This is a genomic window from Agathobacter sp. (genome assembly GCF_977054825.1).
The window spans coordinates 1-53,105 of sequence record NZ_CDRTEH010000018.1 but is presented as its reverse complement, the minus strand read 5'-3'; the positions used below and the strand labels follow the sequence as shown (position 1 = coordinate 53,105).

The following is a 53,105-nucleotide window of genomic DNA, read 5'->3' as shown; positions in this document are numbered from 1 at the left end:
TTCTAGGTGGAAGATTTGTGATGGCAATAAGTGTCTTTCCAACAAGCTCTTCTGGCTCATAATAAGCGTGGATTCCGCTTAAAATAGTGCGGTCTGTGCCTGTTCCGTCATCTAAAGTAAACTGTAAAAGTTTTTTGCTCTTTGGTACTGCTACACATTCCTTAACCTTAACTGCTCTAAAATCTGATTTTGAGAATGTATCAAAATCAACTGTTTCCTCAAACAGTGGTTCAATCTTTACATTTGAGAAATCAATCTTTTCTTCAACAGTCGCAATCTGGTCGCAATTCTCTGTCGAATTACTCTTAGATGCCTTATTTTCCTGCTTATCTGAGCTTAATGACTTCATTGTCGGGAACAGCAATACATCCCTGATTGCCTGGCTATCTGTCAGAAGCATTACCAGACGGTCGATTCCGTATCCGATTCCACCTGTTGGCGGCATACCGATTTCAAGCGCATTGAGGAAGTCCTCATCTGTGTGCTCTGCCTCGTCATCGCCTGCTGCTGCGTTGGCATCCTGTGCTGCGAAACGCTCACGCTGGTCGATTGGGTCGTTGAGCTCTGAGTATGCGTTACACATCTCCCATGTATTACAGAACAGCTCAAAACGCTCTACCTTTGTAGGGTCGCTTGGCTTCTTCTTGGTGAGAGGTGATATCTCGATTGGGTGATCCATGATAAAGGTTGGCTGGATAAGCTCCTTCTCACAGTACTCCTCGAAGAAGAGGTTTACGATGTCACCCTTCTTGTGACGCTCCTCGTACTCTATATGATGCTCGTCTGCAAGCTTCTTTGCCGCTGCATCATCAGGTACCTGGTCGAAGTCTACGCCTGCGTATTTCTTGATTGCATCTATCATTGTCATTCGTGCGAATGGCTTTCCAAGGTCGATTTCCACGCCGTTGTATGAGATCTTTGTTGAGCCGCATACCTTCTCAGCGAGGTAACGGAACATTGACTCTGTCAGCTCCATCATGCCCTCGTAGTCTGTGTATGCCTGATAAATCTCCATAAGTGTGAACTCAGGGTTGTGACGTGTATCTACGCCCTCGTTACGGAAAACTCGTCCGATCTCGTATACTCGCTCAAGTCCTCCGACAATGAGTCTCTTTAAGTAAAGCTCAAGGGAAATACGAAGCTTTACATCCTCATTCAAGGCATTGTAGTGTGTCTCGAATGGTCTTGCTGCGGCACCACCTGCGTTTGAGACAAGCATAGGTGTCTCAACCTCCATGAAGTCACGGCCTGCAAGGAAGTTACGGATCTCCTTGAGTATCTGTGAACGCTTGATAAATACCTCTTTGCTCTCCTGATTCATGATGAGGTCTACGTATCTCTGACGGTATCTGGTGTCTGTGTCTGTCAGTCCATGGAACTTCTCCGGGAGTATCTGGAGTGATTTTGAAAGCAGGGTTATCTCCTCTGCATGGATTGAGATTTCGCCTGTCTTTGTTCTGAAGGCGAAGCCCTTTACACCGTAGATATCACCGATATCTGATTTCTTGAAGTCTGCGTATGAGTCTTCTCCGATATTGTCCCTTGCCACATATACCTGGATATTGCCCTTTAAATCCTGAATATTGCAGAAAGAAGCCTTACCCATGACACGCTTGAACATCATACGTCCTGCGATGCTTACCTCGATTGGCTTTGCATCCATGATTTCTCTTCTCTCATTGTAATCGTTGTTGATCACCTCTCGCTTTGCAGCGTCATCCAAGCCCTCTACATCAGGAGCCTTTCTGTCACCGAGAATCTCAGCCTCATGCGCATTGTAAAGCTCCTTTACATCGCTGCTGTGATGAGTGACATCGTACTTTGTAATCTGGAAGGGATCCTTTCCTGCTTCCTGTAAATTCTGTAATTTTTCACGGCGGACCTTAAGGAGCTGGTTTACGTCCTGCTGCTGTCCACCCTTGTTATTATTCTGATTTGCCATTTTTTACCTCTTTTAGTTCTCTTCTGCTCTCTGGATCTCGAGTACCTTGTATGTGAGCTCTCCTACCTGAGTCTCAACAGTTACAGTATCTCCGACTTTCTTTCCAAGAAGAGCCTTTCCTACAGGTGACTCGTTTGAAATCTTGCCCTTTAAGCTGTTTGCCTCTGTTGAACCAACGATTTTGTACTCAAGCTCCTCGTCGAACTCACAGTCAAGGATGCGGATCTTACATCCAATAGAAATCTTGTCAAGGTCAACCTCCTCCTCAACAACAACCTCTGCATTCTTAAGGATTTTCTCGATTTCCTCGATACGAGTCTCGATATCGCGCTGCTCATCCTTAGCTGCATCATACTCAGCATTCTCAGATAAATCACCCTGCTCACGAGCCTCCTTGATCTTCTGGGAAACCTCTTTACGCTTAACAACCTTTAAATGCTCAAGCTCATCCTCGAGCTTCTTAAGACCTGCATATGTCAGAATATTTTTCTTGTTCTCCATGATTCTTACCCTTCCATCTTTCTTTTCTTTTATTTTATTATGTTGATTTGCTAAAATGAAACTTCCCACTTCAAAGACTTAACTTACCGGAAAGTATACAGTATATTCCGAAGAAAAATATGAACTGCCACGGGTTTCCATAGCACCTGGCAACGGAAACCCCGCAGCAAAGAAAATCCCTCTATCCGCGATTCACACCCGTGGCTAACTTCATATTTTTCTGAGGAATAAACTGTATGCTCGGCCGGTAACCACAATACCCTAAATGTGGGAAGTTTGTTTTATTAAATCGTAAAGCCTATTTTAACGCGTGTATTATAATTGAAAATCCCCACTCTGTCAAGGATTTGACCGATTTCAATTTCGAAGCTGTTCCTTATACAAAAGCTCCTCAAGCTGTTCTAAGCTCTCCACCGTATTCACCGCAGCGCGCAGCCTTGATGAATGCGGATATCCTGCCGTATACCACGCTGTGTGCTTTCTCATCTCGTGTATCCCTGTGTACTCGCCCTTGAACTCTATCATCATGCGTGCATGGCGCAGTATCATCCGGCGCACTTCCTCAAAGGATGGCTTTTCCTGATGCTCGCCGGTCTCAAAGTAATGCAGTATCTGTGAGAAAATCCACGGATTGCCCTGCGCTCCCCTGGCTATCATAAAGCCGTCGCAGCCTGTCTGCTCCTGCATTTTTATAACATCCTCTGCACAAAGCAGGTCTCCGTTTCCTATGACCGGTATTGAGACAGCCTCTTTTACCTGCCTTATGATGTCCCAGTCAGCTTTACCGGAGTAGTACTGCTCTCTGGTCCTGCCATGCACTGCGACTGCGCTTGCGCCGCTTTCTTCAGCCACATGTGCCAGCTCTACTGCGTTGACATGCTCATCATCGAAGCCCTTACGAATTTTTACCGTGACCGGCTTATCTATCGCTTTTACTATGCTCTCTATAATCTGACCTGCAAGGATCGGATTTTTCATGAGCGCTGATCCCTCACCGTTGTTTACGATTTTGGGCACCGGGCAGCCCATGTTGATATCCAGTATATCAAACGGTCTTTCCTCTATCTGCTTTGCTATCTGAGCCATTATCTGAGGGTCTGAGCCAAACATCTGGAGTGAAACAGGCTTTTCTCTTTCATCTATTGAAAGAAGCGACTCTGTATTTTTGTTTTTGTACAAAATCGCCTTGGCGCTGACCATTTCCATACATAAAAGGCCGGCTCCCTGCTCCTTGCACAATAAGCGAAATGGCAGGTCTGTTACGCCTGCCATAGGTCCCAGTATCAGGTTGTTTGGGAGTGTCACGCTTCCTATCTGAAGCTTTCGTATCTGATGAATATCCATACTGTTACTTTACTCCCTTGCGGTTCTGCTTGCAATACACGAGGTTTATGCCCTTTAATGTCAGGTCAGGATCGTATACATCCACGTTCTCTGTCTCATTGGCTATTATTCTGCCGAGTCCGCCGGTCACTACAACCTTTGCATCGTACATGCCGGTTTCTTCCTTTACCTTGTTGATGATATACTCTGTCTGTCCTATCTGGCCATACACAAGTCCCGCCTGCATGCTGGTGATGGTATCCTTTCCGAGGATATTATCAGGCTTTTTAATCTCTATCTCAGGAAGCTTTGCCGCATCCTCCCAGAGTGCCTTGGCTGAAATACGTATGCCGGGCGCCGTGATTCCGCCCATAAATGTACCGTTTTCATCGACCATATCGTAGGTGGTTGCTGTGCCGAAATCTATGACTAAAACTGGTCCTCCATATAATTCATATGCAGCTACGGCGTCTACTATACGGTCTGCGCCAATTTGCTGCGGATTTGGTGTGGCGATACGGATGCCTGTTTTGATGCCCGCCTCCACGATTATCGGTCTGATATTAAAGTATTTTATGAGGCCATTCTGCAGTGAATGCATGATATTCGGTACAACGGAGCAGATGATTGCATCATGTATGTCGTCCATGCCTACCTGGTTTCTTTCAAGCAGATTGCTCAAAAGCATGCCGTATTCATCCGATGTACGTGGCATTTTGGTTGTTATTCTAAAGCTCGCTTTTATCCTGTCCCCATCAAACACACCGCATGTGATGTTTGTATTTCCTACGTCCAGTGCTAAAATCATCTGTTATTCCTCCTCGAGTCCTTCTCCCAAAAATACTATGCGATAATACGTCTCTATCGACTCGAGCAGCTCTCTTCGCTCGTTGCGGTACTGCTTTATCTTTAGCACGCTTCCTATCTCGTCATAGAAAAAATCGTTTTCCTTGCAGGATGTTCTGAAATCGAGGTTTCCGTCCTCATCAAACACCAGCTCCAGTATGCCTCCCACATCCTCTGTATACAGGACGCACATAATTTTGAGCTCATCCCTTATAGTCTGTGGAAGTCCGTTAAAATTCTCGTTCAGATAATATTTTTTCTGATATGCGTTTGACACGCAAAGTACTACCTCTTTAGACATATCCGTATATTCCTCTCACTGATACTTCTCCGCTTGAAACCAGCTTGCGTGACTCCCATGTGTCCACGATCAGCTCGCCCTTAGGCGTGATGCCCATCGCCTTTCCGTCAAACGGCTCCTTCGGATCCAGTACCCTTACTGATTTATTCCTGTTGACCAACAGCTTGTCATACTCCCTGACGAGGGCTGAAAGATCCTGCGTCTTTAAAAATGTATCATAATACTGCTCAAAGTATGACATGGTCTCTGCGATTATCTGCGCACGGTGGAATCTTTTGCCACCTGCTTCTATCATGAGTGAGCTCGCCATCCGGCTGATTTCCTCCGGAAAGCTCTCATTGTGCACATTGATACCGATGCCTACAACAATATGGTTGATGTAGTCAAACTGCGCATTCATCTCTGTGAGTATGCCGCACACCTTTTTGCCGTTTACCACAATGTCGTTTGGCCACTTTATCATGGCTTTCTCGCCGGTAACGCTTGTTATGGCCTTTGCGACAGCAAGCGCTGCCACAAGTGTGAGCATGGATGCATTGTTTGGATTGATATCAGGCTTTATCATAAGTGTCATGAAAATACCTGTGCCGGACGGCGATACCCAGCTGCGGCCGCGACGCCCCTTGCCTGACTCCTGCTTGTCCGCTACGACCAGTGTGCCGCTTGGATAGCCTTTTTCGGCAAGCTCCTGAGCCTTGGTGTTGGTGGAGTCTATTGTATCAAAATACAGTACCTCCTTTGCCACCCAGTCTGTGTGCAGGAGGCTTTTTATCTCTGCCTCCGTCATCAGATCAGGCGCTGCCATGAGCCTGTAGCCCTTATTCTGTTGTGCCTCTATCTCATATCCGGCTTCCTTTAGCTGGTTTATGGCCTTCCACACGGCTGTGCGCGATACTCCGAACCGGTTGCATAGCTCCTGCCCTGAAATATAGCCGTCAGCGCTGCGTAGAAGCCTAAGTATTTCTTCCTTCATACTTTATTCCTTAGCTTTGCTCTAGTCTGCAAGTGTTGCACGCATGATTGCCTTTATTGAGTGCATACGGTTCTCTGCCTCATCAAATACCACTGAGCGCTCTGACTCAAATACCTCGTCTGTCACCTCAAGCTCGCTCAGTCCAAACTTCTCATAGACCTGCTTTCCGATTGTGGTCTTTAAATCATGGAAGGCTGGCAGACAGTGCATAAAGATTGCGCTATCCTTTGCATTTTCGAATGCCTTTGCATTTACCTGATATGGCTTTAAGTCGTTGATTCGCTCTGCCCATACCTCTTCCGGCTCGCCCATTGATACCCACACATCTGTGTAGATGACATCTGCGTCCTTTGTGCCCTCTGCCACATCCTCTGTGAGTGTGATTGATGCGCCGGTTGTTTCTGCAACGTCCTTACAGTATTTTACAAGCTCATCATTTGGGAAATACTTCTTGTTTGTGCATGCCACGAAGTCCATTCCGAGCTTTGCACATGTGACCATGAGTGAATTGCCCATGTTGTATCTTGCATCGCCCATGTATACAAATTTCACGCCCTTGAGTCTGCCGAGGTGCTCACGGATTGTAAGCATATCTGCTATCATCTGTGTAGGGTGGAACTCATTTGTCAGACCGTTCCATACCGGTACGCCTGCGTATTTTGCAAGCTCCTCCACGATTTCCTGTCCGTATCCGCGGTACTCGATTCCGTCAAACATTCTGCCGAGCACGCGCGCTGTATCGGCGATGCTCTCCTTTTTGCCTATCTGTGAACCGCTCGGGTCAAGGTATGTAACATGCATTCCAAGGTCATGTGCCGCTACCTCAAAAGAGCAGCGAGTTCTGGTACTGGTCTTTTCAAAAATCAGCGCTATGTTTTTGCCTGTGAGGTCATCATGTCTGATGCCTTTTTTCTTCTTTTCCTTCAGCTCCTGTGAGAGGTCAATCAGATAAGTAATCTCTTCCGGAGTGTAATCCATAAGTTTTAAAAAGTTTCGTCCCTTTAACTGCATTGCTCTTGCCTCCTGGGTTTTATTTGCATCATTTATAGATGCAGGTTGCTATAATTTATATATTTATATTGCTATAATGATGACATTTTACTCTATTTTGGGGTATGTTGCAAGAGGTTTGAAGCATTGAAGCTTAGACTGCAAGCCCGACGGAAGAAATAATTAAAGAGGCTGCAAACCAACAAGCTTTGTTGATTTGCAGCCTCTTTGTTATTTCTTTGTATTGGCTGTTATTATCTGAACTTCATATTTCCGATTGATATTCCTGAGCCGTGATCATTGAAGGATGTGCATCCTCCTGTGTTGTCCACTCCGGACATTGCCTCCTGTGCTGCACTGTAGCATGATGAGGAAATGCGTCCGTTTAGCTTTCTTGCAAGCTTTCCTGATGATGCCGGTCCAAACTGACCCTTCTGGTAAATAACACCTGAGATACTGTTTGGATATGAGCCGCTCTTTACTCTGTTGATGACAGCCGCTCCAACTGCGAGCTGACATTCATAGCTCTCTCCGCCTGCCTCACACTCGATGATTGCTGCAAGCAGTGTCAGGTCATCTGCTCCTGCACTTACTGCCTCGCCCTGTGTGGTCTCGGTTTTCTTTGATTCCTTTGCTGCTTTGGCTGCCTCTTTTGCCGCTTTTTCTTCTGCGGCCTTTCTCTCAGCCTCTTTCTGTGCAGCTATCTGAGCCTGTTCCTCTTCAATTGTGATACCCACTCTTGTGTTTAAGGAACGTGTCGCATAATCTGCTGCGATATATCCTGTCTGTGAATCACAGACTACTGCGATCCAGCCGTCTATCGCCTGCGCTGCGCGGTCCACCTGATAGGTCTTGCCCTGGTCAGCTACCGCTAAGGCCCTGCTGTTTGTATCTGCTGCTTCTCTCACACGAAGTCCGTCCGTATTTACTGTGGCGATTTCTCCGCATGTGTCATAAGCATAGCTTAGTGCGTCAGTTCCGGTCACACAGTAAGAGACATTGACATATCCGTCTACATTTCCTGACTTGATGTGAGCCCAGGTGCCATCGTTTTCTACGATGTCTGCCACACTTCCTTTATATAATTTTCCAACAATATCTGACTGTTCATCGGCCTGTGCTCTTACGTTGAGAGATTCTTCAACATTTGGCATAAGCTTTGTCTGCCATTCCTGCTGCTCCTGTGTGAGCTGTGGCTGCGCCTCCTGCTGTGCATCCTGTGCTGCTGCCACCATCTCAACATTTTCTTTTTCTACTGTAACAGCATTCTCTGCTGTGAGGCTCTTCTCATAATCAAAAAGAGTCGCTGCTACGCCAGCATAACTATTATAACCAGTATGCTCTAAACCAGTGTTTGCTAGCACCTTATCCTCTGCTTTGACCTCAGAGCGTCCGCTGTTAGTAACCGCGGTAACCGTCAGCATGGCGCACAGTCCACAGACCGTAATGCTATCGATTACTTTTTTGTTTAGCTTCATATAATCCTCCATATGGTGTAGTATATGTTGTTTTTGTTACGTTTATTACACCTATGTTGCATTTGTTACAACTTTGTTACAGTCGGTATAATATCACAGTAATACCATTTTGTCAAATTTCATGGAAAAATCTCCTGCAGCACCGATGAAATCACCCCATTCTGATGCGCTTTATGCTCTATCTCAAGCTTGTCATTCTCGCTTCTCGACAGCTCGTCTATGTAGTCACTCACCTGTTTTTCTATTTTATATATCTCGTTGCTCAAAAGTCTTATCCTGTGTGAGAGTGCGAACAAGGTCACTATGACCGTCAGCATAAAAAGTGCAAGCATTATCACAAATATGCCTCCTGCCATGATGTCCATATTGTCCATTAATAATTCCATATTGATTCTTCCTCCCTGTCATTCTTTTTCTTGTACATCGTTCAAAATTTAACTTACCCTAAACCTCAGATTGATGTACTATTGATTATTATAACCAATTCACTTGAACTTAACAGTTCCTATCGGTCGCAAGTTTCGACATTTATCCGGTATTGCAGGGCAAACTTTCGCCGGTAACTTGGTATTGACTTTTATTGTGTTGAGTATAATATAAATATGAGACAAAACAGGAATGCAAGAAAGGATACATATATATGAAGAAAATAGTTATGACAGGTGGCGGTACTGCAGGTCATGTCACTCCAAATATCGCTCTTATGCCGGCACTTAAGGAGGCCGGATACGATATCGAATACATCGGCTCATTCAATGGAATGGAGAAGGGTCTTATCGAGGCCCAGAAGATTCCTTATCACGGCATTTCATCCGGAAAGCTGCGCCGATACTTTGACTGGAAGAACTTTACAGATCCGTTCCGTGTGTTAAAGGGCTACGGTCAGGCTGTAAGCCTCATGAAAAAACTCAAGCCTGATGTAGTATTTTCTAAGGGTGGCTTTGTTTCCGTACCTGTTGTGCTTGCCGCAAAGCACTGCCATGTGCCGGCTATCATCCACGAGTCGGATATCACTCCGGGACTTGCCAACAAAATCGCTATAAAGGGCGCCAAAAAGGTCTGCTGCAATTTCCCTGAGACCATGAAATATCTGCCTGCTGACAAGGCCGTGCTCACCGGCTCACCTATCAGACGCGAGCTTTTTAGCGGCGTTGCCGAAAATGCCATAAAGCTTTGTAATTTTCCTGACCACAATAAGCCTGTCATCCTCATAATCGGAGGAAGCCTTGGCTCTAAAAAGGTCAACGAAGCTGTCCGTGAGATTCTCCCTGAGCTCCTTAAGGATTTCTACGTGATTCACCTCTGTGGAAAGGGCAATCTGGACAACAAGCTTGCCGGAATCACAGGCTATGCACAGTTTGAGTACGCCAATGCTGAGCTCACCGACATGTTCGCTCTGGCTGACATGGCTATCTCAAGAGCCGGAGCCAACTCTATCTGCGAGCTGCTTGCTCTGCACAAGCCAAACATCCTGATTCCTCTGTCTGCTGCTGCCAGCCGCGGAGACCAGGTATTAAATGCAAAGTCCTTCAAAAAGCAGGGCTTTTCATATGTCATCGAGGAGGAGGAGCTCACAAAGGATTCTCTCCTTAACGCAGTAAAAGAGGTTTACGGCAACAGGGATAAATATAAGGATGCCATGGCAAAGAGCGGTCAGATGGATTCCATCGCTACTATAATTGATTTGATTAACTCTCAGGTGAAGAAATCGTCATAGAGTCAATTTTTAGTGTCATTGCATATTATAAAATATTATAAAAAATAAAAGCCCGGATATGAACTACATTTGCATATCCGGGCTTTTTGTTTTTTAATAATGTGTAATTATTAGCAGCTATTACATGCTCATCTCGTCGCAGATTTTCTTCATCTCGTCATCAGTGAACTCCTTGTGGTTCCACTCTATGACATTCTTGTTGTCATCTGACTCATATCTTGGAATCAGGTGCATATGGAAATGGAATACTGTCTGACCGGCCACCTCACCGTTGTTCTGTACCAGGTTGTAGCCTTCACAGCCAAGCACCTCTTTCTCATGTGTCATAATCTTCTTCGCGAGCTTTGCTGCCTTGGCAAGTGTCTCATCCTCAATCTCGAAAATATTTGCATAATGCTGCTTCGGAAGGATAAGTGCATGTCCCTTTGTAGCAGGACTTGCATCGAGTATTACCTTGAAATCATCATCCTCGTAGATTGAATTGGTCGGGATATCCCCATTTGCCAGTTTACAGAAAATACAGTTATCGTCTTTCATCCTTGTCACCTCATATTATATAATTATTATGCAACTATTCAGAACCACTTTTGCGATTGTGCGTGGGATAATCCCGAATACTTACATTGTTGTAATTCAAAAGTTATTGTAATCCAAAAGTCAGTTAAAAAGGAAATATCTGATCGAGCATGCGCAGTGTCTTGAAATTGCCCTTTGCCGTCATCTCTCCGGTCATAAATGCCCGCTGGAAGGTCATGTGACCGTCTATTATAGACTCCATGATACTCTTTGAAATTTTGGCATATACATCCACTATATCCTCTTCGCCATAGTGTATATCCAGCTTATCCTCATCCACCTTTATATATAATGGATTTTTAATACCCTCTATATTAAATGAATAGCCGGCCTTAAATTCACGAAGTGGAATAAAATGAGCTTCAAGCTCCTTGATATATGGCATGTCATCTGTGGATGCCTGCTGACCGAGCATGTCCTTGAACATGGTTGCAAGCTCCTCGATATCCTCCTTCTGCTGCTTGACATATGTATCATCAGACACGTACTTCGACAGCTGCTCACTCTCCTGTGGGGTGAGATTGAGCTGCTGTGTCCTGAGCACGCTTTGCTTCACTGCCTGATTACTTGTAGGCAGACTCTTAATTTTCTGGGATATCGTACGATACAGATTCTCCGCACGTTTTTCTATTATGAGATTGTACTCCTTATTGAGCTGAAACGCAGTAATATCCTCTACATATCCGCATAGTCCTGAGCACGGCAGACCACCAAGTATCTCCCATGCATTGCAAAGTGTGGTCTCCGCCTCGCGCTCTCCATATGTGGTAGACATGACAATAGGCTGCATATATGTATTGCTTATCTTTTCTTTGTCGCCGTAAAGCCAGCATGCATCAAGGAACTGCTGCATGTATCCGCCTATGCCAAGCCACTCAACCGTCGTTGCTAGAATGATTCCATCTACATCCTTAAAGGTCTGTGGCAATGTAGCTATTTCATTCTTGTGCTCATAGATATTGTATCTCTCCACCTTTACGCGGAGCTCCTTTAGCACATTTTCTATCCTGCTTATCACATACAGTGTCGGATCGTCCAGTAAGCCTCTTCCACCATAATAAATATTTATCTTCATGTAGCTTCTCCTACCATTAATTTCTAGTTGATATTATATTTATTATATCTCTTTTTGCGATATAAAACAATTGAAATAACAAATCCGCCTACGAGCCCGCCTCCATGAGCCCAATTGTCCACTCCCTGCGTTGAAACTCCATAATATATCATCAGAATAACCATAAATACAGCCTGCTGCCTGCTGATTCCCTCATAAAAGCCTCTGTTTGCTATAACTATCCACACAAGCGCTCCCACCAGACCAAATATCGCCCCGGAAGCACCTGCCGATACCGCATAGTCATTATTATAAAGCATAACGATGTATGACAATACACTTCCACACATGCCTGCTGCCAGATATGTAACTAAAAGCTTCACATGCCCCACGGCTTTCTCCACTATCTGACCGACAGCACCTAAAACCACCATATTGTTAAGTATATGCATCAATCCAAAATGCATAAACATCGAAGTGAACAGCCTCCAGTACTGGCCATCCTTTATATACTCAGGGTACATGGCTCCGTGGGCTGCCATATACTGAGCATCAAGTGTGCTGCCTGATATACTCATCAGCACAAAAACTATTATATTTACCACTATTATGCCAATTGTCATATATGGTTTTGTATCAATGCATTTTATATTCTGCAAATTTGTGGGGTCTCCTTAATTTTTAAATACTTTTTCTTCTTATTATAAATTTTAAGGAGCTTATTTGCAACAATTATACAAACCGGTACTTAACATCGGCAAATCTGATGATATCATTTGACTTGAGCTGCTTCTTCTGCTTGTACGCAAGCACCTCATTATTCACAAAGGTTCCGTTTGTGGAGTTTAAATCCTCCAGATAAAATTCCTGGTTTTCCCTGTTTATAACTGCATGAAAATGACTTATTGTATCCTTGCCTATTACCGCATCGGCCTCGTCGCCCTGACCAATACGCGTACAATCTTTGTCTATTATTATATTACTGCGGTTTTCCATGCCCTCATACAAAAGCATACCCTGAGGGTGCTCCCTGTAATCGCTCAGACATACTGTGGGGTGTATCTGACGCGGTACAGGCTCGGGTGCAGCCTCTGAGCTTGGGTGTATAAGCATGGTGTCATCCATTTTTTTACTATTTTCTTTTCGTTTTTCTTTTTTAAACCATTTTCTGCCTGTGTCCGTTTTTTTAGGCTTTTCTGTTACTGCTGCCTGCTTCTTTCGCTCCGGCAGCCTGATATCCAGCTGCTCCAACAGATACACACGAAGCTTATCGTACAGTGTAGGCTTTACCTGCTCCTTCGGCTCCTCTACCCTGACCTGTGGCTGTGAAATCGGCGCAACCACCTCCTCCACCGGCTTTTCAGCTACCTTTTTCTGACGCTCCTCGATTATGGCATTTCGAATATCAGCGATACTGTAATTGCCATTTATGGTTTTCTCGTATATGCCATATGCTATATGTATCGCTTCAGCATCACTGTGATCAAGCTTTGTGAGCATATACTCCATCAAATGCTGGAAGGTATTGCAAATTGTCTTCATCTGTGCCGGGTATGCTGTAAAATATATTTCCTCATCCTGATTTACCCCTTTTATGTGTATTAGCTGAGGATCAAGCACCAGAGATTCTGCGCTAACAAGATGATTCTCCAAAAGCTCCATCTTGTTACAGATACTCACCACAAGCTTTTCAAGAAACTCAAGCTTTATATCATTGTACTGGCAGCGCATTTCCAAAGACTGAACTCCTGATATATCATACCAGTACTGCCCTTCATTATTCACATAACACTTCTCCATCGGCAGAAAGCCCGGAATATTGTTTTTCAGCAATATCTTTTCATCTAGCGGCCTCACCTCGTCACAACGCAGCTTCATAAAGCTGCCTGTCATCTTTCTCTCATATACTATTTCATTAGAATTCATTTACTACCTCTTTCAAAACCTGATAATTATAGAAATCATCCACCAGCCACATATCAGTAGCATACTCATAAGAGCTGTCTTCCTTCATTTCGTTATACAGCACAAGTCCCATCTTCATCGCTATTGCAAGCATAACAATAAATATAGGTATAATAATTGCCCCCTCTACTGTATAACTGCCATTTAGTCCATAAGATAAATCTATATTTAATTTATTTTCAGTCACATAAATACCTCCGTCAGTCCATATCCCAGCAGCAGAAATGGTGTAAATGCAATCTGCATCTTTCTCCCCACTCTGCCTGATGCAATTAAAATAACGGAAATTATTCCTGCTATTGTAAGCCCCATCACCATAGTGCTGCACACTATGTCAACAGTCACGAACAATCCCATCAAAGTCACAACAGCAGCATCTCCATATCCTATCTGCTCCCTTGTAAGAAACGCTGCTGCCATAAGCACTATTCCGGGAATCAGGGCAACAGCCACTGACATAATTGACTGCTGTGCATAAATAGAGCTTATAATACCCACAATCCCCATTACTATCAATACAACGACCGGTATCTTTTTTGTTGAAAAGTCGATTATACTGATTATTCCAAGTAAAATGATAAGCTGTATCATGTTCCTTCTCCTTTACATTTACTGCACAGGTTTTTGCCATTCACCTCTGATTTGTGCACCTTGTGTACTGTCCGCTTAAGCTTACTGCATCCAAGCTTTCCGTGATAGCTAGTGCCATAATCTGTTATAAATACCGTCGAGGTTTTTGTTTTTTTATCCGCGGCACAATAACACGCGTGGTATTTCCTACCATCTTTGTTTCTGCTTGCCCCCACCTGTGACCATTTGATGCTCTTTATGCTCAGATCCAGGTAGTTGCACTGCTCGGACAGGTGATAAACACTTCCATAGTCCGTGTAAAACACATAGGGATCCGTCTTTTCACCGGGATTTTTGCCTGTCCATTTTCTGCTGTTGCTATGATCCTCTATCCATATTCCATCCACAGTAAAAAAGCTCACCGGAAGCTTTACCTTGTACTTTGCCTTAAGCGCGACATCATCACCATCCATACTTGAGCCAAGCAGTGACACTCCATACCTTCCGCCGCTCACGTATGTATCAATGTGCTTTGAGTCAGATATTTTACTCCTAAAAAGTACCTCTGCAGTCGCCACTGAGACAACGGACGAATCGTTTGCACTGCTTGCTAACGCACTCATCCGGGCTGAATAGTACAGCGCCGCTTTTACCTGCGACTCCACCTGAACCACCCTGAAGAAAAAAAGTATAAATACAAAAAATCCTGCTACAAGCGGAAATATTACCGCAGCCTCAAGTGTATAAGACGCCTTCAGGCAGGTGCATGAGGGCATCTTTTGAGAACTATCATCGCCTGGGAGTTTGGCCTTTCTATAAAGTTTTTTTATGTGGAACTTTACTTTATTAACAAAAGACACCTTCATACACCTGCCTTTCTTATTTTGTCAGCGTCCGTAATAGGAATACTTTGCCTGATTTTTTATGGTATACTCGTTATCTGCCCCATCCAACAGATTCACAAAGCATAAAAATAAGCCATGATATTTGTAGCTTACATCTGCACTAAGCTCACAGATTGCATTGTCCATTCTAAAGCCTTCATGACCACCGGTCATGCGTACTGTAGCCTCCTGCACATCCATCGAACGATAAGCTATATTTTTCATGCTCTTTGTAAAAAGCAACATTCCAAGATATGATTTGTAGCCTATTCCTTCACTTGAGCTTTTTGCCTTCACCTGCCCTGTGAGCATGCTTGTCATGCCATACAGACTGGAGGTCCATGATGTATCACTTTTTATCAGGGGAATCTTATCTCCATCCAAAAGTGCCCTTAAATCCAGCACACTCTCACAGAATGCCCATGCCGCCAGAATTCCCTTTTCCACCCCTTCAATCACCTCCGGTGTCAGAGTAATTCCACCGATAATTGTGGCAAGAGCCATCGCCTGTGCCTGCTTTGATGCGCTTCCTGCCAGATATGTCATATTGACAGCCGCACGCAGAGCCAGTATTTCTGCTATAACAATCTTCAGATTATCCTTATCACTCGCCCTGCCTCCTATGATATACTCCACCTCATAGTTTAGGGCATGGTTTGGATTTGTATCAGTATAACAGCTCATATATGTCAGAATATACTGCTGCATAAGCACCTTTGCATACCAGTCATCACTGCTTTCCGACCAGCCTCCCGTTCCTTTATGCAGACTGCGCCCGGACACTCTGGCTGATGTGTCAATACTGTTTCCTGACACAGTGCTCTCATCAACCACCTGTGATAATATGCCGGATGCCTTTACCTTTTGCACCTTTACCAGCGGATTTTCAACTGTATTATCGCCGCCGGCGCCTTCTGCTTTGCTTTCTGATGTCTGCTTTCCTTTTGAAGCCGATGAAGGCGCACTGTAAGCTCTGGGCGGTGACGATTTTGCTATGCTTTTGCCTCCGCCTTCATGAGCTGCATTGTCCTTTAAGGCTTCCAGCGCACTATCTATTTTACTGTCATCATACTCACCTGCAGACTTGTTTTCATTCAATGAGCTGTACTGACTGTAAAGATTTCTGACTGTCTCATAACCAATATTTTTCTTCATATATGATACAACTGCATTTGTATACACATCGCCTCCATCATCTGTCATGAGTACATATTTCATGGCTTCGGGCTCCTCCATTGACAGCCTTAACATGCTGGTGCCGTTTACAATAGTGCCTCCGGCAAAAGTGCCCGAATCGCCTATCTTAAAATTATCGGTCGTCAGCTTCTTCATATACGACTTGACATTTTCGATATCCACATTGCCCATTGCGTCACTTCCGGCATCGTATGCAAGCAAATGGTATTCATCCCACAATGGCCTGCAATACTGTGCAAAAACTGATTCTGCTACAGCCTCTGAATTCATGTCTGCTATATTGATAAGTGTCAGATTCCTGCCGGCTTCAAGTACAGTAAACAGAAACTGTGACACCAGCATGAGAAGCATCGTGGCAAATATCGTTATACTGCCTCTCACACTTTACCAGCCTCTCTTGTGATTGTTTGAAAGATATTGTTTACAAGTGTCGTAAGCTGCTTCTTAAAAATCAGCACCAGACCGATTAAAACGACAATTATCAGTATCATTTCCACTACTCCGGCGCCATCCTCATCCAATAAAAAATTCTTAAATCCTAACATAATTTTTCCTTTCTACATCTTAAAATCAATGATTGCGGGTGCTATTACTATTGCTATAACTATAGCCATCATAATCATCATCGGCATAAGCATTTTTGTACCGGCCTCCTCGCCAAGCTTCAAAGCCAAAAGTCTCCTCTCATCAAATGCATCCTCCGATTCCTTCTCGAGCATCTCACATACACCCTTACTTCCTTTGTGAATACTCTGTAAAATAATGCGTACAAGCTTCTGGTAGCATGGCAGCTTTACTCTTTCCGCAAAGCCTGCGTATGCTTTTCTGCCTGTCATGCCATCTGAGATTTCTCTCTCCGTCACAAGCATTTCCTCGTAAGCGGGCATAATATTTTTATTATTATTTTTCCGCTCATCAAGATAACGGGCGGTAATCCTATTCCATGCCTGCTCCACAGTCATTCCGGAACCCATCAAAACAGCCATTTTACTGACTATCTCCGGATATTCGAGCTGCAGCTGTATATTCCTCTCCTTCTGCGCTGTCTTCTTTTTTTCCTTTTTCTCAAGCACCAGAAGAACTATAACAACAACTTCAAGCATGGCTATTTTACCTGCCGTATTGCTTTTTTCCTGCGTCCAGCTAAGCTTCACTCCATCTACCTCATCCGGTAGCGTGAGCTTTTTTGTACCGGCCTTTGACATCTCACTGTCAATATGTCTGTTTATATCCTTTATGAGACGCTCTCCTGCATCCAGTTCATCCGGAAATACCACAAACGAGAAATCGTACAGCTGTCTGTGCTCGCCACAGGAAAGCTCAACGCTTGCACTAACCAGCTTTCCCTGCTCATCATCAGCTGCCTCAAATGCATCCTGGTTCACATCTCCGTCAATATCAACCACATCATAGTCACTCAGTGTCCACTCTGCCTCCACGGCTCCTTTGGCATATGCTTCCTTCATATTTATATGCCCTCTGACCTGCTCTACACTCTGGCCTTCTTCGCAAAAGCTCTCATCTATCTCTTTTTTTGCCTGTGTAAACAGCTCGTTCGCCTGTTTATCTGAAGGCTGCTCCTCCCTAAGCTTCAGCTGATAGCTGTAATCCTCATCGAGTCCATCCGCATTCAGCACCAGGTCATATATCGCATCGCCGTCACCTGTATCGTTGCGTGTAAGTGTATTGTCAGTTATGGCATTTGACGACATATCCATGATAAAAGCAAAAACCAAAACTATAACAAATAATGCTGCTATTCTAAGCCTCTTTCCCTCCATCATATGCCTATTCCTACCTGTAAAAATTTCTTTGCCAGCTTAATTGCCCCTGCATAGGCTAAAAGACAGGTACTCATAAAGATTACCCCGACCAGGTTTCCATATAGTGCAGACATATAGTCTCTTGAAGACAGCTTTAAAAAAGCCAAAAGAAAAATCGGAATATAGTTCATAGTCTTTTGCTCAAGCCTTTTGGCAGAAACCGCGACCTCTATCTGTCTGTTGGTATCATACTTTGTCCACATCCTGTAAGTGGTGGACTCTATGATATCCACAAACCTGCCCCCGCTTCTCTTAGCAAATGAGAAAATATCAGAAAAATTGACTATATCCTCCAGACCACTTCTATGAGCAAATTCGGACAGCACCGCCTCAAAGGTCTGATTCATCTTTATCTGTCTGTTCATCTCCTGTATCTCAGACAGCATAAGCGAGTCATTTCCATACATGAGCTGCATCTCTTTTTCTGCCTCCAGCCATGCATTCTCCACGGAATATCCTGCCAGCATATTCGAGCTCAACACCTTAAGTACATTCATAAACTCTTCATTTAGTTTTTCCTTTTGCCTTCTGACGCCCTCCTGTCTGCACAGCTTCGCACAATACACAAACACCACCGGAAAAGCAATAACCACAATGGGACTGTCATAAAACAAATATGCGATAATCACTGTGGCAGCCATACTTTTTATGAAAACAATCCCCCAGTCCTTTGCGGACATGGAATATCTGCTGTAATCCATATAATCAAAACCCTTCGTAACTGTTCAGTAACATACAAGCCTATACTGACAGCTACAGCCTTTCTTACTTTAAGTGCCACATAGCAGTCTATACACTAAGCCCTGCTGCCATAAGCTTGTCGGTGTGGCAAAGTGTCCCTGCTTTCTTTAAAAAGCCCTGTATCCTGCCACTGTCCAAAACACCTGTTTCCTCAAAACAATACAGCGTATGCAGCACAATTTCACCATCCATAAATCCATCCACCTCTGATATCTCGAGCACTCTCCTGCTCTTATCCCTCAGCCTGCCAAGCTGGACAATGATATCTATTCCCGATGCTATCTGCTGGCGTATCGCATTGAGCGGGAAATCCTGCCCCTGAAGCACCATAGTCTCAATTCTTGAAATGATATCCTGTGGTGAATTGGCATGTCCGGTGGACAGCGAGCCGTCATGCCCTGTATTCATAGCCTGAAGCATATCCAGTGCCTCTGCGCCTCTGCACTCGCCCACTATTATCCTGTCCGGTCTCATGCGAAGAGCCGTCCTGATAAGATCTCTTATTGTAATTGGAGTAACCCCATCGGTGTTTGCATTTCTGGTCTCAAGCCTTACTATATTTTTAGCCCCCAGAAGCTGCAGCTCCGCCGAGTCTTCAATTGTAATAATTCTCTCATCATCCGGAATATACTGGGACAAGGCATTCAGGAATGTCGTTTTACCGGAGCCTGTACCACCGGAAATAAATATATTGTATTTGGCCTGCGTCAGTACCTGCAGAAGCCTTGCCACCTCCGGCGAGAGAGCTTCTATCTCAACAAGCCGCTCCATGCTCATAGGATGCTCCGGAAACTTTCTGATTGATACAGCCGAGCCTCCTATAGATATGGGGTTTAGCACTATATTTACCCTGGAACCGTCACTAAGCCTGGTATCAACTATCGGTGATGCCTGATTTACAACCCTGTTATGGCGTCCTACAATCTGCTGTATCACATCCTCCAGCTTCTCCTCCGATGAGAAATGACCCTTGAACCTTTGGATTCTTCCGGCTTTTTCATAGAATATATCGTTTGGACCGTTTACCATAATTTCGGTCACATCCCTGTCATCCACCAGCTCCTGCAGCACATCAAGCTTACGCAGAGAGTTGAATATGGTGCGCTCAAGCTCTGCCCTGTCCTTTATGGTCATTGGTCTGTCGCGTGCCTCTCTTGAAACCACACTTCCGATTAGATCGCATATTTCCTCATCGCTCAGTTCTCTGGACAAATCCATTTCAGAAAGTATAATATCTCTTATTCTCTGTCCAAAATCATCCAGCACACGAAATACCCCGAGTCATGTTTCTTATGACATCTCCAAACTCATTCCACTTCCACAGCTCTACAAGCTTCTCACATGTAGATACCGGCATCGTAATGACCGGAGGCTCAATCAGCTTAATCCTCTCAACTACATTACTTAAGTCTCTTTCCATCAGCTCCTCTGTAAACTCGTACTCTCTCCACTGGCTGATTCCGCCCTTTTTCTGCACCAGATAGATATCACTGCATCTGTCAAGGATATCAAAAAAGCCCTTAAATCTTGTGCCCATATTGAGAACTATGCAGTCATAGTGCATTTCCTTGCCGAGCATCTGAAGCAGATTGTTGCAGATTACCATATTTATCTCGCACAGACACTCTGTATTCTCAATCGGATATACATAGTCCAGCTTCTGCTTTCTTCCTATACAGCTGTTTATTCTGTTGGTCGAGTATCGTCCGGATTCGGCCATCACCAACAGCTCGTCCAGATTATGCTCCACACTCTGCTCAAGCATCCGCGATAGTCCGCTGTTCTCCTGAAAATCAATAAGCAGCACCTTTTCATTCTCACTCAGAATAGATGACAAAGTCATCGCAAAAGGCATCTGGTACTGATTATCAGCAAGTGAATACACACTTATAAGCCTCGTCTGACCTATCAAGGAGCCCTCGCTCGTCAGGTCTCTCACCTCACCGCCCACATGCTTTAGAATCTCTTCCACTATGTGGTTTACTTCCTGATATTTTTCCACAAAATATATGCCCTCCTCACTCTCAATAGGTGTTTCCTCAACAATCTGTATCAGTGGGATATCATTGTTATTCCACCGGTCAAGCTCACTTGAAAGCATGATATCTATCTCGCCCTCTAAGTGTTCAAGCTGGTCTTTCATGGTATACATGTGAATCTCCAGCTGTTCCTTGTAATGATTCATGAAATAGCATGTCAGTCTGTCGCCATATTCTGAATCCTCAATATAAATTCCTAATCTGATTTTTTTCATCCAGGGTACTTTAAATCTCCTTTCTTCACCTCATGCCGTAAAACCATATATCTGCCATGACCGTTCCCAAAAGCACGTATACCGCGAAACTAACAGCTTTCCCCTGTCCCCGGTACCGCATAAATCTGCCACACAGTATACCGTTTAAGTATAAAAATCCATCCCTCATACGCATAAAGAGCTCCTTTTTAAGCACCATGCTTATGAGACCATATCCTGCTGCTGCCACAAAAGCGGCTGCCATGCACAAGGCGGTAAATTTTAAATTTGTAAATGCACATACTACTGAAAATAACTTGATATCCCCGGCTCCTAAAATGCCTGAAAGATATAAGAAATATAAAATGACAACCGGAAAAACTATATCTGGAAGAAACCAGACGATGCTCGCTACCTTGCCCCCCACTAAGCGAAATAGAAACGCACAACCAAGTCCCGTCAGAATCAGCCGGTTACTGATTCTATAATTTTTGAAATCCCCAATTGCTGCTACTGTAAGCAGTATATACAGCATGAGGTGTGATATTAATTTCACAATCACTGTATTTTCATCACCTCTCCTTTCGTGAGACGAATTATAACAACGCAATCCTGATTTTGTCTATAGCTTTTTTTAAAATAAATGCTTTTTGTTAGTTATCCACAAAATGCAGCCGCAAGCAATACACTAATCCACAGTCAAGGCCTTGATTTTACTGATTTTTCACATGTCAAAAGCACTTTTTACAAAATCTGTGAATAGAAGAAACTCTTTTGCTTATACTTGTATTAAGACTTATTTTGTTGGAGGAATTCATGAAATTATTTAAAGAAACGCCTGTAAATGATGGTTACAAAACCCTACAGGATGACATCAGAAAAACAACAGATGAACTTCAAATTGTATACACCAACCTGGAAAATGTGGTTGAGCCCGATTTAATTGACTATTATATCTATCAGGCCAAGGCTGTTTCCATGCGGTATAAATTTCTTTTAAACTGCGCCAAGCGGCTAAATGAGGTTTAAGGAGGCTTAATGAACTAAAAAAGAGGCCTCCTACGCAAGGAAGCCCCTGTTATTATCATTTATAAAGCTCTCTGTAAGCCTGCCCTTCCCATAGGTCATGCCCGCATAGACCTTCTGCGCATTGTCCATAAGCGGTGCCGATTTGTCACCGGCAGCTACGGTTTCAAAGCTGCTTCTTAGCTTTTTCATAATGCCGTCGGCCTCATCCACCAATGACACATCAAGTGAGTAAAGCACTGTGGAAAAAAGCCTCTTGCAGTATGAGTACAGTGGATAAAGCTGTCCTGCGAGAGGATACTTAAAATCAAGCGCACCTATCAGCTCGTCGAGCGCTGCCTGTACATCCGCCACTGCCTTTTTCAAGGCTGCCCTCTCATTAGAAGCGAGGGCAGCCTTTACATCATCCGAAAATCCAAAATATATATCATACATAACAAGCACAAGCCCACCGTTGTTGCACTCACAAAGCCTCCTGGTGAGCTCCTGCTTCAATTCATTTTTCATTGCATATTACCTCGACAATAGTGAAAGTACCTGCTGTGGCAGGTCATTTGCCTGAGACAGCACTGAGATTCCGGCCTGGTCGAGAATATTCTGTGCTGCGTATTCCGTCATCTCGGTTGCCATATCGGTATCCATGATATTGGAATATGCACCGGTCATGTTCTCAGAGGTCTCAGAAAGACTGCTCTCAGCAGATTCCAGACGGTTCTGGAAGGCTCCTATCCTTGAGCGCACACCTGAGACATACTCTATCGCATCATCAAGTGTGGACATTGCCTTGTCTGCACCACCCTTTACCGTCACATCTACCGTATCCAGATAAAGTGTCTCTGATGATACCTCAGGTATCCTGATTTTCATCTCCTGGCCCTCGTTTGCACCAATCTGCACCGCCATATTTCCGATATCGGAAATATCTATCTGCAAATCTCTGCTTCCTGCTGTCATATCCATATCACTGCTCAGCAGAAAATCCATTGAAAAACCACTGTTTCCTACCACATACACCCTGTTGCCGTCGGCTCTTATTGTCTTGTCCGATAGATTTTCTCCGCCTGTAACCACGGCATCCTTACCGTTACTTTTGAGCTGCATATTTCCACTGCCATCGTCGGCATTCTCATAGTCTGCACCTGACAGAGCCTTAAGCGATGAAGAAAGAGTTATATTTACTGTGCTGTCGCTGCCGTACTCATTGGATAAAAAGCTGATGCTATCACCATTCACCTGCATCGTAGTACCGGCTGTAGTCGCTGCCTTCTGTAATTCCTGGATATACTCATCCTGAGTCATATCCGCCTTAACAGCCACACTCACACCGTTTATTGAAATCGTTCCCTCCGCATCAGGCTTTGTAGCAGAAGTAAGACTTCCTGTTGCCTGTGTTGCGAGCGAATTTACTGTGAGCTCATATTTATCTGACGACACATTGTCTGAGAAATTTATTCTGGTAATATAGCTGTTCACCTGAGTCATATTGCCATTTGCATCCTTTTGCCTTACATAGACGCGTGTATCACTCGAACCATCGAGCAGTGACTTTGTATTGTACTCAGTATCGCCCGATATACGGTCCACCTCCTTGGTGAGCTCATCTATCTCTGACTGCAGGGCCTTTTTATCATTCTCAGAATATGTATCTGAAGCACCCTGAACCGAAAGCTCCCTGATTCTCTGGAGCATGCTGCTTACCTCACCAAGTGCTCCGTCTGCTATTTTCATGACATTCTGCGCATCTGATGAATTTGATTTTGCCTGGTCAAGGGCTTCTATCTGTGCCTTCATCTTGTTGGAGATAGCCATTCCTGCCGGATTGTCCTCAGCTGAATTTATCTTGTAGCCGCTTGAGAGCCTTTTCATAGACTTTGATAATCTGTTTTCTGTACCGAGGAGCTGCTTATTTGCCCTGACAGCACTCATATTCCTGTTTATTTTCATGTGTTTTCCTTTCCTGATAATTTCTCAGGCATCCTTGCTGTAGTATTAACATTCCGTTGTCTAATAAGTATATCGAACTACTCAAAAAAAATCTTTATAGTATAATTTGCAATTAAATGCAAATCGTATTATAATAGGCACATTAAAAGACTAATAGGAGGAAACAATAATGGCTAGAGTTACTAAGGACACTATGATTGGTGATCTTCTTCAGATTGACCAGAACGTGGCACCATTACTTTTAAATATCGGCATGCACTGTCTCGGATGCCCATCATCACAGATGGAGACAATCGAAGAGGCTGCTATGGTTCACGGACTTGACCCGGATGATCTTGTCGTTGAAATCAACACATTCATCGATCACGACCTCGGTTAATTTACGAAAAGACGGCTTGCTCATGCAGGCCGTCTTTTATTTGCAATCAATATTCTGTTAAAGTGCCACTAACGTCTGGATAGCAGCTTCTTCAAGAATCACATTACCGTGCTCCTTGAAAAATGCTTCATTGGCAGGCACATAGTTCTTCTGATATGCGTACTCTGAAATAATATTGCACACCTTGTTGAACTCCTTTGGAGTATGCCCGCTCTTGTGGGCCACAAGATAATACTTATTGCTTGAAGCATCCCTGTATAAGTCATTTCTGCCGCTGTAAAAGCCGTCAAGCACATGCGAAATCCTGCGCACATCATCAAATTTATCGAAAACAAACAGCTTTACTACGTCAGCCTCTGCCTGTTCTTCCGTAATATCATCAGTACTCTGCTCACTATCAGCGGCCTTCTCATTTTCCTTCTTGATACGCTCAAACAGCTCCAAAATATCAGCAGCTCCCTTTATCACAGGAGGCTGACCTGCATTTCCTAAGTCTGTAAAGTCATCATCTGCCTCTGAAAACTTTGAAAATCTGGTGTCAAGCTCATCCGGATATTCAACCTTTGTGATGATAAGCACTATAGACTCTGATGGCAGCGGAATCGCCTCCACCATGAGCGGAATATCATTGGTTTCAAAGCCAAACTCATAATTTGCCTGCTCTACCATATCTTTAAAAAGGCTTTTTGCCTTTGCTGATCCATATGCCAGTTCGCTTATTTTTATATGTCTGTCCTCAAGATCCTCTCTTGTAAGAGTACAGCGGATCTGATTATCATTTACTTTCTCAATTTTCATATTTTTCACATCCTTTTCCGAAAATATCCGTGTAAATCGTAAAACTATTATAATAAACCCCCGCCATATTGTAAAGCGTGAGCCCTATTAAAAAAAAATAAAAAAAGTGTTGCAATTATTTTACAGGTATGTTATAAGTTATCCATGAGATGTGCGCTCGACCCAAAAGGAGCGTATGAAAAATACAAATCAATCTTTGTTTGGCAAATATGAGATGATTAAAGATCTCGGAACCGGCAGCTCCGGTAGCGTTACGCTTGTCAGACACATATCTATGGATCAGGAGAGAGCTCTAAAGAAAGTTCCTAAAGCTTCTGCTTTCGCCGAATCCGCATTATCAGAAGCAAGACTACTCAAGTCTCTTGAGCATCCGTCTATACCACGTATATTTGACTTCGAAGAGGACGATGCTTTTTATTATATCGTCGAGGAATATATCGACGGCGAGACGTTGGATTCATTTTTGCTTCATCAACAGTTAATTTCCCCAGGTTTATTTTTTAATATTTGTGAACAATTATGTAATGTTTTTATCTATCTGCATACACAGATATCTACTCCCATTATCTACAGGGACCTTAAACCGGAGCATATTATAGTATGCCACAATAAGCTTAAGCTTATCGATTTTGGTGTATCGACATATGTTACCCGAAAGGGAAATAACTTCAATCACTATGGGAATATAGAATTCTCTGCCCCCGAATGCTTTACTGAGGACACAATTACACCGGCGGCAGACATTTACAGCTTAGGTCAGCTTCTGCAGTATATACTGACCTTTACCCCAGACAGCTTTTCCCATAAGTTCCAGCATATTATCCAAAAAGCAACAACATCTGATGCATCACTGCGCTACGTGACTGTCGCAGAGCTATATCAGGAAATACAGGAAATTCAAAAATTAACCGGTCAGCCACATCTCATACACAAGATAGCAGTTTTAGGCAGTCACAGAGGCTGCGGCTCCACCCACGTGGCCGTTTCCCTCACCTGCGAACTCAATATCCTTGGATATCATGGTATCTACATAGACTCAGCAAAAAGCATACTTTGCCATGGTAATCACGACGAACTGCAGATTTTCAAGCAGAAAAACGGATATTATTATTACAAAAGCTTTCAGGGCATACCGGACTACAGTGACGGTATACAGTTCAATATTCCAAAGGATGCAATACAGATATACGACCTTGGCACTGATGTGTGCAACGAGAAAATAAATGACATGGATCTCGTATTATATGTATGTAACGGCAGCTTTTGGCATCTGAATGATATCTACAGGAATCATTCTTTTCTCAAAAAAATGACAGCTTCCCTGAGTGTTATATGTAATATGTGCAGCAGACAGGATGCCTTAGCGATTGCGGCTCTGCTTAATTGCAGTGTTTATCACTTTCCTTATGACAGCGATATGTTTAAGAGCTCTGTCCAAAAGGAAAAGCTGATTCAAAGACTGTTAGAACTAAAAGGAGGAGCATCACTATCAGACACTTTAAAAGGATATTTAAGAAGGTCCATTCTGCACCACAGCTAGTTGGGGTCTGTGGCAGCGTTCACAATGTAGGCACAACACATATAAGCCTTGCTCTTTGTAATTATATGAGCAATAAATGCATGTATAGAACCGCCTATGTTGAGCTGAATGGTACACACGAAATTCTTTCACTGTCAAGGACAGCAGACGAAAAGGTTTTTACTTATAAGAATGTAGATTTCTTTCCTCACGCAGTCATGTCCACACTAACTGAGATTTTAAACATGAAATACGAGCGTGTGATAATTGATTTCGGCATACTTAACCCAAACACCCTGAAGGAATTTATGAGGTGTGACGTAAGAATCGCCGTGTGTACAACAAGTAAATGGAACCGGGGCGCTTTGAACAGAATTATCGAGCTATTCAATTCAAACAAAATAACTGATTCAGGAAGCGTAAAAATATTGTTTAATCTCGTGGAAAAGAAAAAGACAATTAACCATAATCATTTTAAGTATCCGGTGATAGACTTTCCTTACTTAGAGGACCCGTTCCTCATCAATACCAGCCTGTTTGGCACTCTGGATAAGATATCAGAAAGGAATTAATATCACGATGCAAAATGACATCTTTAACCAGCTGTTTATCAATTTTATGTCCGAAGCCTTCGGAGGGCTTGTACTTTTAATGCCTCAGAGTGCTTCATGACATAAAGCCATTTGTTACTAGTCAGTTTTTACTCACAATCATTATATATAGACGGAGGTATTTTTATAGAAGAATAAACTATATTTATATATTGGAATTTTTACAGATATTTTATCAAATTAAACGAAACTAAAAATCAGCAATTAAATTGGGTGTGGAAAGCTCCGGAAATATCAATTTCAGAAAAATCTATACTTATGGATTAGTATCATATTTTATCATTCTGCAAGAAATCGATGTCAGCATATTTTTGGTCCTTTACCCCGTTTAAATGCAAAAAGACAATCAAAAGACATATTTTAAAAAGAAAAGCTTTGTGCGCGGGGGACTCTTTTGCTCCTTCCGCGCCAAAATGCATAAAAGAATTTCTTAATTTATTACAAATTTATTTCATATTATTTGAATAAGCTTTTTCACAATGGTATAATTAGCTTAAGCAATTTAGACATCAAATAATAGGAAAGGATTTTTACACATGAAAAAGAAAGTATTGCCTGCACTTATAGTAACCGGACTTATTATCCTCGTTGTAATAATAATGGGTATAACTGCTCTTATCAATAAATACACCCCTACGAAAAAGACAGAGGATCTGAAGGAGTATTTCAATATCTCTTCTGATGATGAGGCTGCTCTCATTGTAGATAATGAGCTATCCGATTACAAGGCTAAAATAATAGATGACAAAGTATACGTTGATTACAGGTTTGTTCATGACTCATTAAATTCCAGATTTTACTGGGATGCAAATGAGAATGTGCTTCTTTACACAACTGCATCTGATATCATCTCAGCTGCAGCTGACAGCAATAGCTACAGTGTCACAAAGCAGACCAATGACTTTGGCTATCCGATTGTGAAGGCTACCTCTGACTCTGCGCTTATCGCTTTGGATTATGTAAAGCAGTACTCCAATATCACCTTTAAGTCATATGATGACCCGGCACGCGTCGTCATCACAAGCAAATGGGATGAAATAGACAGTGCCACTGTAAACAAGTCTACCCAGGTCCGCGTAAAGGGTGGCATAAAGAGTCCTATTTTAAAACAGGTGAAAAAGAATGATACGCTTACAATCCTTGATTCCGGTGACAAGTGGGATAAGGTTGCCACAGAGGACGGCATCATTGGATATATAAAGAGTAAGGCTATGTCCGAGAGCAAAAAGACCAAGCTTACAAATCCTGACTATGAGGAAGAGACCTTTACACATATCAAGAAGGATAAGGATATCTGTCTTGCCTGGAATCAGGTAACCAGCCAGTCAGCAAACAGTAAGGTTGCTAAGGTAATTTCATCTACCAAGGGCATAAATGTAATGTCACCAACATGGTTTTACTTAAACGACAACAACGGTAATCTTGCAGATATAGCGAGCAAGGATTATGTCAGCTACTGTCATTCCCAAGGCATTGAGGTATGGGGACTGTTCAGTAACTTTGAAAATACTGATGTAGATGCAGCATATGTGCTCACACATACATCCACGAGAACTACCCTGATCAATCAGATTATGTCGGCTGCATTTAACTATGAGCTTGATGGTGTAAATATCGACTTTGAAAATATCACAGAGGCAGCCTATGGAGACTCTTACATCGAGTTTATCAGAGAGCTTGCAATAAAGTGCCACAATAACGGTATATCACTTTCAGTTGATGTCACCGTACCTGCCAGCTTCAACAAGTTCTTCAATCGCTCTGATATGGCAAATTTTGCCGATTATATTGTGATCATGGGATACGATGAGCACTATAAGGGCTCTGATGCCGGCTCGGTTTCTTCCATTCCATGGGTAACTGAGGGTGTTGAAGCCACTCTGAAGGAGGTTCCCGCTGACCAGATTATTCTCGGTATGCCATTTTATACCAGAATATGGGAGCTCACTCCAAAGGAGGACGATGATGCCGTGACTGATACCGAGGATCAGTCAAAATACACTGTTGCCTCACAGGTATATGGTATGGACGCAGCTGCCACACAGCTTGCCACAAACAATGCCACAGCTTCTCTTGATGAGGAATCCGGCCAGAACTACGCTGAGTGGTCTGCATCCAACAAGCTGTACAAGGTATGGCTCGAGGACAGCACATCCTTAGAGAAAAGGCTCAAGCTCGTCGATGACAATAAGCTCGCCGGTGCAGCATTCTGGAAGCTTGGCTTTGAAAATTCATCTGTCTGGGATACTGTTATCAAGTATCTTGACTGATTGCATAAGGCTTACTGAACCGGGCCATGCCTTACCTTTTCACACAGCTACAGTATGTTTCAATCATTTTTATAGGTTATAAATGACATAAGCCAATCATATAATATACAAACACACCCGATGCCTTCCATGTGCATCGGGTTTTTTATAGGTATTCATTATGAAAAAAAATATGTATATTTTCAAGAAGAACAAATACTGCCTGATTTTAGCTCTATTTATTCTGTCCTTCTGCCTCGGAAGAGGCGTCTGCGCTCTTGCCAAAAATACCGGCAAAAATACCAATTCTACTGTTATTGTAATAGATCCGGGCCACGGTGGAAGTGATCCCGGTAAGATTTCTGCCTCCGGTGTCATGGAAAAGGATGTCAACCTGAGCATTGCAATGGCTCTTAAACAGCTGTTTGAAAATCGTGGCTTTACTGTTGTCATGACAAGAACCACCGACTGTGATCTCGCCCCGGATAATTCTAAGCATCCAAAAACCGATGATCTGACAAAAAGAGCCGCCCTGATGTCTCAAAGCAATGTGGCTGTCAGCATCAGTATCCATCAAAACAGCTTTGAGGACAATTCAAGCAGTGGGCCACAGGTATTCTACTATGCCGACTCTGATACCGGAAAAGAGCTTGCATCCTCTGTTCTTGGAGCTTTAAATACCTCTCTTTGTGTTGCAAAGCCACGAAGCATCAAGCCCAACAAAGACTACTTTATACTAAAAAAATCCACATCCCCGACCGTAATCGTAGAATGTGGATTCTTGAGTAACCCTGCTGAGACACTTCTTCTTTCTGACAATGACTACCGGGATGCTCTGGCCCATGCTATATATATCGGTGTTACAGACTATCTGGCCCAAACACCCTCTGTACATTTACAATAAACTGCTCTGCAATGTGATACAGTCTGGTGGTCTGGACTCCTTCGCTGCCATCAGGCTGCTTTTCTGTCTCAGTATCTGACTCTGTATTCGATTTCATATAAGACATCTTAGGCTCCTTTGCAGATATATCATGCTCCAGTGCCACATCTATGCGCACGCTCTGTTCACCATCACTTATTCCCGCCTCAAACATAGTGATATTGTCTTCAAACAGCTTTTTGGTCTGCTCATTGTCTGTGACTATCATCGCAGCTACTGAGTTCTCCTTTGCCTCAAAATATGCAGCAACCCTGCCGTATTTTTTGTCCTCAAGGAATATGTCAACCAGGCCCTTTTTATCCTCGCCCCTTACTATACTAAGCTTCATGCCGGTCACTCCGTCTGCCGTCTCTATCGGTACGATATAGTTTTCCTGTCTCGACATATTTGAAGCTATCCTTAGCTGACCGCACAATAGCTTCATCTGTCTGATATCTATTGAGCCGGTGTGCCTGTCCTCTATAATCATCGAATCCATCACATGCTCAGCTGTATCAGCCAGCGTTTCCTGTGCCTGCGCAAGCTCCTTTGGATTTTTTACCGACTCAGAAAATCGTCTTAGTGTCTCATCCAAAAGTGCCCTTGCCGTAGCACTTTCTCCACGCTCCCACAGATTTCTTACTGCTTCTGATGGATTTTTCATCAGCCGCGACGCTGCCATGAGGTTTACCGCAGTTGTTTTTACATCATATTTTTCCAAAAAAGCATACACACTTTCAGGCTCCGAAACCGCCTGATTGAACTGTCTGAGCTGCTCCGTGGCATATTGCTCTGATAGTGCATTATCCTCGTCTGCCTCATATACCGCCTGCTTTAGCTGCTCCGGAGTCATCTCAAGCCAGCTGTCATCCTGCACAAACTCCATTTTCTCAGGTGAAAGTGTATCAAGCACATCTCTTAGACAGTTTGTGTGATATGCGCTTTCTATCTGCTCATCAATTCTGGCTCCCTTGCTTACTCCCTCCACTCCGGCAAAGCTATCGTCCACCTTATAATCCATGGCACTCTTTCCTCTTGTGCGGACCGCCGTAAGCAGATTTTTCATCGTAATATCTGCGCCCTGATTGACAAGTGAGCCTATGACTGCTCCATCTGACTGCTCCACCTGTGAGATAAGCCTGTATATGCCTATATATGAGTCCCTTTCCTCCTCTGAGATTTCATTTTTCTTTTCAAGCTTCCAGAGAAACTCGCTGAATTTTTCATCTCTTTCATCAGGATTTTCTGATTTTATCTGTCTGGCTGTGTCACTTATGTCACTCATGCTCATATCAAGCGGTGATATACCTCTTTTTATCATCTCAAGCGTCACAGCCGGTGTCATGTCGTTTAATGCTCTTTGCACCTGCTCATCTACAGACTTTATCTGCTTTATATTATCCTCTGTGATATCGGTACTGTTATACGCAAGAATCCGCACAGCCCTGCGATTGCTTTCAGATGTATCTATCTGAAGCTCCTTAAGTATATCATCCACATTCCGAAATGCTTTTGAGATACTGTCTCCCATATCCGCACGCGGTGCTGTCATAAGAGTCTCATAGCCCAAGGCTGCTGCTTCTAATGACTGCTTCATTGCCCTGCCTGCTGTGTACAGCTCATACACAGTGTCATCAGCGGATTCCAAAGTCAGTACATACGCCGGCTGCTGCTTCATCTGATTAAAAATATCGCACACGTTATTGTACATACGCACCCTGTCATCAGACGCCTCTACGCTGCTCTCACCAAACAGCGCTCCGTAGTATTTATTTTCCTGCTGCTTGAGCAGCTCCACCACACGTTCAATAGGCTCTGTGTCTATTGAAACTCCCTTTTTTATGAGTGAAAGGTTGGCTTCTGCTGTCATGGCAAGTCTTGCTTCCTCAAGCTTTCTTTGAGCTGTCACAAGCCTTGCCTCCCGGCTGTCTGTAATCTGATTATCCGTTGCTTTATCCGATAAGACCTTCGATGCTGCACCATCCTTGCCCCTTTCAGCTATAAGCTTTGACAAATTCTCTATGGTGACAGGCATGTTATCTGACTCTAATGTGACAATGTCCTCTGCAGTTGCCTCACCAAGTACATCACATGCCTCCCTTGCCATGTCAAAGGTCAGACCATCCTGTAACATAGTGGCATCTGCAGCCTTTTTTCCCATGGCCAGTGCTTCTGTGACTGCCCTTGCATAAAAATCACTGCTTACATTTTCTCCTGCTGCGGTGATGCTGTCTATCTGATTTGCAAGCAGCAAATTATCAGGTGTAACGGCTATATCTTCATCTATCAGCCATCTGCACTGATTCAGATTCTCGTCACTACCATCTATATGAGCTTCCTCTAATATCTGCTTTAGCTGTGGTTTAAGCTCTTCAAACAGCTCATCGGATATCTCTTTCGTTTCAGCTTTCTGCCTGTCATTTTGTACCTGACTGCTGCTGTATGTAGCCTTGTATACATTGGAAACAGTCGGATTCATATTATTTCTGACCAGATATGCCTTTGTCTCATTTGATATATTTGTAAGGCTCTTTGCCATATTTATGGCATCTGTACCTGACTTTATATTGTCATCTGTAGCAGGAATATCATATGCTTTCATCTGATTGACAAGCATGGCAGCCTCAGCCTGACTTCCCGTGATATCCGTGAGCTGCTCCTTGCTTATGTCATCTCCATATATGGATATATCTACACCTGCCTTTGCCAGCACTGCTTTTATCTTGTCAGTCTCTGTGACAATGACATCATAGCCTTCATCCTTTGCAGCCTTGTAATCATCACTCGTGGTGGTGCTTGCAGTGACAATCATATCATTTCGCCTGTTTTCTGAGGTCTGATTCATGTCACTTAGCAGATTCTCTGCTATATCTGTGCCATCCTTGGTCCCGGCTTTGTTTTTCTCCTGTGGTCTTGCATATATCGTATCCGACATATCAACAGAATTTGACGAACCGACCACAGCTGCCTTTTTTGACATATTGTCACTGCTGTCTGTCTTTATGTAGTCTGACACACGCATACCCGCTGTCATGTCATTTATGGTTTTTGTGTCTGTATTTTTCGTATCTGTGCTTTTATTAATCAAATTCTCTATCTGCATATTTCCTGCTCCGTGCCCTGCATATATACCATCTCTGCAGCTTTTATTTATGGATATTCATACTTCGTACTTTTGTGGTTCTGAATAGTTATCTTTTTATTATATATCGACAACAATACACAAAAATAAAGACCGCACTTTAAATCGGTGCGGTCTTTTCCCGTCTATACACTTGTATATTAGTATTTAAATACAGCAACTCCGTAAGGCGCAAGCGGATAAGCAAATGAAAATGGTCTGCCATCACACTCTGATTTGACTGCCTTATAATCCAGCTTCTTATATGACTGTTTTGCTTTACCTCTGCCCTTTGCAGCCTTCTTTACAGGCTCCTGTACCGTTTTGCCGGTAAATTTAGGATCCTCGCTGTCTAAAACGAGCTGATATGTCTTGTGCTTTGGCACTCCGACTCTGTAATCAGGTCTCTCTACCGGTGTGAAATTGATGACAAAGAGCATATTATTCTTGCCATCCTTGCTCTTTCTGATAAAGCTGAAGATGCTTCTGTCTGCATCGTTTGCATTTATCCATTCAAAGCCTTCCCAGCTTGAATCCAGCTCGTACAGGCAGCGGTTTCTTCTATAGAGATGAAGCAGTTCCTTTACCCAGTTCTGGATTTTTTTATGCTCCGGATTCTCAAGCAGATACCAGTCGAGCTCTCTTTCCTCACTCCACTCCTGCTTCTGTGCAAACTCCTGTCCCATGAACAGAAGCTTCTTGCCACAGTGTCCCATCATAAATGCATATCCTGCCATGAGGTTTTTGAATTTATCCTCTTCTAAGCCCGGCATTTTATTGAGCATAGAGCACTTCAGATGTACCACCTCGTCGTGTGACAGCACCAGAATATATTTCTCACTCTCATTGTAGCTCATTGCAAAGGTCATCTTGTTGTGATTATTTTTACGGAAATATGGATCCAGCTTCATGTAATCAAGGAAATCATGCATCCATCCCATGTTCCACTTGTAGCTGAAGTTCAGTCCGTCATCCTCTACCTTGCCCGTTACCTTTGGCCATGCGGTAGACTCCTCGGCTATCATGACTGTTCCATGATTTCTTCCGAGTATAAGTGTGTTGATATGCTTGAAAAACTCTACTGCCTCAAGGTTCTTATTGCCTCCGAACTTGTTTGGCACCCACTGTCCATCGTTCTTTCCGTAGTCGAGATAGAGCATTGACGCAACCGCATCCACTCTCAGTCCGTCTACGTGGTAATTTTCTATCCACATAAGTGCACTTCCGATAAGGAAGTTCTTTACCTCATTCTTACCGTAGTCGAATATCTTTGTGCCCCAGTCAGGATGTTCTCCCTTTCTCGGGTCTGCATACTCATATGTGGCTGTTCCGTCAAAATTGGCAAGTCCATGCGCATCCTTTGGAAAATGTGCAGGAACCCAGTCGAGGATTACTCCGATATTATTTTTATGGCACTGATCAACAAAGTATGCAAAATCCTCAGGCTCTCCATACCTCGATGTAGGTGCATAGTAGCCTGTCACCTGATATCCCCATGAGCCATCAAACGGATACTCTGAAATACCCATCAGCTCAATATGTGTATATCCCATAGTCTTCACATAGGATATAAGCGATTTTGCAAGCTCCCTGTATGTATAAAAGCCCTCATCCTCTCTGCCCGGATGTCTCATCCATGAGCCCGGATGACACTCATATATAGACATAGGTGAAGAATATACATCAGCATCTGACTTTGCTTTCCTCTTATCCATCCATTCTTTGTCAGTCCATGTGAAGTGCTCGATATCTGTAATGATAGACGCTGTTCCCGGACGAAGCTCTGCGTAGTTTGCATATGGATCTGCCTTGTACAGCTTGTCACCCTGTTCAGTGACTATAATAAACTTATACATCTGACCCTTTTGCGCTCCCGGTACAAAAAGCTCATACACGCCCATGGTTTCAGGCTCTACGCGCTTCATCTCATGGCTGGTCTCATTCCAGTCATTGAACTCACCAAATACATATACTTCCCTCGCATGTGGCGCCCAGACGTCAAAGCACACTCCTTTTTTCCCTTTGCGCTCAGCTAAGTGAGCACCCATCTTTTTGTAGATATCATAGTGTGTTGCCTGACCAAACAGGTAACAATCCATTGCTGTAAAATTACACATATATATACCCCCATAAGTATTTATTTTTCTCTGAAATGATCCTCTTTGAGTACAATTCGGTCATCATCTGTATATCTCTTGGCTGTCAGAATACTTATAGCCTTCTTAAGTCCGCTGTGAGCCTCCCTGTCTATGGCCTCGTCAATTATGTCCTTGACCTCTGTCAGAGTGGTAGCCTGGTCTATCCTCTCAATATTGCTGATTCTGTTATGCAATGCCAGAATAGCCATCTCATCTATCTTGTACCCAAGCTCTGCAGAGTATGATTTAGCAAACAATACCAGCTCATCATTTGTAAAAATAGGAACCGATATCTTTTCCGTGAACTTGGCTGCAAAGCCTTCATCCATTGAGAGAGCCTTCTTTATACCCTTTGATGTATCCTCAAGTATATAGAGTGTTCCGGTAATATCATGCTCCATCAAAAATGATAGCTGTGCCGCTATACTGCGGTCGATGTCTCCGGCTCTTTCTATGATGAGGCAGCCTCCTGTTATCTTTCTGACTACCTGCTGCACATCCTTTTTATTGAGCGCGGCAGCATCTATCTTGCCCATCTTGCCTGTGAGCTGTTCACCGTCTTTTTGTAATACTTTTATGAAGCTTGTAGCAAGCATTGTCTTTCCACAGCCCTGTTCTCCCTGTATAATCAGGTTGCCTGTGGATGCATTTTCCTTCCTGTTGAAATGATCAAGCACTGCATTGTATGCCTTGCAAATCTGATCCTCCATACCCTTTACCGGTATAAAATATGAAAATATAGCCTTCTGTTCGCTTGTAAGCTCTTTTATATGTTTTGTTTCTTTCAATTTCGAGTCATCTTCTTCGCTGTCTAAATCCTCCGGCAATGAAATATCCGGCATTTTTCTTGTCTTAGCCATATCCAGCTTCTTCTCCAGTCCCGGATTCTTTGCTGTCATCTTGGCTATTTCCTGTTCGATAAATGATGTCACATGATCAAAATCCCTCTTCTCAGAAGTGTTTTCTTCCTCCTGTGTAGCCTCTTCATCTGCTGTATCATCATCGGCATTTAACATATCATCTGTTATTTCAGGCATCATGGTAGTCGGCTGCATGAGTATCTCATCTGTCTCAGACTCCTCTGCCACAATTATATCCTCCGGCTCTCCAACCGGTTCCTTGACTTCATCTGTAGTCTCATCCACTGCTTCCTGTGGCTCCTGTACCTCGTCTACAGCCTCATCCTCTGCTTCCTGCGGCTCCTGCACCTCGTCTACAGCCTCATCCTCTGCTTCCTGCGGCTCCTGCACCTCGTCTACAGCCTCATCCTCTGCTTCCTGCAGCTCCTGTGCTTCATCCACAGTCTCCTCTGCGTAAAGCTCCTGCATATCCGGTTTCTGCTCGGCTTCAGGCTCCTCCACTGCTGCCTCCGGTCCTGTGATATCAACCGGCACCTTAAGATACTCCTCCTCAAGAAGCTCCTTCGGTGTCACACCCGCATCCAGCTTTGGAATGACATCATTTAGTCTCTCCATGATGTCTCCTGCCTCCTGAAGCGCCCTTGCCTTAGCCGACTCAAGCTTCTGCTGCTCGGCCTCCCTTAGCGCAATTTCAGCTGCATGTCTGGTCTTTTCCCACTCTTCAAGCACATCCTGTATAGACATCTGTCCCGTAATCTGATGCTCAAGCTGAGTCTTTTCACTCATGACCATAGACATCTGTCCGTCAGCGTCCTCACCCAAAAGCTCCTTGAAATTCAGCTTAAGTGAGCCATCTATCTCTTCATCTGTAGCGATATGCTCTGTCTCCTCAGGCTGCTTGACACACTCATCCTCCTGCTCCTTTTCGAGCTTGAGATAAGGAATATCCTCAACTATCTTCTTGATGGTATCCATGGTATCAGCAACCTCATTCTTGCCCTTGGCCTCCATGATCTGCTGCATACCCTTGGCAATCTCCTGCTGTAGATTTACAGTATTGAATTTCTCCTGATTTACGGTAATCTGCGGAATGGTTACATCATCATGTACTATCTCTCCGCCCTTTACCATCTCCATGGCACCTATCTCAGTGACCTCAGCTGTATCCTTTGTTTTAGCCGGCTTTTCCTTCTCTGCCTTGAATCGTCTGTACTTTTCCTCCTGAGCCTTGGTAAGCGGCTGATAAAGCATCTTAAGCTCCAGCGCACGCTCCACATATGGTCCGTCTCCGAACCACAGAATAAGCTCATCGCAGGCCTCTATACACTTGTCGGCTTTTCCTGCCTTGTGGTACAGGTATGCAAGCTCATACGCCCACTCCTCAGTGTATTCTTCGTCCTTGTACTCTTCCAGAATAGTGATGAGCTCATCAAATGAAGCTCCCTGCCCTTTTTTGATGGCATACCTTAGCACATACTTCATATCATCATGAGGCGCTATCTCAACGAACTCATCATAATACTCGGTAGCTGCATCATAATCACCCATCTTGATGGCAACCTCAGCCAGTCTGTATATGATCATCCTGCCGATTGGAGAACGGTCATAGGCCATTAAAAGTATGTCCCTTGCATCCTGGTATCTCTCGGCCTTCTCGTAGATTTCGCCGATTTTAACGAGTGTATTTACATTTTTAATTTTGTTCCAGTTTATGCTATCTGCAATCTCCGCCGCGCTCATATAGCCCTCCTCGGCGCTTAGGGCTTTTATCTGATCCAGCTTGAGATTGTATTCGTATTTATCCACTTATTTCACCTACTCGTATTTAAGCTTATTATTTTTTGTATCTACACCTGTTGTCTTTGTATAATCCCTTGTGTCCTCAGGAAGCTTCTTTTTCCTGAGTGCATAATTAACAACTCTTCTCACAATATAGTATATCACAGCAAAGGTCGGAACACCAAGTAACATTCCAAGAAAACCAAACATTCCTCCGCCGATTAGTATGGCAAACATAACCCAGAAGGTCGAAAGTCCTGTAGATGAGCCAAGTATCTTTGGTCCTATGATATTGCCATCCACCTGCTGCAGCACAACAATAAATATCAAAAGATAAAGTGCGTGCCACGGACTCTGAATTACCACTATGAGTAACGATGGAATTGCACCGATAAACGGTCCGAATACCGGAATCACATTTGTGACACCGATAATCACTGCAACGAGCACTGATGACGGAATCCTTAAAATCAGACATCCGAAATATGCAATCACACCTATAATCAGTGAATCTATTATCTTACCGCTTATGAAGCCTCCAAAAATCTCATTTGTCTTTCTGAGTGTCTCAATGATGATATTGCCTGTCTTTGGCTTGCAGACAGCGTATATTATCTTTTTGCTCTGTCCTGCGAGAGTCTCCTGGATACTCATCACATAGACCATCACGATAATTCCGATAATGAAATTGAGTAAGCCCTTCACCACAGAAATCACACCGGTCGTAATCTGTGCAACATACTTCTGTGCCTCGGGAATGAGCTTTTCTGTGGCATAGTTCTCAATGTAGTCGGTTGCATTCTGTAAACCTGTGCTCGCGAGCTCCGCTAATTTGCTGTCCCCGAAATTGCCATGCTTTATCATATTGATAAATGCGGCAACATCATTTGGCAGTGTCTTCATAAGCCCTGATACACTTGCTATGACAGAAGGCACAATAGCCGCAATGAGAAGTGAAATAATTGCTACCAGAATAATCACCGAGCCTGTGATTGCAAGAGCTCTTGAGACCTTTCTCAGCTTTCTTTCGCTCTTTATCTTTTTGGCAAAAAGCTTTTTAAAGCCTCTTTCCAGCCATAGCATGACCGGATTCATCAGGTATGCAAGCACAAGTCCCATTATAATAGGCATCGCTGCCGCAAACAGCTTGTTCCATATGCCTGCAAAGCCCTCAAATCTGTACAGTGCAAAGAAAAACAGTATACAGACGGCAAATGTGACAAATACCATGACACCTATTCTGATCAGGTGTGGCCATTCCTCACGCCCCGGGTGCGGATTTTGCTTCGCACCCTTATCTGCATTTATCTCAATGTTTGATTTTTTACCAGCTTTTCCGGTCTCTTCCATCGGATTAAACTCTCCTTATTTACGGTTATAGTTGATGAGACATCCCTTTAATATTATCTCTCTCTCATCATCTGTGAGCTCACCCATCTTCAGTGTAAATGGCTTTAACTCTCCATCCTTGACAACATATGCCTCAAACTCAGTCTTTGCATCCTCGATTTCTTTCCTGATTCCCGGAAGGAAAATGTAGTCGAGATTGTGGAATGGAAGCTCCCCCTCATCGATAATGAATGGAAGCATTCCCCAGTTGATAAGATTTGAACGGTATCTCTTTGTGGCATACTCGTTTGCGATGTTTGCCCAGCCTCCAAGCACCTTCTGGCAGCTTGCAGCCTGCTCTCTTGCAGAGCCGTCACCCGGCTTAACAGCAAAGATTGTGCTTCCGAAGCCCATATTCTCATGGCTTGCCTCAGGGAATTTTTTCTTTACCACTCCCATGATTTCAGCAACCTCAGGAACAGCCTTGCCTGCGCACTCACCGCTTTCTATAGCCTTCTGTGCCTTCTGGATTTCCTTTGCTCTTCCTACATACTCAGGATCCTTTCTTGAAAGTGCAAACTCTGCAAGTCCAAGAGGATTTGAACGGTATGAAGATGTCTCTCCTGAAGGGATGAGCTCATCTGTTGTAGTAACAGGATCGTGGATCTCTGAAACCACCTTGAGAAGCATATTCTCAGGAAGCGCGCTCATTGCAGGCCAGTCCTTGATGTTTGGTCCGAGCTGGATCTCAACTGAAGGATCTGCCACTCCATGGCTGTCAAATACACGGTTCTCATATATAGTCTTGTCAAAGAAATATTTAGGCTTTGTAAAGTTGACATCAATATCCGCTGCTGATGTAAGGAAGCCCTTGTTTGCTGCAGTTGCAGCGATTGAACGGGCATCCATGAGTGCAACTGAGCTGATCTGTCCGTTCTGTACCTTAGAGCCCTCTCTGTTAGGGAAGTTTCTTGTTGAATGACGGATAGAGAATGCGTTGTTGGCAGGTGTATCTCCGGCACCAAAGCAAGGTCCGCAGAAAGCAGTCTTTACGATTGCACCTGTCTCAAGCAGCTTCGCTACAGCTCCGTTTTTCACAAGCTCCATGTATATTGGAGTAGATGCAGGGTAAACACTCAGTGTAAACTCGTCTGCTCCGATTGAATGTCCGTTTAATATATCAGCCGCATCGCAGATATTCTCGAATCCACCGCCTGCACAGCCTGCGATGATTCCCTGATCTACATACAGTCTTCCGTCTCTTACCTTGCTCTTTAAATCAAGCTTCACCTTGCCGTCAAAGCTTACCTCAGCTCTCTTCTCGCAGTCATCGAGGATATCCATGAGGTTTGCATTGAGCTCATCGATAGTATAGGTATTGCTTGGGTGGAAAGGCATAGCTATCATAGGGCGGATCTGGCTTAAGTCAATCTCGATAAATCTGTCGTAGTAAGCCACCTCACCCGGATTAAGCTCCTTGTGGTCATCAGCTCTGTCGTGAATCTCGAAGAACTCCTTAACCTTGTCATCTGTTCTCCAGATTGAAGAAAGACATGTGGTCTCTGTTGTCATAACATCGACACCTATACGGAAGTCAACACTCAGATTAGAAACACCCGGTCCTACGAACTCCATAACCTTGTTCTTTACGAAGCCGTTTCCGAATACCTCTCCGATGATTGCAAGTGCCACATCCTGTGGTCCAACGCCCTTGATTGGCTCTCCTGTAAGGTAAATACCTACCACCTCAGGCATATCAATATCATATGTCTGCTCGAGAAGCTGCTTAACAAGCTCAGGTCCACCCTCACCAACTGCCATAGTGCCAAGTGCACCATAGCGTGTATGTGAATCAGAGCCAAGTATCATTTTTCCGCCGCCTGCGAGCATCTCTCGTGCGAACTGATGGATAACTGCCTGATGAGGTGGTACATAGATTCCACCGTACTTCTTGGCACATGTGAGTCCAAACATGTGGTCATCCTCATTGATTGTTCCACCTACTGCACAAAGGCTGTTATGGCAGTTTGTGAGTACATACGGGATAGGAAATTTCTCAAGTCCTGAAGCTCGTGCTGTCTGGATGATACCTACAAATGTGATATCATGCGATGTGAGCTTATCAAACTTAATCTGAAGCTTGTCCATATTGCCGGATGTATTGTGCTCCTTTAAAATACCGTAAGCAATTGTCTCCTGCTTAGCTGTCTGTTTGTCGATGTCCCTGCCGGTCTTGCTTTTGACTGCTGCCTGCGCCTCCGGTCCATCAATCACTACTTCCTTACCGTTTAAAAGGTAAGCACCATTTTCATATAATTTCACTTATTCTACCTCCGTATGTGTATTTCAAAATTCTTTTATTTACTATTATATAATATTATAGGTAATTGTGGCAATAAATAAATCACCATCTACCTTAATTTCGAATTTTCCTCCCATCAAATGGGTCAGATTCTTTGCAATCGAAAGTCCCAGACCACTTCCTTCTGTGGTTCTGGACCTCTCTCCCCTCACAAAACGCTCTGTCAGGTCCACATTTCCGTCGCTTACTATGTCAAGCTCGTTCTTTGACACATTCTTTATTGTAAAAACTGCCTTTTTGTCTGCCTTTTCAAGCTCCACATACACTCTGGTGTTTTCCAGTGCATATTTTGCGGCATTCGTATACAGATTTTCGATAGAGCGGTAAAGCTGACGCCCATCCGCATAGATAAATATCTGTTCTGATGGAATTTTTGTAACTATCGTCAGATTTCTCGCCTCAAAGCGCTCATTGAATTCGCCTCCGGTCTGGTATAAAAGCTCAACCAGATCAAGCTTCTGCATATTGAGCTTCACATTTCCCGAGGTAATCTTTGATGTCTCAACCAGATCCTCTGTCAGCTGCTTTAAGCGCTGTGATTTATCCTCCAGCACATGTATATAGTATTTGGCATTTTCATTGTCCAGATTTTCCCTCTTAAGTAAATCAACATAGTTGACTATTGATGTCAGAGGTGTCTTTATATCATGCGATACGTTTGTTATTAAATCTGCCTTTAGCTTTTCATTCTTAAGACTCTCATTCACGGAGCTCATAAGACCCTGTCGTATATGGTTGACAGCCTCAGCTACCTTTTTTTGCTGCCCATGAAACTCATTGACATTGAGTGTCGTGTCAAGCGCGCCCTCGGAAATTGCCTCAAGTGCCTCCTGTATGCGCATTATCTCTTTGGTTTTCTGTGTATGGATATCCTTTTTTTCAATAACTCTTTTTTGAAGCTCATAGCCCTTATATAGCAGGCTGTGTGTACAAAGTATATTGCCTTTTATCTTCCTTACAATGCTCTGGTAAAAAATAATAAAAGCCAGATCAAACAAGAAAGTAAATGTGCCTGCCGTCATAATAAGTGATGCATAGTCAAAGTGCTGGTTTTTTACACCTGAAATCACTTTTCCCATAAATACCATGAGCAGTGTAAATACCACAAGCAGCACATCAGAGTATATCCTGTCAATCGGTAAATAGTATATTGTGTAATCATCCTCTGATTTTCTGCCGGCCACGTTTGCCATGTATGCAAGGCTCACAAAGCTGCCTACCAGACCTGCAAGTGATATGAGTGTATATATATCAATATTTCCATGTGCTTCGTGCCTGAACGCATAGCCTGTGGCATACACCCCTGTCACCATAAGTACCATGCAAAGCTGATGCACAACTATGACCGCTGCCTTTTTTCCTATCGTATACTGCTTCATTTGTTATCCTCTATCTTATAGCCTACTCCCCAGACCACCTTCAGATAGCGTGGCTCCTTAGGATTTATCTCTATTTTTTCCCTGATATGTCTGATGTGTACTGCAACTGTATTGTCGGCGCCTATCGCTTCCTCATTCCATATGCTCTCATATATTTCATTTATTGAGTAGACCTTGCCCTTGTTTTTAAGGAGCAGAAGCAGGATATTGTACTCAATCGGTGTGAGCTTTACCTCCTCGCCATCCACAGTCACCTTTTTTAGATCATCATTTACCAAAAGGCCTCCGGCTTCATAAACCTTATCTCCTGCTGCATCATTGCTTGAAAGGGTGGTATATCTGCGAAGCTGCGACTTTACCCTTGCCACAAGCTCAAGCGGATTAAAAGGCTTTGTGACATAATCATCCGCTCCCACATTGAGTCCTAAAATCTTGTCTGCATCCTCTGTCTTTGCAGAGAGAATGATTATCGGCACCCTGCTTTCCTTTCGTATCTGCAGTGTGGCTCTTATTCCGTCGAGCTTTGGCATCATGACATCTATTATCATGAGGTCTATTTTTTTATTCTTCATAATCTCAACTGCCTGTATGCCGTCGTAAGCCTTCTCCACATCATAGCCCTCCTGCATCAGGTAAATCTCAATTGCCTCAACTATTTCCTTGTCGTCATCACAAACTAATATTGTCATATTTTCCTCCTTCTATGAATTTTGGTTAGAAACCTTCTCCTGCCGTTAGTCAGCTTTATTTTATCAGATTATCCACATTGTTTTTCTTAAAATCTGCTTAATATTGACCATTTTTCAATATAAGCCAAAAGCAGCCGTTCTTCTTTGAACTGCTGCTTTATATTTTTAATCAGATTTGCTAATTATTTCTATTGCCGGTGATGCTCTGCCACATCTTGTGTATTCCGTCTGTGAGCTCCTTGCCCTCCTTAGTGTTGATGACAGGTGGCTTTGCGGCCTTGGCTTCATTCTTATCATTGCTATGATTTGTTCCGGCATCAGATATATCGTCTGCAAGCTTCACCTCACCTACTACACCATCTCCCAGGTCCTCGCCCTCAGCAAGTCCCAGTTTTCTGATATAATCCATATTTACCTTGATTTCAGTCTGCCTGTTTGCATAGATAGACTTCTCTTCCTTGTCAATAGTGCGCTCCTCTGCAGGCTTACCTGCATTTTTCTGGCGTTCTATCTCCTTATTTCTGTCATCGATAATCTTAAGATACTTTTCCGTATCGGACAAATCCTGAAGCTGTCCCTTGAGCTCATACTGGTTAGTCTTAACTATCTTCTCCTGTTCTGCAATCTTATCCCTCATGTCCTTGCACAGCTTCTCAAGCGACTCATTGGTATCATTGATGATATCACGCACTCTCGAAAGCGCTTCATCCGTATAGATAACCGATGCTGCATACACATCCTCAGCCTTTCTGCTTGCATCCCAGACTATCTGGTCGCCCTTCTTTCTAAACTCTCTCTCTGCATGATTGCGGCTCTGCTCTGTAAGCTCATATTCGTCCTGCATTGCATATATACACTTATTCAGCTCAGCAAGTAAATCTATCATCTGCTGCTTGTTTATGATTACCCTGCTCGGCTCCGGCTTATATTGCTCCGCCTTTGAGAGCATGATATGGATTTCTCTTAGTACCTTTTCTGTTTTATCGTTCGCATTCATTTTCTATTTCCTCGGATTTAAATTAGCATTATAACTATTCAGGGTGGTTGTGAATACTCACCACTTACCCATATTTTATATGAAAATCCGCTTCTCGTAAATAGCCAAATGAATAATAATAGCTACTGATTACAGCCCTTTATAATTAAATCAATCCCGCTGCCGCATTTCTCAGCTCGTCTGACGCATGCTTTATCTCGGCAGCCTGCTCTTCGCTCACATTTCCGGGCTTTGTCCTTGAAATAAGCTTCTTCACATATGAAAGCGATGATTTCACACTCTTTTTCTGTGCGCTGTCCATAGCCTTTCTTTTTTCCTTGTCAGCCATGACATTTTCCACCTGGCGCACAAGTGTATCAGCCTCACTCCTTGCATCAATGTAAGCCTTTCTCTGTCCGTCTGTTGCCTCATACTCCTGCGCCTCGCGGATGGCCTGCTCAATCTCAGAATCAGACAAATTTGAGCTTGCGGTAATCGTAATCTCCTGATGCTTTCCTGTGCCAAGATCCTTTGCAGAAACCTGCACAATGCCGTTTGCATCTATATCAAACGTAACCTCTATCTGAGGCACTCCTGCCGGTGCCGGCTTGATACCCTTTAACCTGAAGTTTCCAATCAGCTTATTGTCCCTTGCAAACTGTCTCTCACCCTGCAAAACCTTTATATCCACAGAGGTCTGGAAGCTTCCTGCCGTTGTAAAAATCTGGCTGTATCGTGTAGGAATTGTCGTATTTCTGTCAATAATTTTGGTTGAGACACCACCGACCGTCTCGATTCCGAGTGAAAGCGGTGTGACATCCATCAGTATAATCTCTGCCGCACTGCTGCCTGCGACGATTGCTCCACCTAGCTTGCCACCCTGTACTGCTGCACCGAGTGCCACGCACTCGTCAGGATTTAAGTTGTGTGAAGGCTCTTTTCCTGTAATTCTTCTGACCTCCTCAACCACAGCCGGCACACGCGTCGAGCCTCCTACCAACAGCACCATACCAAGCTCCGCTGCGGAAATACCCGCATCTGAAAGTGCCTGATTTACCGGAATAGCAGTTCTCTCCACCAGATCCTTTGTTATCTCATTAAACTCAGCCCTTGTGAGGTTCATCTCCATGTGAACAGGCTGTCCCTTTACAGTGGTGATAAATGGCAGATTGATAGTGGTTGAGGATGAGGATGAAAGCACCTTTTTAGCCTTCTCAGCCTCCTCCCTGACACGCTGCATAGCAGTATTGTCCTTTCTCAAATCCACATTCTGCTGTCTGTAAAACTCTGTGACCAGATAATTGGTGATTCTCTCATCAAAATCATCTCCACCCAGATGATTATCACCGGCTGTGGCAAGCACCTCTATCAGATTGTCCCCGATTTCGATAACAGACACATCGAAAGTTCCCCCTCCGAGATCGTAGACAAGAATTTTTTGCTGCTGTCCATGGTCCAGTCCGTATGCGAGTGCCGCAGAGGTCGGCTCATTTATGATTCGAAGCACATTGAGCCCCGCAATCCTTCCCGCATCCTTAGTTGCCTGCCTCTGTGCATCCGAAAAATATGCAGGAACGGTGATTACAGCGTCGGTCACCGCCTCACCAATATAGTCCTCTGCATCCTTTTTCAGCTTTCTGAGAATCATAGAAGAAATCTCAGGAGCTGAATACAGCTTTCCGTCCACCTTTGCCCTGAAATCACTTCCCATCTGTCTCTTTATTGAGAAAAATGTCCTGTCCACATTGACCGCTGCCTGCCTCTTTGCAGCCTCTCCCACCAGTCGCTCTCCATTCTTTGTAAAAGCCACTACAGACGGCGTGGTTCTCTGTCCCTCGCTGTTAGTTATGACTACCGGCTGATTGTTCTCCAGTACTGCCACACAGCTGTTTGTTGTTCCTAAATCTATACCTATAACCTTGCCCATTTTCTGCCTCACTGTTTACTAATGTTTATTGTCTAAATGTAACTATTCAGAACCACCCACGCACATTCGCAAAACCGCACGCTACCCGTGCTTTCCCGCTGCTACGCAGCTAATTTTGCTCATATGGGTGGGGGTGGCTCTATTCGAGCCACCTTGAGAACAAGAAAACCTGCTGCTTACATGCAAGCATGACGCATCAGCTTTTTTGTTCTCAGTGGTTCTGAATAGTTACGTCTTAATAATACTTTAAGCTTGGAAAATTCTCTCGTCAAGGCATGCGGCTGTTATTTCAGAGAATGTTTATACTTTTAATTTTTAATACACAACATAACAACAAAGACACCGCCGAAGCAGTGCCTTTGTTGATTAGTTTATAGATTGGATTAAATGATAATTGAGGATTGCTTATTCACTTACTTTTTTCTTGAGTAATCCGAGTAATCCACATGCAATGAAGGCTCCGATTACTAATGCTACAAGATACATTAACGGATTTCCGATTGTAGGAACTACGAAGATTCCTCCGTGAGGTGCCATGAGTGTACATCCAAATGCCATTGAAAGTCCACCTGCCACTGCTGAACCAACTACACATGCCGGAAGGACATGAAGCGGATCAGATGCTGCAAATGGGATTGCACCCTCTGTGATAAATGATAATCCCATGATAAAGTTTGTAGGTCCTGCCTTTCTCTCCTCTGCTGTGAACTTGTTCTTGAAGAAGATTGTTGCAAGAGCGATTGCGAGTGGTGGAACCATACCACCGATCATAACTGCTGCCATGATATTGTAGTTTCCGGCAGCGATTGAAGCTGTACCAAATACATAAGCGGCTTTGTTTACAGGACCACCCATATCTACTGCCATCATTCCTCCGAGAAGTACTCCGAGAACTACTGCGCTTGCACCGTTAAGTCCATTAAGACCATTGTTGATAGCTGTATTTAAAGCTCCGATTGGAGGCTCAACTACAAACTGCATTATAACGCCCACGATGAATATACCAAGCAGCGGATAAAGCAGAACCGGCTTCATACCGTCAAGACTCTCAGGAAGCTTAGAGAATATCTTCTTTAAGAGGAGCACAATATATCCTGCAACGAAACCTGCAACCAGTGCTCCAAGGAAGCCTGATGTACCGTTTGCTGCGATTGAACCGCCTACGAAACCAACTGCAAGACCCGGACGGTCAGCAATACTCATAGCGATAAAGCCTGCAAGGATAGGAAGCATAAATCCAAATGCTGTTCCACCGATTCCCTTAAACAATGCTGCGGCCTGTGTAATAGTACCAAAATTTGCTCTCTGGTCAGCCGGCAGTGAATTAAGGTCAACACTGAATCCATCGATAAGGAATGCAATTGCGATAAGAATACCACCACCAACTACGAATGGAAGCATATGTGAAACACCGTTCATCAGATGCTTATAAATCTGATGTCCAATGCTCTCCTTTCCACCAACAGATGAATGTGAAGCCTCTTTTTTACCTGATGCCTTAAATACAGGAGCATCACCGGCAGCAATTCTCTTTACGAGTTCCTCTGCCTTATTTATTCCGTCAGAAACCTGACACTCAATAACCTTCTTTCCGTCAAAACGGTCTGTAGGCACATTTGTATCACATGCAACGATAACACCGGCAGCCTTTGCAATCTCATCATCTGTGAGCACATTTTTAGCTCCGCCTGAACCTCTTGTCTCAACCTTTACCTGATATCCAAGCTCCTTGGCCTTTTTCTCAATAGCCTCAGCAGCCATATAAGTATGGGCAATTCCTGTAGGACAGGCTGTAACTGCAACGATAAATACATCGTTCTTCTTCACCTCAACAGGCTCCTTCGCCTTTGCCTCCTTTGCAGCCTCTTTCTCATCCTTTGCCTTTTCAGCACTGTCGATGATATTTAAGAACTCATCTACTGAGCCGGCATTGATAAGAGAATTTGTAAACTGCTCGTCCATCAGCATAACAGAAAGCTTGCTGAGCACCTGAAGATGCACATTATCCTCTGTGTTTGGTGCAGCGATAAGGAAAATAATCTTTGCAGGTGTACCGTCGAGTGATTCAAAATCAACCCCATCCTTTACAACCATTGCTGCAAGACCTGCTTTAGTAACGGCATCAGACTTACAATGAGGAATTGCTATACCCATTCCAATTCCTGTTGTGCCTTCCTCCTCTCTTGCAAAAACGCCCTTGCGATACGTTTCAACATCGGCAATTTTGCCACTTTTTGCCATCAAATCAATACACTGATTCAATGCTTCGGTTTTTCCGGCAGGCGTACCATTTAAATTGATACTCTCAGCTGCCAATAAATCCCTGATTGTCATACATCATTCCTCCTGATAGAATATATTAATTATTTATATCAACCTTTTGATACCGTTTGTTTAATTGGAAGCATTCTCCCATTTATCTATAAGTGCCTCAACCTCAGGCTTTGTAGCAAGCTCCTCAGAAAATGCGCTTGCACTTCCTGTACATACACCATAAATAAATGCCTGCTTATAATCATTTGATTTGAGGTATCCGTAAACAAATCCGGCTACCATCGAATCTCCTGCTCCTACAGAGTTTTTAAGCTTTCCTTTAGGTGCATTTGCCTTAAACTCCTGTCCGTCCTCAGTCACAAGCACTGCTCCGTCACCTGCCATAGAAACAAGCACGTTTCTTGCACCCTGCTCCTGAAGCTTCTTTGCATACTTTATTACATCGTCCTTATCTGTAATCTCAACCCCGAATATCTCACCGAGCTCATGATTGTTTGGCTTAATGAGGAACGGCTTATAAGGAAGCACGTTTGTGAGCAGATTTCTTGTCGCATCAACCACAATATTTATTCCGCGGCCCTCAAGATGCTTCATAATATCCATATACATTGATGAAGGCATCACATCAGGAATACTTCCTGCAAGCACAAGCACATCAGACTCCTTTAAGCAGTCAAGCTTCTCATAAAGCTTTTTAATGTTGTCCTCAGTGATTGCCGGTCCCTGACCATTAATCTCAGATTCCTCATTTGAGCGAAGTTTCACGTTGATACGTGAAATACCATCCTCAACCTCTATAAAATCAGTATTGACTCCTTTTTCTCCTAAAAGACGTTTAATTTCATTACCTGTAAAACCCGCTGTAAAACCAAGTGAAGTATTGCTCATTCCAAGATTTTTAAGAACCATGGAAACATTGATTCCCTTGCCACCTGCAAAAATCTTCTCTCCAGTCGTTCTATTGACTACCCCTGTCTTAAAATCTGTTACATCAACTATATAATCTAATGATGGATTAAAAGTAACTGTGTAAATCATGTTAGACCTCCTTAATATTTTGGTATTTCTTATATTTATCATTGCCCAGTGCATTTGTAATAATTACAGCATCTTCAAAATCAGCAAACTTGATACTTGATACCTGTGAAAACTTACTGTCATCCGCAAGAATATATTTCTCCTTGCTGTTTTCCATGGATTTCTTTTTAACCATGGCCTCCTTTATCTCCGGAGTCGTAAATCCATTCTTTACAGTAATTCCGTTAACACCCCAGAAGCCCTTCGTAAAATTGTATTTATCAAGCGTCACAACCGCCTCGTCTCCTACAATAGCCTCCGTAGTGGACTTGAACTCACCACCAAGAATATATACTGTATATCCCCTATCGGAAATTCTCTTGGCATTGGTCAGAGAGTTTGTAACAAAAACCACATTCTTTGCAGTTATATAATCAATCATGACCGCCGTTGTAGTACCGGCATCAATGTAAACAAAATCATTATCCACAATAAGTGATGCCGCATATCTGGCAATCTGTTCCTTTTCGCTGCGATTCTGCTTAAGCCTGCTTATGACCTTCTCATCCTGAGTGTGGATATTGGTGTTATTAGCAATCGCACCACCATGTACCTTGGTGAGATAACCCTTTTTGTCCATTGCAACCAGATCACGTCTGATCGTCGACTCCGATATATTAAGCTCGTCCATAAGCTGCTGAACAGTCACACTCCCCATTGTATCCAATATATCAAGTATTTTTTTGCATCTATCCTCCGCTAGCATCTAATCACCCCCGTTTATCAAATTATTCAAAGACTATTATTAAATCTCTCTACCCAAAATTTCGATAATCATTTAACTTGTAGTATAATTATATTTTCAAAATCATTCATTGTCAATCATAATCCGTCATTTATATTCACAAATAATCACATTAAAAATTGTTAAAAATATATAAATCCAGCTTTTAAATTGTGTAATATACACAAAAGCAATATTCTAATTTTGTGTAGAATATACTATATAAATCATTATTACTTACCTAATTGCCAATTTTAGTATCTTTTCTATTACTAATTTATAATTTATAAATATAGTTCAAATTGACTAATTTTGATTTGTCCACCATCCAATTTTGACTGTTTTTGACTGTTTTGATTCTAAATGTATTGTAATTCATAATTCATCATGCTAGAATATGTTCATTCTGGTACATATTTTATTATTTAAATATATTTATGATTTGAATATATTTTATGATTTGAATTCATATTTTTTTTATTTCACACTATTTTATATAATTTATGTACCATCACAGCTACAATACTTTAAATAAAAAAGGAGGATTTCACATGAAACAGCTTAATTGGGCCACACTCGGCTGCGGAGTAATAGCTAATGAGCTCGCGCAGGCTCTTTCCAAGGAAGGACGCACTCTTTATTCAGTTGCCAACAGGACTCATGAAAAGGCCGAAGCTTTTGCACAAAAATATGGCATATCAAAGGTATATGACAACATTGATGACGTCTTTTATGATCCTGATGTGGATATCATTTACATCTCCACTCCACACAATACTCACATTAATTATCTAAGAAAAGCTCTTTCTAATGGAAAGCATGTACTCTGTGAGAAATCTATTACTTTAAATATCGCAGAGCTCGATGAAGCCGTCTCATTGGCCAGGGAAAATAACGTTATTCTTGCGGAGGCCATGACTATCTATCATATGCCTGTTTATAAAAAGCTAAACGAAATAATTGCAAGTGGACAACTCGGCAGGCTCAATTTAATTCAGGTCAATTTTGGAAGCTACAAGGATTACAATATGACAAACAGGTTTTTCAGCCGTAAGCTTGCAGGAGGAGCGCTGCTTGACATTGGTGTTTACTCACTTTCTCTCATCCGCTGGTTCTTCAAGGAAACACCAACGCATGTATTGTCACAGGTTAAATATGCACCAACCGGTGTTGATGAACAGGCAGGCATTCTGCTTATGAATGATGCAGCCGAAATGGCAACCGTCACATTATCTCTTCATTCAAAGCAGCCAAAACGCGCTACACTCTCTTTTGACAAGGCATATGTGGAAATCTATGAGTATCCAAGAGGAATGCAGGCAACTATTACATACACAGAGGATGGTCATAAAGAAGTAATTGATGCCGGTGATACATTAGATGCACTGTATTACGAAGTATGTGATATGGAAAAAGCTGTAAGCTCAGCATCATCAGATGAAATAGAAACCCTCATGCACTGTCAATATACATATGATGTAATGAAAATCATGTCAGATATAAGAGCTGAATGGGGTATGAAATATCCGGAAGAGGAATAATAATAATACGACAACTATTCAAAAAAGGATAAGAGTTGTTGAAAAAGAGCAATATAATTCTGTTATCAGGTTTATATTGCTCTTTATATATTATCTGCAACTTATTGTACATAAAAGAAAGACTACATCATAAGTCGATGCAGTCCTTTTAAGAGAGGTGACAGCCGGATTTGAACCGGCGATGACGGTGTTGCAGACCGGGGCCTTACCACTTGGCTATGTCACCATATATTATACTAAAAAACTCCCCGAGTAGGGCTCGAACCTACAACAACTCGGTTAACAGCCGAGTGCTCTACCATTGAGCTATCGAGGATTATTAAGGTTTGTACCTTCAAAACTTCATACAATTCCGATTTGCTTTTCT

General features: G+C 43.2%; 46 protein-coding genes and 2 tRNA genes. 8 read left to right on the top strand and 40 right to left on the bottom strand.

Translation table 11 applies throughout. The features are described 5' to 3' along the window. The 9 genes from lysS to ACW6PM_RS11615 form a co-directional block, all read right to left on the bottom strand. The coding region (lysS, locus tag ACW6PM_RS11655) for a lysine--tRNA ligase (protein ID WP_456057263.1) at window positions 1-1,942 on the bottom strand (1,942 nt) is incomplete at its 3' end. A gap of 12 nt (window positions 1,943-1,954) precedes the next feature. Further along, the gene (greA, locus tag ACW6PM_RS11650; protein WP_308669343.1) at window positions 1,955-2,443 is read right to left on the bottom strand and encodes a transcription elongation factor GreA; all 489 of its coding nucleotides are present in this window, start codon (window positions 2,441-2,443) and stop codon (window positions 1,955-1,957) included. Window positions 2,444-2,800: 357 nt separating this feature from the next. Beyond that, window positions 2,801-3,787: a tRNA dihydrouridine synthase DusB gene (gene dusB, locus ACW6PM_RS11645; RefSeq protein WP_456057262.1), complete on the bottom strand. Its 987-nt coding sequence runs from the start codon at window positions 3,785-3,787 to the stop codon at window positions 2,801-2,803. A gap of 4 nt (window positions 3,788-3,791) precedes the next feature. Then, on the bottom strand, window positions 3,792-4,574 hold the full coding sequence (locus ACW6PM_RS11640) for a type III pantothenate kinase (protein WP_456057261.1): 783 nt from the start codon (window positions 4,572-4,574) through the stop codon (window positions 3,792-3,794). 3 nt (window positions 4,575-4,577) lie between these two features. Then, window positions 4,578-4,913 carry a DUF6145 family protein gene (locus ACW6PM_RS11635; RefSeq protein WP_012740988.1) on the bottom strand — a complete coding sequence of 112 codons (336 nt, stop codon included), beginning with the start codon at window positions 4,911-4,913 and terminating at the stop codon, window positions 4,578-4,580. Next, the gene (locus tag ACW6PM_RS11630; protein ID WP_456057260.1) at window positions 4,906-5,886 is read right to left on the bottom strand and encodes a biotin--[acetyl-CoA-carboxylase] ligase; all 981 of its coding nucleotides are present in this window, start codon (window positions 5,884-5,886) and stop codon (window positions 4,906-4,908) included. The genes ACW6PM_RS11635 and ACW6PM_RS11630 overlap by 8 nt, the downstream gene beginning before the upstream one ends. Window positions 5,887-5,907: 21 nt before the next feature. Further along, window positions 5,908-6,897: an ornithine carbamoyltransferase gene (gene argF, locus ACW6PM_RS11625; RefSeq protein WP_015517510.1), complete on the bottom strand. Its 990-nt coding sequence runs from the start codon at window positions 6,895-6,897 to the stop codon at window positions 5,908-5,910. A 233-nt stretch (window positions 6,898-7,130) separates the two neighbouring features. Continuing rightward, window positions 7,131-8,354: a cell wall hydrolase gene (locus ACW6PM_RS11620; protein ID WP_456057259.1), complete on the bottom strand. Its 1,224-nt coding sequence runs from the start codon at window positions 8,352-8,354 to the stop codon at window positions 7,131-7,133. A gap of 119 nt (window positions 8,355-8,473) precedes the next feature. After that, on the bottom strand, window positions 8,474-8,740 hold the full coding sequence (locus ACW6PM_RS11615; RefSeq protein WP_308650939.1) for a hypothetical protein: 267 nt from the start codon (window positions 8,738-8,740) through the stop codon (window positions 8,474-8,476). A gap of 254 nt (window positions 8,741-8,994) precedes the next feature. Here ACW6PM_RS11615 and ACW6PM_RS11610 point away from each other — a divergent pair, with 254 nt between their 5' ends. Next, window positions 8,995-10,071 (top strand): undecaprenyldiphospho-muramoylpentapeptide beta-N-acetylglucosaminyltransferase, encoded by a 1,077-nt coding sequence (locus ACW6PM_RS11610; protein ID WP_456057258.1) that lies wholly within the window; start codon window positions 8,995-8,997, stop codon window positions 10,069-10,071. Window positions 10,072-10,191: 120 nt separating this feature from the next. Here the strand turns inward: ACW6PM_RS11610 and ACW6PM_RS11605 are convergent, their stop codons facing one another. The 14 genes from ACW6PM_RS11605 to ACW6PM_RS11540 all read right to left on the bottom strand — a co-directional run bounded on the left by ACW6PM_RS11605 (window position 10,192) and on the right by ACW6PM_RS11540 (window position 21,676). Beyond that, window positions 10,192-10,608, bottom strand: coding sequence for an HIT family protein (locus ACW6PM_RS11605; RefSeq protein ID WP_321110446.1), 417 nt, complete (start codon window positions 10,606-10,608; stop codon window positions 10,192-10,194). A gap of 124 nt (window positions 10,609-10,732) precedes the next feature. Next, window positions 10,733-11,722 (bottom strand): SCP2 sterol-binding domain-containing protein, encoded by a 990-nt coding sequence (locus tag ACW6PM_RS11600; RefSeq protein WP_308650934.1) that lies wholly within the window; start codon window positions 11,720-11,722, stop codon window positions 10,733-10,735. Between the two features lie 23 nt (window positions 11,723-11,745). Continuing rightward, window positions 11,746-12,360: a rhomboid family intramembrane serine protease gene (locus tag ACW6PM_RS11595; RefSeq protein WP_456057257.1), complete on the bottom strand. Its 615-nt coding sequence runs from the start codon at window positions 12,358-12,360 to the stop codon at window positions 11,746-11,748. Between the two features lie 73 nt (window positions 12,361-12,433). Then, a complete protein-coding gene (locus ACW6PM_RS11590; protein ID WP_456057256.1) occupies window positions 12,434-13,627 on the bottom strand; it encodes a DUF6382 domain-containing protein in 1,194 nt (397 codons plus the stop codon). Then, entirely contained in the window at window positions 13,617-13,853 is a 237-nt protein-coding gene (locus tag ACW6PM_RS11585) for a TadE/TadG family type IV pilus assembly protein (RefSeq protein WP_448754977.1), read from the bottom strand. Before ACW6PM_RS11585 ends, ACW6PM_RS11590 begins: the two co-directional genes overlap by 11 nt. Next, the gene (locus ACW6PM_RS11580) at window positions 13,850-14,257 is read right to left on the bottom strand and encodes a prepilin peptidase (RefSeq protein ID WP_308669333.1); all 408 of its coding nucleotides are present in this window, start codon (window positions 14,255-14,257) and stop codon (window positions 13,850-13,852) included. The genes ACW6PM_RS11585 and ACW6PM_RS11580 overlap by 4 nt, the downstream gene beginning before the upstream one ends. Continuing rightward, window positions 14,254-15,102, bottom strand: a complete 849-nt coding sequence (locus tag ACW6PM_RS11575; RefSeq protein WP_456057255.1) for a hypothetical protein — start codon at window positions 15,100-15,102, stop codon at window positions 14,254-14,256. Before ACW6PM_RS11575 ends, ACW6PM_RS11580 begins: the two co-directional genes overlap by 4 nt. A 21-nt stretch (window positions 15,103-15,123) precedes the next feature. Then, window positions 15,124-16,698: a DUF5702 domain-containing protein gene (locus ACW6PM_RS11570; RefSeq protein ID WP_456057254.1), complete on the bottom strand. Its 1,575-nt coding sequence runs from the start codon at window positions 16,696-16,698 to the stop codon at window positions 15,124-15,126. Beyond that, complete coding sequence (locus ACW6PM_RS11565; protein ID WP_308650927.1) at window positions 16,695-16,862, bottom strand: Flp1 family type IVb pilin; 168 nt, start codon at window positions 16,860-16,862, stop codon at window positions 16,695-16,697. Before ACW6PM_RS11565 ends, ACW6PM_RS11570 begins: the two co-directional genes overlap by 4 nt. Window positions 16,863-16,874: 12 nt before the next feature. After that, the gene (locus ACW6PM_RS11560; protein ID WP_456057253.1) at window positions 16,875-18,101 is read right to left on the bottom strand and encodes a secretion system protein F; all 1,227 of its coding nucleotides are present in this window, start codon (window positions 18,099-18,101) and stop codon (window positions 16,875-16,877) included. Next, window positions 18,098-18,841 (bottom strand): type II secretion system F family protein, encoded by a 744-nt coding sequence (locus ACW6PM_RS11555; RefSeq protein WP_456057252.1) that lies wholly within the window; start codon window positions 18,839-18,841, stop codon window positions 18,098-18,100. The genes ACW6PM_RS11560 and ACW6PM_RS11555 overlap by 4 nt, the downstream gene beginning before the upstream one ends. A gap of 88 nt (window positions 18,842-18,929) precedes the next feature. After that, window positions 18,930-20,099: a CpaF family protein gene (locus ACW6PM_RS11550; RefSeq protein WP_456057264.1), complete on the bottom strand. Its 1,170-nt coding sequence runs from the start codon at window positions 20,097-20,099 to the stop codon at window positions 18,930-18,932. A gap of 37 nt (window positions 20,100-20,136) precedes the next feature. Beyond that, the gene (locus ACW6PM_RS11545; protein ID WP_456057251.1) at window positions 20,137-21,135 is read right to left on the bottom strand and encodes a hypothetical protein; all 999 of its coding nucleotides are present in this window, start codon (window positions 21,133-21,135) and stop codon (window positions 20,137-20,139) included. A gap of 25 nt (window positions 21,136-21,160) precedes the next feature. Continuing rightward, entirely contained in the window at window positions 21,161-21,676 is a 516-nt protein-coding gene (locus ACW6PM_RS11540) for a prepilin peptidase (protein WP_308650923.1), read from the bottom strand. Window positions 21,677-21,930: 254 nt separating this feature from the next. On the opposite strand from ACW6PM_RS11540, the gene ACW6PM_RS11535 reads away from it, so the two are divergent. Then, window positions 21,931-22,143 carry a DUF2508 family protein gene (locus tag ACW6PM_RS11535; protein WP_015567885.1) on the top strand — a complete coding sequence of 71 codons (213 nt, stop codon included), beginning with the start codon at window positions 21,931-21,933 and terminating at the stop codon, window positions 22,141-22,143. 30 nt (window positions 22,144-22,173) lie between these two features. Here the strand turns inward: ACW6PM_RS11535 and ACW6PM_RS11530 are convergent, their stop codons facing one another. Both ACW6PM_RS11530 and ACW6PM_RS11525 read right to left on the bottom strand, forming a co-directional pair. Continuing rightward, window positions 22,174-22,647: a flagellar protein FliS gene (locus ACW6PM_RS11530; RefSeq protein ID WP_308669327.1), complete on the bottom strand. Its 474-nt coding sequence runs from the start codon at window positions 22,645-22,647 to the stop codon at window positions 22,174-22,176. A gap of 6 nt (window positions 22,648-22,653) precedes the next feature. Continuing rightward, complete coding sequence (locus tag ACW6PM_RS11525; protein ID WP_456057250.1) at window positions 22,654-24,084, bottom strand: flagellin N-terminal helical domain-containing protein; 1,431 nt, start codon at window positions 24,082-24,084, stop codon at window positions 22,654-22,656. A 169-nt stretch (window positions 24,085-24,253) separates the two neighbouring features. Here ACW6PM_RS11525 and ACW6PM_RS11520 point away from each other — a divergent pair, with 169 nt between their 5' ends. Then, entirely contained in the window at window positions 24,254-24,463 is a 210-nt protein-coding gene (locus ACW6PM_RS11520; RefSeq protein ID WP_012740965.1) for a DUF1858 domain-containing protein, read from the top strand. 57 nt (window positions 24,464-24,520) lie between these two features. Here the strand turns inward: ACW6PM_RS11520 and ACW6PM_RS11515 are convergent, their stop codons facing one another. After that, window positions 24,521-25,261, bottom strand: coding sequence for an adaptor protein MecA (locus tag ACW6PM_RS11515; RefSeq protein ID WP_308650920.1), 741 nt, complete (start codon window positions 25,259-25,261; stop codon window positions 24,521-24,523). A gap of 175 nt (window positions 25,262-25,436) precedes the next feature. Between ACW6PM_RS11515 and ACW6PM_RS11510 the strand changes: the two genes are divergently transcribed. From ACW6PM_RS11510 to ACW6PM_RS11495, 4 genes are all read left to right on the top strand, one after another. Then, window positions 25,437-26,801: a serine/threonine protein kinase gene (locus ACW6PM_RS11510; protein WP_456057249.1), complete on the top strand. Its 1,365-nt coding sequence runs from the start codon at window positions 25,437-25,439 to the stop codon at window positions 26,799-26,801. Window positions 26,802-26,881: 80 nt separating this feature from the next. Beyond that, a complete protein-coding gene (locus tag ACW6PM_RS11505) occupies window positions 26,882-27,352 on the top strand; it encodes a hypothetical protein (RefSeq protein ID WP_456057248.1) in 471 nt (156 codons plus the stop codon). A 575-nt stretch (window positions 27,353-27,927) separates the two neighbouring features. Next, on the top strand, window positions 27,928-29,661 hold the full coding sequence (locus ACW6PM_RS11500) for a glycosyl hydrolase family 18 protein (protein ID WP_456057247.1): 1,734 nt from the start codon (window positions 27,928-27,930) through the stop codon (window positions 29,659-29,661). A gap of 160 nt (window positions 29,662-29,821) precedes the next feature. Continuing rightward, window positions 29,822-30,544 carry an N-acetylmuramoyl-L-alanine amidase family protein gene (locus ACW6PM_RS11495; protein WP_456057246.1) on the top strand — a complete coding sequence of 241 codons (723 nt, stop codon included), beginning with the start codon at window positions 29,822-29,824 and terminating at the stop codon, window positions 30,542-30,544. Here the strand turns inward: ACW6PM_RS11495 and ACW6PM_RS11490 are convergent. From ACW6PM_RS11490 to ACW6PM_RS11435, 12 genes are all read right to left on the bottom strand, one after another. Beyond that, on the bottom strand, window positions 30,501-33,665 hold the full coding sequence (locus ACW6PM_RS11490; protein ID WP_456057245.1) for a DUF6240 domain-containing protein: 3,165 nt from the start codon (window positions 33,663-33,665) through the stop codon (window positions 30,501-30,503). The genes ACW6PM_RS11495 and ACW6PM_RS11490 overlap by 44 nt on opposite strands. A gap of 179 nt (window positions 33,666-33,844) precedes the next feature. Then, window positions 33,845-35,800 carry a 1,4-alpha-glucan branching protein GlgB gene (gene glgB, locus ACW6PM_RS11485; RefSeq protein ID WP_456057244.1) on the bottom strand — a complete coding sequence of 652 codons (1,956 nt, stop codon included), beginning with the start codon at window positions 35,798-35,800 and terminating at the stop codon, window positions 33,845-33,847. 20 nt (window positions 35,801-35,820) lie between these two features. Further along, complete coding sequence (locus tag ACW6PM_RS11480; RefSeq protein WP_456057243.1) at window positions 35,821-38,487, bottom strand: tetratricopeptide repeat protein; 2,667 nt, start codon at window positions 38,485-38,487, stop codon at window positions 35,821-35,823. Window positions 38,488-38,496: 9 nt separating this feature from the next. Further along, complete coding sequence (locus tag ACW6PM_RS11475) at window positions 38,497-39,810, bottom strand: AI-2E family transporter (protein ID WP_456057242.1); 1,314 nt, start codon at window positions 39,808-39,810, stop codon at window positions 38,497-38,499. Between the two features lie 15 nt (window positions 39,811-39,825). Beyond that, window positions 39,826-42,111, bottom strand: coding sequence for a hydratase (locus ACW6PM_RS11470; RefSeq protein WP_308657394.1), 2,286 nt, complete (start codon window positions 42,109-42,111; stop codon window positions 39,826-39,828). Between the two features lie 45 nt (window positions 42,112-42,156). Then, window positions 42,157-43,530, bottom strand: a complete 1,374-nt coding sequence (locus ACW6PM_RS11465; RefSeq protein WP_448754995.1) for a sensor histidine kinase — start codon at window positions 43,528-43,530, stop codon at window positions 42,157-42,159. Further along, window positions 43,527-44,219, bottom strand: coding sequence for a response regulator transcription factor (locus ACW6PM_RS11460; protein ID WP_012740951.1), 693 nt, complete (start codon window positions 44,217-44,219; stop codon window positions 43,527-43,529). Before ACW6PM_RS11460 ends, ACW6PM_RS11465 begins: the two co-directional genes overlap by 4 nt. 178 nt (window positions 44,220-44,397) lie before the next feature. Then, window positions 44,398-45,216, bottom strand: coding sequence for a hypothetical protein (locus tag ACW6PM_RS11455; RefSeq protein WP_456057241.1), 819 nt, complete (start codon window positions 45,214-45,216; stop codon window positions 44,398-44,400). 145 nt (window positions 45,217-45,361) lie between these two features. Next, a complete protein-coding gene (dnaK, locus tag ACW6PM_RS11450; RefSeq protein WP_456057240.1) occupies window positions 45,362-47,122 on the bottom strand; it encodes a molecular chaperone DnaK in 1,761 nt (586 codons plus the stop codon). A gap of 405 nt (window positions 47,123-47,527) precedes the next feature. Further along, window positions 47,528-49,456, bottom strand: a complete 1,929-nt coding sequence (locus tag ACW6PM_RS11445; RefSeq protein ID WP_456057239.1) for a PTS fructose transporter subunit IIABC — start codon at window positions 49,454-49,456, stop codon at window positions 47,528-47,530. A gap of 60 nt (window positions 49,457-49,516) precedes the next feature. Further along, window positions 49,517-50,434 (bottom strand): 1-phosphofructokinase, encoded by a 918-nt coding sequence (pfkB, locus tag ACW6PM_RS11440; protein ID WP_448754999.1) that lies wholly within the window; start codon window positions 50,432-50,434, stop codon window positions 49,517-49,519. Window position 50,435: 1 nt separating this feature from the next. Continuing rightward, a complete protein-coding gene (locus ACW6PM_RS11435; protein WP_308650905.1) occupies window positions 50,436-51,179 on the bottom strand; it encodes a DeoR/GlpR family DNA-binding transcription regulator in 744 nt (247 codons plus the stop codon). A 569-nt stretch (window positions 51,180-51,748) separates the two neighbouring features. Here ACW6PM_RS11435 and ACW6PM_RS11430 point away from each other — a divergent pair. Beyond that, window positions 51,749-52,738, top strand: coding sequence for a Gfo/Idh/MocA family protein (locus ACW6PM_RS11430; RefSeq protein ID WP_456057238.1), 990 nt, complete (start codon window positions 51,749-51,751; stop codon window positions 52,736-52,738). A gap of 155 nt (window positions 52,739-52,893) precedes the next feature. Here the strand turns inward: ACW6PM_RS11430 and ACW6PM_RS11425 are convergent. Together ACW6PM_RS11425 and ACW6PM_RS11420 are read right to left on the bottom strand one after the other, a co-directional pair. Next, window positions 52,894-52,964 (bottom strand) — tRNA-Cys (locus ACW6PM_RS11425). Between the two features lie 18 nt (window positions 52,965-52,982). Then, window positions 52,983-53,054: transfer RNA gene (locus ACW6PM_RS11420), tRNA-Asn, on the bottom strand. Window positions 53,055-53,105 lie beyond the last annotated feature (51 nt).

Bases quoted from the DNA above. Each gene is read 5' to 3' on its own strand.
- ACW6PM_RS11565 (WP_308650927.1), bottom strand. From the start codon at position 16,862: ATGTTAGGATTTAAGAATTTTTTATTGGATGAGGATGGCGCCGGAGTA.
- ACW6PM_RS11590 (WP_456057256.1), bottom strand. From the start codon at position 13,627: ATGAATTCTAATGAAATAGTATATGAGAGAAAGATGACAGGCAGCTTT.
- ACW6PM_RS11610 (WP_456057258.1), top strand. From the start codon at position 8,995: ATGAAGAAAATAGTTATGACAGGTGGCGGTACTGCAGGTCATGTCACT.
- ACW6PM_RS11435 (WP_308650905.1), bottom strand. From the start codon at position 51,179: ATGCTAGCGGAGGATAGATGCAAAAAAATACTTGATATATTGGATACA.
- ACW6PM_RS11505 (WP_456057248.1), top strand. From the start codon at position 26,882: ATGTATAGAACCGCCTATGTTGAGCTGAATGGTACACACGAAATTCTT.
- ACW6PM_RS11535 (WP_015567885.1), top strand. From the start codon at position 21,931: ATGAAATTATTTAAAGAAACGCCTGTAAATGATGGTTACAAAACCCTA.
- ACW6PM_RS11575 (WP_456057255.1), bottom strand. From the start codon at position 15,102: ATGAAGGTGTCTTTTGTTAATAAAGTAAAGTTCCACATAAAAAAACTT.
- ACW6PM_RS11530 (WP_308669327.1), bottom strand. From the start codon at position 22,647: ATGAAAAATGAATTGAAGCAGGAGCTCACCAGGAGGCTTTGTGAGTGC.
- ACW6PM_RS11545 (WP_456057251.1), bottom strand. From the start codon at position 21,135: ATGAAAAAAATCAGATTAGGAATTTATATTGAGGATTCAGAATATGGC.
- ACW6PM_RS11475 (WP_456057242.1), bottom strand. From the start codon at position 39,810: ATGGAAGAGACCGGAAAAGCTGGTAAAAAATCAAACATTGAGATAAAT.
- ACW6PM_RS11445 (WP_456057239.1), bottom strand. From the start codon at position 49,456: ATGACAATCAGGGATTTATTGGCAGCTGAGAGTATCAATTTAAATGGT.
- glgB (WP_456057244.1), bottom strand. From the start codon at position 35,800: ATGTGTAATTTTACAGCAATGGATTGTTACCTGTTTGGTCAGGCAACA.
- ACW6PM_RS11515 (WP_308650920.1), bottom strand. From the start codon at position 25,261: ATGAAAATTGAGAAAGTAAATGATAATCAGATCCGCTGTACTCTTACA.
- ACW6PM_RS11635 (WP_012740988.1), bottom strand. From the start codon at position 4,913: ATGTCTAAAGAGGTAGTACTTTGCGTGTCAAACGCATATCAGAAAAAA.
- ACW6PM_RS11500 (WP_456057247.1), top strand. From the start codon at position 27,928: ATGAAAAAGAAAGTATTGCCTGCACTTATAGTAACCGGACTTATTATC.
- dusB (WP_456057262.1), bottom strand. From the start codon at position 3,787: ATGGATATTCATCAGATACGAAAGCTTCAGATAGGAAGCGTGACACTC.
- ACW6PM_RS11630 (WP_456057260.1), bottom strand. From the start codon at position 5,886: ATGAAGGAAGAAATACTTAGGCTTCTACGCAGCGCTGACGGCTATATT.
- ACW6PM_RS11560 (WP_456057253.1), bottom strand. From the start codon at position 18,101: ATGATGGAGGGAAAGAGGCTTAGAATAGCAGCATTATTTGTTATAGTT.
- ACW6PM_RS11430 (WP_456057238.1), top strand. From the start codon at position 51,749: ATGAAACAGCTTAATTGGGCCACACTCGGCTGCGGAGTAATAGCTAAT.
- ACW6PM_RS11605 (WP_321110446.1), bottom strand. From the start codon at position 10,608: ATGAAAGACGATAACTGTATTTTCTGTAAACTGGCAAATGGGGATATC.
- ACW6PM_RS11550 (WP_456057264.1), bottom strand. From the start codon at position 20,099: ATGGATTTGTCCAGAGAACTGAGCGATGAGGAAATATGCGATCTAATC.
- ACW6PM_RS11510 (WP_456057249.1), top strand. From the start codon at position 25,437: ATGAAAAATACAAATCAATCTTTGTTTGGCAAATATGAGATGATTAAA.
- ACW6PM_RS11640 (WP_456057261.1), bottom strand. From the start codon at position 4,574: ATGATTTTAGCACTGGACGTAGGAAATACAAACATCACATGCGGTGTG.
- ACW6PM_RS11615 (WP_308650939.1), bottom strand. From the start codon at position 8,740: ATGGAATTATTAATGGACAATATGGACATCATGGCAGGAGGCATATTT.
- pfkB (WP_448754999.1), bottom strand. From the start codon at position 50,434: ATGATTTACACAGTTACTTTTAATCCATCATTAGATTATATAGTTGAT.
- ACW6PM_RS11460 (WP_012740951.1), bottom strand. From the start codon at position 44,219: ATGACAATATTAGTTTGTGATGACGACAAGGAAATAGTTGAGGCAATT.
- ACW6PM_RS11465 (WP_448754995.1), bottom strand. From the start codon at position 43,530: ATGAAGCAGTATACGATAGGAAAAAAGGCAGCGGTCATAGTTGTGCAT.
- ACW6PM_RS11490 (WP_456057245.1), bottom strand. From the start codon at position 33,665: ATGCAGATAGAGAATTTGATTAATAAAAGCACAGATACGAAAAATACA.
- ACW6PM_RS11495 (WP_456057246.1), top strand. From the start codon at position 29,822: ATGAAAAAAAATATGTATATTTTCAAGAAGAACAAATACTGCCTGATT.
- dnaK (WP_456057240.1), bottom strand. From the start codon at position 47,122: ATGGGCAAGGTTATAGGTATAGATTTAGGAACAACAAACAGCTGTGTG.
- ACW6PM_RS11525 (WP_456057250.1), bottom strand. From the start codon at position 24,084: ATGAAAATAAACAGGAATATGAGTGCTGTCAGGGCAAATAAGCAGCTC.
- ACW6PM_RS11600 (WP_308650934.1), bottom strand. From the start codon at position 11,722: ATGAAGATAAATATTTATTATGGTGGAAGAGGCTTACTGGACGATCCG.
- ACW6PM_RS11455 (WP_456057241.1), bottom strand. From the start codon at position 45,216: ATGAATGCGAACGATAAAACAGAAAAGGTACTAAGAGAAATCCATATC.
- argF (WP_015517510.1), bottom strand. From the start codon at position 6,897: ATGCAGTTAAAGGGACGAAACTTTTTAAAACTTATGGATTACACTCCG.
- ACW6PM_RS11555 (WP_456057252.1), bottom strand. From the start codon at position 18,841: ATGGATTACAGCAGATATTCCATGTCCGCAAAGGACTGGGGGATTGTT.
- ACW6PM_RS11580 (WP_308669333.1), bottom strand. From the start codon at position 14,257: ATGATACAGCTTATCATTTTACTTGGAATAATCAGTATAATCGACTTT.
- greA (WP_308669343.1), bottom strand. From the start codon at position 2,443: ATGGAGAACAAGAAAAATATTCTGACATATGCAGGTCTTAAGAAGCTC.
- ACW6PM_RS11620 (WP_456057259.1), bottom strand. From the start codon at position 8,354: ATGAAGCTAAACAAAAAAGTAATCGATAGCATTACGGTCTGTGGACTG.
- ACW6PM_RS11520 (WP_012740965.1), top strand. From the start codon at position 24,254: ATGGCTAGAGTTACTAAGGACACTATGATTGGTGATCTTCTTCAGATT.